Origin of the sequence: Roseovarius sp. PS-C2 (assembly GCF_018862045.1) — a bacterium.
Classification (GTDB): Bacteria; Pseudomonadota; Alphaproteobacteria; order Rhodobacterales; family Rhodobacteraceae; genus Roseovarius.
The window spans coordinates 283,167-338,082 of the sequence record NZ_JAHKSQ010000006.1 but is presented as its reverse complement, the minus strand read 5'-3'; the positions used below and the strand labels follow the sequence as shown (position 1 = coordinate 338,082).

Here is a 54,916-nt window from a genome sequence, read left to right as displayed (position 1 = left end):
GATATCGACATCCCGCTGTTCATCCGCCAGATCGCCACGGGCACGCCCGAGGCAGCAGCCAAAACGATCCTGAGCCAGAATATCCTGGGCGGGATGTGCGCCCGCGTATGCCCGACGGAAACCCTGTGCGAAGAGGCCTGCGTGCGCGAAACCGCCGAGAGCAAGCCGGTCCTCATTGGTCAGCTTCAACGCTACGCCACCGATGTGTTGATGGATCAGGGCAGCCATCCCTTTGCTCGCTCCGAGGCAACAGGCAAACGCATTGCTGTCGTGGGCGCTGGCCCTGCCGGTCTGTCCTGTGCGCACCGGCTGGCCATGCGCGGCCATGACGTGACCGTGTTCGACGGGCGTGCCAAACCCGGTGGGCTGAACGAATACGGCATTGCAGCCTACAAGTCGGTCGATCATTTTGCCGAACGCGAGGTCGAGTGGCTGTTGCAGGTCGGCGGGATCACCGTCGAGACCGGCAAGCGCCTTGGCGGCGGGCTGACGCTGAAACAACTGCAAGCCGATCATGACGCTGTGTTTCTCGGTATCGGCCTTGGTGGCGTGAACGCGCTTGGCCTCGACGCCGAAGACAAGGATGGCATCGCGAACGCCGTGGATTTCATCGCGGACCTGCGCCAGGCCAGCGATCTGGCCAAGCTGCCCGTGGGGCGTGATGTGGTGGTGATCGGCGGCGGCATGACGGCAGTGGACGCCGCTGTGCAAGCGAAACTCCTGGGCGCGCTCAACGTCAGCCTTGTTTATCGTCGCGGACGCGATCGGATGAACGCCAGCACGTTCGAACAGGATCTGGCGGCCTCCAAAGGTGTGCGGATCATTACCAACGCGCAGCCGATTGCGATACATGGCAACGGCGCGGTGCGTGAGGCCGAGTTCGAATATACCGACGACGATCTCAAACCCACCGGCCAGACCTTCCGCCTGCCCGCAGATCAGGTGTTCAAGGCCATCGGCCAGACGCTGGACGGCGATGGTTTACCCGACCTCGACGGGCGCAAGATCGCCGTCACCGACACGGGCCGCACCAGTATCGCCGGGGTCTGGGCCGGAGGCGACTGCGCGGCAGGTGGCGACGACCTGACCGTCACCGCCGTGGCCGAAGGGCGCGACGCCGCCGAGGACATCCACGCCAGCCTGATGGGCTGAGCGCAATCATAAAACAGGGAGATCAGCGACATGGCCAATCTCGAATCGAACTTCATCGGCATCAAATCGCCCAATCCATTCTGGCTGGCCTCGGCCCCGCCGACCGACAAGGAATACAACGTCCGGCGCGCCTTTGACGCCGGATGGGGCGGCGTCGTGTGGAAAACTCTGGGCGAAGAAGGCCCGCCCGTGGTCAATGTCAACGGTCCGCGCTATGGTGCGATCTGGGGTGCGGACCGCCGCCTGTTGGGGCTCAACAATATCGAGTTGATCACCGACCGCCCCTTGCAGACCAACCTTGACGAGATGACCCGCGTCAAGCGCGATTACCCCGACCGCGCCCTGATCGCCAGCCTGATGGTGCCGGTCAACGAGGACAGCTGGAAAGACATCCTGTCGCGCGTGATCGACACGGGCTGCGACGGTGTGGAACTGAATTTCGGCTGCCCCCACGGGATGAGCGAACGCGGGATGGGCAGCGCTGTGGGACAGGTGCCCGAATACGTGCAGATGGTCACCGAATGGTGCAAGAAGCACTCCAACCTGCCCGTCATCGTGAAACTGACACCCAATATCTCGGACATCCGCAAACCGGCGCAGGCCGCCAAGGATGGGGGCGCGGATGCGGTCAGCCTGATCAACACGATCAACTCGATCACCACGGTCGACCTGGACCTGTTCGCACCGAAGCCCACCATCGACGGGCAGGGCGCGCATGGCGGCTATTGCGGCCCGGCCGTCAAACCCATTGCGCTGAACATGGTCGCCGAGATCGCCCGCGACCCTGCACTGAAGGGGCTACCCATCTCGGGCATCGGCGGTGTCACCACATGGCGCGATGCCGCCGAATTCATGGCGCTTGGCGCGGGCAACGTGCAGGTCTGCACCGCCGCCATGACATATGGCTTCAAGATCGTGCAGGAAATGATCTCGGGGCTGTCGCAATATCTGGACGAAAAGGGCTTTGCCTCGGTCGACGATCTGGTGGGCCGCGCCGTGCCCAACGTGGTGAACTGGCAGGATCTGAACCTGAACTACATCACCAAGGCCCGCATTGATCAGGAAGCGTGCATCAAATGTGGCCGCTGCTTTGCCGCCTGCGAGGACACCAGCCATCAGGCGATCTCCATGTCCGATGACCGCACCTTTGACGTGATCGACGAAGAATGCGTGGCCTGCAACCTGTGCGTCAATGTCTGCCCGATCGAAGGGTGCATCACGATGGAGCGCCTGCCCGCCGGCGAGATCGACCCGCGCACCGGCAAACCCGTCAGCGACGATTACGCCAACTGGACAACGCATCCCAACAATCCGATGAAATGCGCCGCTGAATGACCGGGATGGCGGCGGGTCAGTCCTCGCCGCCATCCAGCCATGTCAGGATCGTGGCCCGGTCCCCATCCAGATCGGGTGCCGGTCTCCGATCCGGGCGCTCTTCGAGACCGCTCAGCTTGATAGGGTTGCCAGCCGTGGTGTAGGCTGGCTGCCCCGCATGATCCAGCACATCCACCACCATGTTGCGGGCAAGGATCTGCGGATCCTGCATGACCTCGGCGACGTTCTGAATCGGCCCTGTCGGCACCCCGGCGGCTTCCAGCGTTTCGATCCAGTAAGCCTTGGTGTTGTCCAAGGTGACCGCCTCGATCAGCCGCTTCAGAAGGCGTGCGTTTTCACACCGCGCCGGGTTGGTGGCAAACCGCGGATCGTCGGCCAGTGGCAGGCCGAGCGTCTCGCACAACCGTTCAAACAACACATCATTGCCCGCCGCGATCACGAACATCCCATCCGACGCATGAAAGGTTTCAAAGGGTGTGATCGATGGATGCCGCGCCCCTGTCGGCCCCGGCGGCGTGCCGGTGACCGAGGTAATCGCGACGGCATGTTCCAGAATAGCCAGTTGCCCATCCAGCATGCCGACATCCACCTTACGGCCCAGCCCTGTGCGCTCGCGCTCGTAAAGTGCGGCAAGCACGCCTTGCAGCATGAACATACCCGCCACGATATCCCCGATGCTGGCCCCCACGCGCACCGGCTCGCGATCTTTCTCGCCAGTGATCGACATGACACCGCCTCGCGCCTGCACCACCATGTCATAAGCCGGGCGCAGCGCGTCGGGGCCGGTATGACCGAATCCGCTGACCGCGCCATAAATCAAACCCGGATGCCGGGCATGCAACGTATCCCAGCCATAGCCCAGTTTTTCCATCGTTCCGGGCCGGTAGTTTTCCAGGATCACATCCGCCCGCGCCAGCAGCCGTTCGAACAATGCCCGGTCCTGTTCGGCCTTCAGGTCCAGGGCGATGGATTGCTTGCCGTGATTCAGCGCCGCGAAATATGCGCTTTTGTCATTCTTGAACGGTGGAAAAGCGCGGGTATCGTCCCCCGTGCCGGGGCGTTCCACCTTGATCACCTTCGCCCCCAGATCGACCATGGTCATCGAGGCGAACGGACCGGCCAGAACATGGGTCAGGTCCAGCACGGTGATGTTATCCAACGGGGCTGTCATGCGCGTTCTCCCATATTGTCTCGGTCCCTGACTACAGCAGCAGCGTAACGATGCCCTGACACGGATCAAGCCATGCCCGACTTGCCAAACCAACACAATCGGTGCAGGTCACGAATGCGGCGACGGAATTGAAATTGCGAACAGGTTCAGCAAGGTTGACGGCAACAGGGCACAATAAATGATCTGGACGATTCTCGGTATACTGGCCGGGCTGATGGGTCTGTGGCTATGGATAACGACGCGCTATATCGTGCGCGCCACCCAGGGCACGCCGATCCCGCCGCGCCCCGGCACGGCGTTGCTGTTGATCGAAACGCAGGATGCGTTCTGGACCGACCGGCATCATGACACCCCGACACGTTCACGGGTCGAGGCGGCCATTTCACGCGAGGTTGAACTTGCCCGGCATCGCGATCAGCCCGTCATCGCACTCAGGCAGGAATGGGGAGGCATCGCACCGCGCCTGATCGCGCGCTTCACCCGGCCCGGTGCGCCGTTCAGACATGGACGCAACGTGGCACTGGCGCCCCCGTTCCAGGGCATGGCGGACCATGTTGTCGTCAAGCGGGTGGAAGACGGGTTTGAAACCGGTGAACTGGATACACTGCTGGAGGTGCTGCTGGTCGGTCGCCTGCGCATCGCCGGTCGGGACGGTATTGAAGCGGTCGCGCGCACCGCACAAGCCGCCCTCAATCGCGGCTATGAGGTTGAACTGATCCGCGATGCCATCGCCGCCAGCGACGACCAGGCATTCAGAGCCGTACAAGAGGCGTTGGGCAGTCAGGGCGCACGCGTCATCTGATGCCGAAACGCCATGCGCCCCTGTTACCGCGCCCCGCAAGGTCAGCACGGATCAACCGCGGCGAATATCCGCGCCAAGCGCCGCCATGAGCGGTTCAAATACCGGGAATGAAGTCGCGATCGGCCCACCATCGTCCACGCTGACAGGCGATTGAGACGCAAGCCCCATGACAAGGAATGACATTGCAATCCGGTGATCGAGATGGCTGGCGCAGGTGGCCCCACCCGGCACGTTCCCCTGCCCCCGGCCATGCACGATCCACCAATCGGGACCGTCCTCGACCTCGACGCCATTGGCGCGCAGGCCGGTGGCCATTGCCTCGATACGATCCGATTCCTTGACTCGCAATTCCTTGACGCCGCGCATAACGGTCTGCCCCTCGGCGAAGGCCGCAACGACCGACAGAACCGGGTATTCGTCGATCATCGAAGCCGCGCGTTCGGGCGGCACCTCGATCCCCTTCATATCGGGCGAGAACCGTGCACGCAGATCGGCGACCGGCTCGCCCCCTTCTTCGCGTTCGTTTTCATAACTCAGGTCGGCGCCCATTTCGCGCAGCGTGGTGAACAGGCCCGCGCGCGTGGGGTTCAGCCCGATATTCGGCACCAGCACATCCGATCCTTCGGTGATCAGCGCGGCGCAAACCGGAAACGCCGCCGAGGACGGATCACGCGGGACGGCAATGGTTTGCGGGGTCAGTTCGGGCTGACCGGTCAGGGTGATGACTCGGCCTTCGTCGGTGTCTTCAGTGGTGATTTCAGCGCCGAACCCGGCAAGCATCCGTTCGGTATGATCGCGCGTGGCCTCGTGTTCGATCACCACGGTCTGCCCCGGCGCGTTCAAGCCCGCCAGCAGCACGGCGGATTTCACCTGGGCCGAAGGCACCGGCACGGTATAGCGCACCGGCAAAGGATCATGCGCACCGACGATGGTCATCGGCAGCCGCCCCCCGGAACGGCCCACCGCCTGCGCCCCGAACAGCGCCAGCGGATCGGTGACCCGCGCCATCGGGCGTTTGTTCAGGCTGGCATCGCCGGTGAAGGTTGCCGCGATCGGCGATGTGGCCATCGCCCCCATGATCAGCCGCACACCCGTGCCGGAATTCCCGCAATCAATTACCTGATCGGGTTCGGCAAATCCGCCGACACCCACACCGTGCACCCGCCATGTGCCATCGTCATCGCGCACGACCTCGGCGCCCATGGCCTGCATGGCCTTGGCGGTGTCCAACACATCCTGCCCTTCCAGCAACCCCGTGATCACGGTTTCGCCGACCGACAGCGCACCAAGGATCAGGGAGCGGTGCGAGATCGACTTGTCGCCGGGAACCTCGGCCGTACCGTTCAGAGTCGCGGAACGGTGAGAGGACATCGGAATGGGGGTGCCGTGGCCGGACATGGGCGCGCCTTTCGTCAATGGATCACGAGCCTGATAGCGCAAGCATCGCGCGGCGTCCATCGGCCATGGCGCATGCACCCGAGAGCACGCCGCAGACGGCCTTCAACGAGAGTATTCGGGGACAATGAAACGGACGGGCCACGCCGAAATGCGGCGACCCGTCCATCGGGTCAGCCTTGCGCGGCAGTCACCAGAAATTCGACTTTGTAGTCGGGCGTGGCCAGCTTTGCTTCGCCGCAGGCGCGCGCCGGTGCGTGACCTTCGGGCACCCAGGCATCCCATACCGCATTCATCTCGGCGAAATCGGCCATATCGGCAAGCCAGATGGTGCATTGCAGGATGCGCGTGGCATCCGATCCGGCTTCGGCCAGCAGCTTTTCCATATTTTCAATACAGGTCCTGGTCTGCTCCGCCACGCTGTCGCCGGGGTTGCCGACCTGACCTGCCAGATAGACCGTACCGTTATGGGTAACGATCTGGCTCATGCGTTGGCCCACATGGGCACGGGTGATATCGCTCATCTCAAGCTGTCCTTTCGGGTTATTGGAATCGGTCGGGCGAAAGTGCCCGTATTGTTTCATCGGCAATCTCTGCGACGCCACCCGTGATCAGGGTCGCCGTCAAACGGGCCAGTGCCGGGGCCGTTTGTACGCCATACCCGCCCTGCCCTGCCAGCCAGAAAAATCCTTCGGCTTGCGGGGCAAATCCGACCACCGGTGAGCGATCAGGCGCGAAACTGCGCAAACCGGCCCAACTGTGCTCTACCCGTGTCACCGGGATCGTCACGGCCTGCTCGAACCGATGAAGGCCCTCGGCCAGCACCATATCGTCGACCCAGGCGTCATGCGGCTCGACAGGGTCTTCGTCGGCGGGCGAAACCATCAGTTTCCCGGCATCGGGTTTCGCGTACCAGGATTCCGAGGCCGACACGACCACCGGCCAGCTTTCTACATCATACCCGTCAGGCGCGGGAATAATGGCCGCCGAGCGGCGGAACGGCTGTATGCCCACTGGTGAAACGCCCGCCATCCGTGCAACCTGATCCGCCCACGCCCCCGAGGCGTTGACGATCACCGGGGCGGTCAGGGTTTGGCCCCCGACACCGACCTGCCAGGCAGAATGACCTCGGCTGATGGCGTGCACCGGCGCACCGGTGACAACCTGCCCACCACGCGCCTTGAAAAGACGGGCATAGCCCTGCAACATGCGGTCCACGTCGATATTCTGCGCATCCGGTTCAATGGCCGCCGCCGCGATACGGTCACGCCGCAGGATGGGCACCATTTTCACGGCCTCGTCCGGGGCAAGTGGTTCGATGCCGGTCGCCCCTGCGCAATAGCTGTCCAGCTCGTCCTGTTCCTCTTCCGTGGCGATCATCAATTCGCCACGCGGCGACAGCAAGGAATGGTCCGATACACCTTCTGGTGCCTCCAGCAACGGCGCGGCAGCGGCATTGAGCGCCCGCAGCGTGGCATTGCCATAGTTGCGAATGAACACCGCCGCCGAGCGACCGGTGGAATGGTATCCAAGCTGCGCCTCACCCTCGATCAACGTGACCCGCGCAAAGGCCGCCAGTTCAGCCGCCGCGCTGACACCGGCGATCCCGCCGCCGATCACGATGATATCGGGATGCTGGCTCATGCCGCTTCGAACCCGGTCAGCACCGAGGTCAGGTTTTCGCCCAGTTCGTCACACAAATAGCCGCCCTCCTGCACGAACAATGTGGGCAATTCGAGCCCGGCAATCGCCGCCCCGATCCGCGCGAAACCGGGGGTGGTGACGGCGAAGCCCTGGAACGGATCGCCCTCAAAGGCGTCGAGGCCAAGGGCCACCACCACGACATCGGCCCCGAAGGCCACGATCCGATCCAGCGCGACATCGAGCGATTTCAGGTAAGCGTCGTCATCGGTTCCGCGCGGCAGCGGCAGGTTAAGGTTATAGCCAAGCCCGCGCCCTTCGCCGCGTTCATCGGCATGACCCCAGAAGAACGGATAGAACCGCGCCGGATCGGCATGAAGCGAGAGAGTCAACACATCGTCGCGATCATAAAAAATGCCTTGCGTGCCGTTTCCGTGATGCACATCCACATCCAGAATGGCAGGCCGCAACCCCTTGGCGCGCAAACGCTCCGCGGCGATCCCGGAATTGTTCAGAAAACAGAACCCACCGGCCATATCGCCATAGGCATGATGCCCTGGCGGGCGCGACAGGGCATAAGCCGCACGCTCACCAGCCGCCAGCAGATCCGCGCCGGTTATTGCCACCTGCGCCGACCAATAGGCCGCCTCCCATGTGCCTTCCCCGATCGGACAGGCCGTATCGGCCTGATGAAACCCCGCCTGCCCCACGGCGGATCGCGGATAATTGTCGGTTCTGTTGGCGGGGTGCACATTCGGAATCACCTCGGCCCCGGCATTGGGAATACGTTGCCAGCGTTCATAGATATTTTGCAGGAACACCAGGTATTCCGGGGAGTGCAGCGCGGCGATCGGCCCCATACCCGCATCGTCGCTGCCCTGCATGGTGCAGCCTGCGGCTTGCGCGCCTGCTGTCAGCTTCTCGATACGGGCGGATTGCTCGGGACTTGGCATAACCTTGCCGTTGGCCATGAAGTGCTTGGGGTCATGTCGCCATTGACGGTCGTCGAAAATCGCTTTCATCCTGCATCCCTCATCAGTTGTCCAAGACCTTCGGCACTCAGTTTCATGACCGAAGCCCCGGTATCCGCTTTGAACCCCAATCGCTCATAAAACCGCCGCGACCGGGGCGAGGTATGGTAGACGGCTAATGTCAGCCAATTGGCGCCCCAAAGCTGCCCCGCCCGCCGGGCGGCGGACGCCAGCAAGCGAGGCCCCAATCCCATTCCTCGAGCCTCATCCGACACCCAAAGATCGGAAACGTAAAGCCCCGGCGCGCCCCGGACGGTCGAAAAAACCGGGCTGAACAAGACCGCACCGCACAATGCCGCCCCTTCGAGCGCGACTATCCCGTGCGCCGACGGACAGGCCCCGCGCAACGCCGTGGTCAGGGCATCGTGGCCCGCGACATGATCATCCCCCAAATCCGCGCTGAGACAGCGCAGGGCCTTGTCCAGAAGCGCCACGTCCTCATCGCTTTGAACCCTACGAAAGCAAACCTCGGACATCGGATCAGATCGCCGTCCTGTCGCGGCCTTTCAGGCCCAGCATCGCACGCGCGTCCTCGGGCGAGGCCACCGTGCGTCCCAGGTCTTCGACGATACGACGAATCCTGGCGACCTGCTGCGCGTTGCTTTCGGCCAGTTGTCCGCGTGCGATGCTCAGGCTGTCCTCCAGCCCGACACGGACATGCCCGCCCATGGCCGCCGCCATGGTCGTCAGCGGTATCTGATGCCGCCCCGCAGCAAGAACCGAGAACATGTAGTCATCGCCAAACAGCTTGTCCGCGATGCGGATCATATGCGTCAGGTTCTCCGGGTCCGGCCCCATCCCGCCCAAAACGCCAAAGACAAATTGAATGAACAACGGCGCACGCACCAGGCCGCGGTCCACGAAGTGTTTCAGCATATAGAGATGAGACAAATCATAACACTCGAACTCGAAACGTGCGCCGCGCTCTTCGCCCAGTTCCGTGAGTATGCGGGTGATATCGCGGGGCGTGTTCTTGAACACCAGATCGTCAGTGCCTTCCAGAAACGGCTTCTCCCAGTCGTTTTTCCAATCGCTGATGCGGTCGGCCATCGGGTAAAGCGCAAAGTTCATCGAGCCCATGTTGAGCGAGGCCATTTCCGGTTCGGCCCGTTTGGGGGCCGCCAGTCGCTGATCGAGGGTCATGATCGCGCTGCCGCCCGTGGACAGGTTCAGCACCGCATCGCAGGCCTGGTGAATACGCGGCAGGAAGGCCATGAAGTGTTCTTCCGCCGCCGACGGTTGCCCGGTTTCCGGATCGCGCGCATGCAGATGCAGGATGGAGGCCCCGGCCTCGGCCGCGCCGACGGCCTGTTCGGTGATCTGCTCGGCGGTGACCGGCAGATAGGGCGACATCGACGGAGTATGTATCGACCCCGTGACGGCGCAGGTGATTATGATGCCTGACATGGGCTGTCCTTATGCGATCTTGTCCAGTTCGGGCCGGATTTCATCCGTGAACTGTGCCAGCGACGTATTCAGCATCTCGGTGATCTCGTCGAGATGCGTTTCAGTGACGATCATCGGCGGCGCAATGATGATATGATCGCCCTCGACCCCGTTGCGTGTACGGCGCGAATAGACGATCAGCCCTTTGTCATAAGCAATGTTCACGAACCGGTCGAACGCCTTGAGGTGTTTGGGCAACGGGGCCTTGGTGCCCCTGTCGGCCATGAATTCGAACGCCGTAAGCAGACCCATACCGCGCACATCGCCGATAATGGGATACCGCTGCATCAGCCCGCGCAGGCGCTCCATCAGCTTTTCACCCATTACAGCGGAGTTCCGTGTCAGTCCCTGCCGTTCGATTTCGTCGATCACCGCGACACCGGCAGCGCAAGCCAATGGATTGCCGGCATAGGTATAACCGTGCAGGAACCCGCCCTGATCCAGCACCGCCTCGACCAGTCGCTCATGCGCGGCCATGGCGCCAAGAGGGACGTAACCTGCGGCAAAACCTTTGGACATGACGATGATGTCTGGCTCCAGTTTCCAGTGATCGCATGCCAGGAACCTGCCGGTGCGCCCTGCTCCGGTCATGACTTCGTCGAGGATCAGCAGAACACCATGCTTGCGGCAAATTTCCTGCACTCGCTCCATATATCCCTTGGGGGGCGGCAGCGCCCCAGTCGAGGCCCCGCCAACGGGTTCGACGATAAACGCCAGAACGCTGTCGGCACCTTCTTCGAGGATCTTCGCCTCCAGCATGTCGGCATAATGATGGCCCGTCGCCTCATCGTCCGGGTCCAGCCCATCGAGATAGGCGCGCGGCGCAGGCACCTTGGGCATGGCCTGCATCATCGGATCGAACGGCTTGGTCAGCGGATCATACGAGGTGATCGCCAGCGCCCCGAGGGTGCAACCATGATAGCTAGGCGCGCGGCTGATGATTTTCCAACGTTTTTCCTGCCCGATGGCCAATGCATACTGACGTGCCAGTTTCATGGCCGATTCCACGGCTTCCGACCCGCCGGATACGAAAAATACCCTGTTCAATCCCTCGGGACAGAGCGCCGCCGTCTTGGCCGCCAGGTTTTCCGAGGCTTCGGTTTCGAAATGCAGCCGGTAGCCAAAGGTGGATTTCTCCATCTGGCGGCGCATCGCCTCGAGCACGTTTTCATTCGAGTGCCCGATATTGCAAACCATCGCGCCGCTGGATCCGTCCAGATAACGCTTGCCGTCCACATCCCACATATAGACGCCACGGGCCTGATCCAGCACCGGGCGGCGTTGGCGCCCTTGATAGAACAGGTGGCTTGGTCGTTCAGTCATTTCCTTACCCCGGCAAAGCGGCACAATCCTGTGGCCGCAGATGCAGATTGACCTGATCCCCTTCATTGAAAGGATGGCCGTCGATCATGTTGATGGCCTGCAGTTGCGTGTCCCCGGCCCGCACGAAATAGCGGACGGCCTGCCCCTGATAATCCACCGTTTCCACCGTCGCCGGGACGGATACAACCCCTTCGGGGGCAGCGCCCTGCGACAAGTGCAGTTTTTCGGCCCGGATCACCAGTTTGGCCGGCCCCTGACCCTCGATACGCGGAGCCTTGTCGGCAGGGATGGCAACCTGCCCGAAGATGGGAGCGTCGACCGTCACCGATCCACCGCCAATGGCCGTGCATCGACTGTCAAAGATGTTGGAGGCCCCAAGGAAATTCGCCACGAATTCGCTGGCCGGAGTGTTGTAGACCTCTTCGGGCGCCCCGACCTGTTCGACCCGTCCGGCAGACATCACCACGATCTGATCGGACATCGCCAACGCTTCGGACTGGTCATGGGTCACGAAAACCGTGGTCACGCCGATACGTTCCTGAATACGCTTGAGTTCGACACGCATGTCTTCGCGCAAGTTGGCATCGAGCGCGGAAAGAGGCTCGTCCAGCAACAGAACATCGGGTTCGATCACGATGGCGCGGGCCAATGCGATACGTTGCTGCTGCCCGCCCGACAACTCCTTGGGATAGCGATGCGCCACATGCGGCAGTTGCACCAGTTCCAGCGCGTCCTCCACCCGCTTGGGAATTTCGGAGGCAGGCACATCGCGGTATTTCAATCCGAAAGCCACATTGTCGGCCACCGTCTTGTGCGGGAACAAAGCATAGTTCTGAAACACCAGCCCCAGATTGCGCTTGTGAATGGGCACGTCATTGACGCGCTTGCCGCCGATCAGGATTTCGCCCTCGGTCGGGTCCAGCAAACCGGCGATCATCCGCAGGTTCGTCGTCTTGCCGCAACCGGACGGCCCCAGAAGCGTGACAAACGCCCCTTCGGGAATTTCCAGCGACGAGCGATGCACGGCGGTGAAATTGCCGAAGCGCTTGACGATATTGTTCAGGGTGACGGAGCTCATCAGCGGTGTCCTCGCTCAGGCGTCATGGGGGGCCCGCCCCGGCGCGAAGGCCGGGGCGGGGTCTTGGGTTCAGGCATCAGTAGCCCTTCTGAACGCGGCCGAAGGTCTTGGACCACTCCTGCTCGTTGCCGTTCCAATAGGCCGGATCGGCAAAGGTCAGCCCTTCCAGCGTGCCGGTCGGATCGAACGCGGGCAGGGTCGGAATCTTGTCGCCAAGGTCCACTTTCTGCGGGTCCAGGGCAGGCGGATAATTCTGCCCCTCGGCCACCGCGATCGAGGTTTCGGGTGCCAGCATGAAGTTCAGCAGTTCTTCGCAGGCCTCCATGGGGCTGCCCTTGATCACGAACAGGCATTCCTGCCAGCCCATGCCGTTGGGCGGGTCGATATAACCCATGTCATGGCCCTGATCCTGCAAGGCGTAAATACGGCCCGACCAGCCTTCGGTGACATACACCTCTTCCTCGGCCAGCAGGCTCATCAGTTCAGCGCCCGATCCCCAATATTTCAGGCTGAGATCGCGATGCGTCCGCACGGCATCCCAGGCCGCGTCGATATCTTCGATGTTGTTCGGGTCCTGACCGGTTTGCAGGGCGGCATACCAAAGGCGGGTGCGCCAATCGCTCCAACCGGCGATCTTGCCTTTGTAGGCCTCGTCGATCAGCAGCTTGGCACCCTTTTCCTTGGCTTCTTCATCCGAGATATGCTTGCGGTTATAGGCGATCCCGGTGGTGCCATAGTCATAGGGGACGCAGGACAGCTTGCCGTCGGTCACGCCGCGGAACACGTCAACCAGCTTGGGAATGACGTATTGCAGGTTGGGGATGTTGTCCTCGTTCAGAACGGTGGACAGGCCCAGATTGTGATAGCGTGCATAGTCGAATACGCCCGACAGGTGCGCGATATTGTATTCGCCCTCCTGGCTGGCCTTCACGCGGCTCAGGTATTCATCGCCGCCGCCGAACGTGCCATCGACAACCTCGATCCCTGTCGCCTCGGCATAAGGGTCGAAGGCATATTCGCGAAACGCCTCGGACACGACGCCGCCCCAGCCGTCAAAGCGAACCTGCTTGACCCCCTGAGCGTGTGCGAACTTGGCAAAGGGCGTCTGCACCCCATAGGCCAGACCGGCCGCGCCGATCAGCCCCAGGAATGAACGACGGTCCAGATCGCCGTTCATATACCGTTCGCGCAAGCGCTCATAGCGGGTTGTATTGTCCATTTTTCTGGTCATGTGTTTCTCCTTGTTGGAATGGTCCTGAATATCCGGGCGGTTCTAGTTGCCGCCCTTGGTTGAAAGTTTGCGGGCAATGGCCAACCCCAGCAGAGGCAAGCCCACGGTCATGACGATCATCACCGTTCCCAATGCGTTGATTTCGGGGCTGATCGAATTACGCAACATCGCGAAAATCTGCGTCGGCACGGTTTCCACCCCGCCCGGTTTCCAGAACAGCGTGCCGGTGATGTCGTCGAAACTGATGGTGAAGGCGAACAGCGCCCCGGCCAGAACCGCAGGCAGCATCAGCGGCAAGGTCACCTGAAAGAACGTCTGTTGCGGGCTTGCGCCAAGACTCATCGCGGCCTCTTCCACATCCCGCTTGATGCTGACCAGCCGCGCCTGCACAACAAGGATCACGAAAGGCAGCGTGAAGATCACGTGGCCAAGCAGAAGCAGCGTGAAACTCTTGTTGATCTGAAGGAAGTTCAGGAACAACAGCAGCGCCACGGCCAGCACAACCTCGGGCACGAGGATAGGCGCGATCAACAAGGTCGAGATCAGGTTCGCCCCGGCCACGCGATACCGTACCAGCGCCAGACTGGCCAGAACCCCCAAGGTCGTCGAAATCAACGCCGTCAGAAGACCCAGAACCACCGACGTGCGAAAGGCCCGCAGGATCGCTTCGTTCTGCGCCAGTTCCACGAACCAGCGGAAGGAAAACCCCGTCATCGGAAAACTGCCGAACTGGCTGGCGTTGAAGGACAACAGGACCACGACCGCCACCGGCAGGAACATGAACAGATAGACCAATACGGTCCAGGCTCGAACGATCTGCCATCCCATCAGCCCAACCCCTTCATCAGTTGCGCCATGCCCAGATAGCGGTTGTAGATCAGCACCAGCGCCCCCAGCACCACCAGCAACATCAGGCTGAGCGCCGAGCCGAGCGGCCAGTTGAGCTGTGTGATGATTGCCTCGAACACAAGGTTGGCGAACATCGCATCGGTCGGCCCGCCCAGAACCAGCGGCGTGATGTAGGTGCCAGCGCCCAGCACGAAACACAGAAGCCCGCCAGCGGCCAGACCGGGCAGCGACAAGGGCAAGGTCACCTGCATAAAGGCTTGCCAGCGCGTCGCGCCCAGGGAATTGGCCGCGTCCTCCAGGTTGGTGTCGATCCCGTCGAGGCTGACAAAGACGTTCAGCACCATGAAGGGCAGCAGGAAATGCACGAGCCCCAGAATGACCGTGGTCTCGTTATACAGCATCTGGATCGGTTCACTGACGATCCCCAATGCCATCAGCGCCGAATTGAACGCGCCGGAAACACCCAGGATGTTGATCCAGCTCATCGTGCGGATGATGTAGCTGATCCAGAACGGCAGCATCAGGAGTAGCAGCAAAATCCCCTTGTTGCCCTTCGAGCGGGCGATGAAATACGCCGCAGGATACCCCATCACTGCGCAAACCACCGTGGTGATGGCGGCGATCTTCAGCGTGTTCAGAAGGATGTCGCGGTAGAACGCATCGGTCAGAGCCTCTTGCCAGTTGTCCAGAAAGAACCCCACCTGGTCCGCACCCGTCGCCGTGCGCAGCCAGAAAGAGTAGATCACGATAAAGAGCAGCGGCACGAACAACAGCAGCGCCACGGCCGTCAGGGCCGGTGACAATAAAATCCACGGTTGTCGCGCCTCACGGGCTTCGACCGACATTTAACTCCCCTTGTCCTCGACCCGTTATCACCGGGCTTGATTTGACGATGCAAAGTGGACAATCATTAATCAAATAGATATTCAGAATTGTGACTATTGATGAAATCAATGAACTCCTCGGACAGTGCCGACCGGCTGATGCGCGAACTGGACTGGAACCTGCTGCGCAGCTTCGTGGTATTGGCGCAATCCCGCTCGGTCACCGAGGCGGCACACAAGTTGCGCCTGACACAGCCCTCGGTATCGACCGCCCTTAAACGATTGGAAGATCGCGTCGGGCGCCGCCTGATCGACCGCAAACCGGGGCATTTCGAACTGACTGAAGCGGGTCAGGTTCTTTACCGCGAGGCGGTGGATATTCAGGGTTCGATCCTGCGGCTGTCCACCCTGATGCGTGAAATGACCGACGAGGTGACAGGCCATGTACGCATCGCCCTCGCCTCGCATGTGATCTGCCCGCTTTTCGATCAGGTGTTGGCCGAATTCCATGCCGAACATCCCCACGCCACCCTGTCGATCGACGTGCTGTCCTCGGCCGAGGCGGTAAACAGCGTCTCGGCTCGGTTTTCGTCATTCGCCGTCTGCCTTGTGCATCAGCGGAACCCGAAACTCGAATACCTGCGCATCTACCGCGAGTTTTTCGGGTTGTTCTGTGGCCCCCCGCACCCCCTGTTCGGGCGTGAGGGGCTGGTGCGGGCCGATCTGGCCGGACATTCCGCTGTCAGCTTTGAAACCGACAGGCTGCAGGATGCACTAAAACCTGTGACCTTGATGCGCGCCGAAGCCGATATGGGCGAACTGGTTGTCGGCACGTCCAGCCACCTCGAGGAAGTGCGCCGCATGATCATCGCCGGGCTCGGGATCGGCCCCCTGCCCCTGCACGTCGCCAAGCGCGATGTTCAGGACGGCGTCATGTGGCAACTCCCCCCATACCAGAACGCACCGGCCATCGACGTGCATGTCGTGTGGAACCCCAAGGCCAGCCTGAATCGGGCCGAGCAATCCCTGCTGAACCGTCTGCTGGAAACAATCGAAGCCACGCCGATGGAGAACCGTACCTATAGCTGAAGGCAATCCAGCCTAGGTCGCCACCGAAATTCTGGCTCCTATACTCGCCATCCAGCCGCGCCCGCCCTTGAGCACGGCAGAATACACCGCACGGCCCGCGGCCTCGCCGATTTCGGTATGCAGCCCTGCATAGGGTTCATCACCAGGCGGAGCCGCGACGGCCACACAATCCGTGCCGGTTCCGGTGGCCCGACCGACCGAAAGCGGCAGGTCCAGATCCATCACCGCAGCGGTGCGCGCCTGTGTGGCGATGCTCATCAATTCCAGCAAAGCGGCCTCACTCAGACCACTATCCACTTTGAGCGCCACGTTGATCGTGCCCCACTCGACCAAGGGCCGCTCCAGCCGATGCCCGACACGTTCGGCATTCGACAATCCGACCGTCGCGACAACCTGCGCATGGGCATCACCCACCACCGCTTCGGACCGCTGATAGCGCCGAATGTCGCAAGAGGTCAGAAACGCCACGGCATTGCACGCCCCGCGCGCCGAAAGATGCCCCTCCAGCCAGTCGGACACATCCACATCGGGCTGTAGGTCAGAATTATGAACCTCTCGCCAAAGGATGCGCCGCGCACTCACGCAACCGGGGCGGTTGATGGACCAGCTCAGCACCTGCATCTCGGTGCCGAGGTCGAACTCCAGCCAAGGATGATCCAGGATGAGATCGTTCACCGGATCACCTCGAGCGGTTGACAAACCGGCCCCTGATCCGTGTCCTGATACCATGCGCTGATCCCGAACACCTCGGCCAGCCGCTCGGGTGTCAGAACATGTGCCGGGCGGCCATCGGCGATCAGGCGGCCCTCACTTAGCAGGACAAGGCGTGTGCAATGACGCGCGGCAAGCCCCAGGTCATGCAGGGACACCAGTGAGGATTTACCCTGCTCCGCCAAGCGCGCAAACGTCTGCATGGTCGATATCTGATGTGCCGGGTCCAGCCCGGCAACCGGCTCATCCGCCATGACAAACGGCGTATCCTGCGCCAGGGCGCGGGCAATCAGAACGCGCGCCTGCTCTCCTCCGGAAAGGCGCGTGGCGGCCCTGTGGCGCATGTCGTCCAACCCCATCCAACGGATCGCCGCATCCACCCGAGAACGGTCATGATCGGTGGGGCTGGCCAATGCCCCGACATGCGGCGTTCGGCCCAGCATGACCAGCGTTTCAACCGTGACGGGCCAAGCAATCTCGCGCTGTTGCGGCATCCATGCGACGGCCCTCGCCCGTTCGGCCAGCGGCACCGCAGCAAGTGAACTGCCCCCCACAAACGGGATCAGACCGAGGGCCGCGCGCATCAGCGTCGTCTTGCCCGCCCCGTTCGGACCGATCAACCCGATGAACTCGCCCTTGCCTACCGACAGCGATACGTCACGGATCACGTCGCGCCGACGCAAGGTGACCGACAGGTTGGTCAGCTCCATCAGTGTCATATCCGCGTCCCCCGCAGCTTGAGGATCAGATGCAGGAACAACGGTGCGCCGACCAGTGCCGTCAGCACACCCAGCTTCAGGTCACGTTCGGGCAGCACGATGCGCACCGCAATATCGGCGGCCAACAGCATTGCCGCCCCGCCAAGCGCCGACGCCCACAACAGCCGCCCCGGCCTGCCCCCCACCAAGGGCCTCAACACATGCGGCACGACCAGCCCGACAAAACCGATGGCCCCGGCAACCGCCGTTCCCGCCCCGACGATACAGGCGGTGCCGACGACAACCGCAAGCCGCAACCGTCCCATGCTGATCCCCATCGCCTCGGCGGCATCCTCACCCAGGGTCATGGCATCAAGGCCACGGCCCGTTGCAGCCAGCAAACCGCCGCCGATCACCATGAACGGCAACGCCAGCCATACATGCGTCATCGAGCGATCTGCCAGCGATCCCATCATCCAGAACACGATCTCGCTGGCGGCAAAGGGGTTGGGCGACAGGTTCAACACCAGCGAGGTCAGAGCCCCGGCCATAGCCGATACCGCAATACCCGCCAGTATCAGCGTGAGTGACGTGCCTCGCGGTCCGGCCAACGCCACGACCACCAAAACGCCGCCCAAGGCGCCGGCCAATGCCGCCATTGGCAAGGCCAGCGCAAAGGCCGTGGCCACCCCGGTCTGAATTGCGATCACCGCCCCCAGAGCGGCGGAGCCCGACACACCGATCAAGCCGGGTTCGGCCAGGGGATTGCGCAAATACCCCTGCATCGCCGCCCCCGACACTCCCAGACCGGCCCCGATCATCACGGCCAGCAATGCGCGTGGCAGGCGGATTTCACGCATCACCATTGCCTGCGGGCTTTCATCCATCGTGAACAGGGCGCCAAGACCTTCCCCCACGCCTATTCCCGCTGGTCCGATCAACAAAGACGCCGCAAACAACCCGAACAAGAGAAGGACAAGAGGCAGCACCAGTCGCATTATCGATCCGCTCCCGTCATGCTACGCCGGGTCCGAGCCAGGTCTTCGACCGCGCGCAACACATAGGGTGTCCCGCAAACCCAATCCTGATCGGTCATGGCCGTCATCGTGGAACCGCTCCGAAGCGCCCCAAGCACCGGATGATCCAGTATCTCCTCCGAGCGCGATCCGCCCGGATAACGGCGTGCGGCGATCACTGTTTCGGGGGCGATCATGGCCAACATCTCCAGCGGCATCTTCATGCCCGCTCGATACCCCGCTTCGTCCGCGGCATTGGCAAACCCGGCAGCCAACAGGATTTGCCCGGCCAAAGTTTGATCCCCCGCCGTATAACCGTTGGCATAATACAACGCTGCACGCGGGCGATCTGACACGTCCTCTTGCAACGCGGCCAGCCGGACATCGAATTCGGCCACCATGGTTTCGGCGACAGCCGGACGCTTCAGAACCTCGCCCATCTGCACGAGTCTTTCACGTATATCGGCCAGAGTGCGCGCAGGCTGAAACACGGCCACCGGCACTCCAAGGCGTTCCAGCATTGAAACCGTGCTGTGCGGCGTCCACGTTCCGGCAACCACCAGATCGGGTTGCAAGACATAGATTTCCTCGGCCAGCCCGTGGTTCATTCTGTAGCTCCCGGCCTGATTGGCCATGGCCGATGACCGGGGATCGCTTGCCACATGCGACACCGACAAAAGCTGACCGGGCGCGGCCAGCAGCATCGCCAGCTGATCGGTACACAGGTTGATCGACACGACACGACCCGGCGCATCGGCCTGCACCGGTTGCACCGCAGCCACTAAAAGGGCCACGGTGCCTGCCAATATCCTGTGGATGCGCGTCATGCCGATCCTTTTCAGAACTTCGCCGCCACACCGAAATAGACGGTACGCCCCTGTGTGGCATAGCCTTCCAGTTCTTCGTATTTTTCATCCAGAAGGTTCGAAATCCGTCCCGTCAACTGGACACGGTCATTAATATCATGGGTGAACCCAAGATTGACCACGGTGTAATCGTCCAGCTTGATCCGGTCGAAATCATCGCTCGGGACACCGCCGGGCAAGAAGCTCGCCGTTTTGAAGTTCATATCGTAGAGGCCCGCAACACGGGTTACGTCCAGTCGAAATTGCGTTTTGTCATTGGGCAGGCGGTAATCCACCCCAAGCGACAGTTCGTGTTCCGGGCGCCGCACCTCGACAGCGGTCATGCGGCCCATCACAGGAACGGAAACCGGCTCGTTCGCATCCAGCCATGTATAGCCGAGTGACACACCAAGCCGGTCGGTCACGTCCAGACTGGCCGACACTTCCAGCCCGCGCCGATCGCTTTTCCCATTGTTGTTCACCGGAACGGTCTTGCCGATCACCGGATCGAAGCGCGAACCGATCTCATCGGTCAGGGTTTCGTCAAACCAAGTCACGTCGATCACGCCGCGACCATCCAGAAACCGCTGCTCGATCCCGATATCCCACCCCTCGCTTTGCTCTGGCTTCAGGTTCGGGTTGCCCGCGAAATCAGTGGCAAAACCAAACTGCTCGATCAACGTGGGGTTCTGCACCCCGGTGCCATAGGAGGCATGCAAACGCGTCGTTCCGTTCGCCAACAGGTACGATGCGCCAAGCGAATAGGTGGTGAAATCGCTGAACTTGTCATTATCGTCATGCCGCACACCCGCCTGAACAGACAAGCCGTTGATGAAATCGCCCTGATATTCCAGTGCATATGCCGCCTGCTCCTGCTCGCGCTTGACCAGCTGTCCGGGCATGAAAACGATACTGGCATCGTTTTCACGATAGGTCAGCCGCTCGAACTCGGCAGCGAAACTCAGCTTGTGACTGGACGCATCCAGCGTCGCGGCATCCAGCGCCAGCGTAGCCTGATAAGCGATTTTGTTGCGCGTGCCCGTGTTATCCTGATCCTTGATTCCAGCGCCATTGCGGCCCTGCTGGTCGATATGGGAGAAGGAATAAGTCAGCCGGTTTGACAGCCGCCCGCCCCAAAGCTGTGCATCGACGAAAAGCGCGCCATAGGTTTCCTGCGCCTCCGACTGCCCAATCCCGTCTGTCACCAAAGCCGCCCGTGTCGGGGCTGCGTAGTTGAAGATGTCGATATCAGTGCGCCGGTCCACATAACGCAAAGTGCCTCCGACCGTCACGGTGTCGGTCAGGTCATACCGTGCGTTCAGGTTGTACGTAACGTTCTGGCCACCATCGTCCAGACCGCCCGGATCGCCGGAAATATCGAACCCGCCATAATCACGATGCGCGGTCGAAAAGCTCAACTCTCCACGCGCGCCCTTGGCTCTCAGAGCAGTCTCGATATTCGTGCTCCCGTCCGACCCCACTTCAAACGCTGCGCGCCCTGTCACGCCCGGTTCGGTCGCGCGCTTGGTGGTGATCGAAATCACCCCGCCGATCGCCTCCGATCCATAGAGCGCCGATTGCGCCCCGCGCAGCACCTCGATCCGCTCGATTTCAGAGACAACCAGCCCTCCGAAATCGTAATCGCCGGTTTGCTGCGCGGCGACCTCGATTCCGTCGATCAGTACAAGGGTGTGGTTGCTTTCGTGGCCACGCAATCGCACAACCGTTTGCCCGCCCAATGTGCCCGTTTGAGAGACCGATACCCCCGGCACGGCACGCAGCGCTTCGGAGACATATGCCACGCCGCGCGCCTCGAGGTCTTCGGCGGTGATCACGGTCGCGGCACGCCCATATTTGGATGCACTCACCGGTGCGAGGCCACCGGATACGATGATCGGGTCGAGGTCGATAACCTCTTGCGCAAACGTCGCTTGTGCCGACAGCGCGGAACCGGTCAGTAGAAATGCCAGAAATTTAAGGTGCATGTTTTTTGCCCCTTCCTTGGCCGTACAGGCCCGTTTCGAACGAAAGTCGTAAGGAAGAACACAATCCTCCGCCGACGGTGAAATGCCACCACTGACGGAAAATTCCGTTGTCCAGCGCGCGCCCCGCGCCCGGACAGGGTGATCACTTCGGCAGGTCTCCTGACTTGCGGGTCATGGCTTGGCCGGGTCTTCCCGCCGTGGCGCAGGCCAGGGCAGTGACATTGGTCCGGCTTCGCTCGCCGCTTACAGTTGCGGGGGCAGTCGCGGAATTGGCACCTGTAACGGCACCGCACCGTGTTCCCTTTTCACCGGACAGAAAAAGCTGCCCGGACCGAAGCAAGGCGATGTGTAAACCGAATCGAATATACTGGAAAGCCCAAAGACGGCAGTACGATGCCCGATCACGCCGGACCCAGCCGCCGCCAGAACACCATGCCCCTAGCCGGTTTCTTCTTCGAGATGCAGTTTCATGTCGATCAGAACCTGCTGAAGCTGCGTGGTTTCGCGCAGCAAGCGCTTGGCCTCGTTGACCGTGATAACGCCGTCCTCGATGGATTGCTGGTATTCCGCCATCAACATGGCGAACCGCTGAGACAGGGCGATCACGTCGCTGTTCACTCCACCCGTTCGCTCTGTATTCCGGCGCTCCGAATTGAAATTGAGCCCGATCCCCTGCAATTCAGCCAAGGCACCCGTTACATGCGGATAGGAAGCAGCCTCTTCCAGGGCTGCGACGGCGTCAATCGGCATAAAGCGGTCTGCGTGCTCGTCATGGTCGGAATAATAACGCCCCAAGGTTGCCTTGGACTTGCCGGTCAACTGGCATGCCGGCTCGATTCCCACGTCCTTGACCAGCGCCTCAGTGTGTTTCTTGAGGTAACTTCCAATTGTCGACATGCACTCATCCTTAAAGGCGCCCACTTACGCGGGGAATCCCAAAGCGGTTTTCCCATTTAGCGCTTTATCTCGAAATGTAACTGATAAGGCAATCCCGAGGTCTTTCAGAGCCGGGTTCCGAATGCCCCGCAACCCCTTGCGGGGCGGGGTGGGGTCAGGGTTTTGGCCCGGCCCTTGCCAATGGCGCATCTGTCATCCCCGGAAGGCGACTTCCAACAGGTGTGCACAGGCGGGGCCGGACCCCACCCCACCTTGATCCTCCAAAACCCGTCGCAGCCGAACATTCGGATCAGGCCTTTTCCAACAGAACCGACCCCACGGAATAGCCCGCGCCGAACGAGCAGATCAGGCCGTTATCCCCGCTCTCAAGGTCATCGGAATACTTGGAAAACGCGATGATCGACCCTGCGGACGATGTATTGGCGTAGTCCTGAAGAATGTTCGGCTGTTCCTCGGGGGCGGGGACACGCCCCAGAACTTTCTTGCCGATGAAATCGTTCATCGACTTGTTGGCCTGATGCAGCCAAAGACGCCGCAATTCATCTGGCGCAACGCCGTCCTCCTCCAGATGCTGCGCAATATGGCGCGACACCAGCGGCAGCACCTCCTTGAACACCTTGCGACCCTCCTGCATGAACTGCATGTCACGCCGATCCGCCATTCCGTCGGGACGGGTACGGCGCAGAAAGCCGTTGTTGTTACGGATGTTGTTGGAAAATTGCGTCGCACAACGGGTCGAGCGGATCACAAAATGCGCCCCCCGTGCGTCCTCGGCCCGTTCCAGCACCACGGCGGTGCAGACATCGCCGAAAATGAAATGACAATCGCGGTCGCGCCATTCCAGATGGCCCGAACATATCTCGGGGTTCACCACCAGCGCACGGCGCACCGACCCTGACCGGATCATGTCAGCCGCCGCCTGAATGCCGAACGTGGCCGAGGAACAGGCCACGTTCATGTCAAACGCGAAACCGCCCGCACCCAGCAATTGCTGTATCTCGATCGCAATCGCCGGATAGGGGCGCTCGTGGTTCGAAGCTGCGCAGATCACCAGATCGACCTCGCCGGCCTCGCACCCGGCCTGTTTCAACGCCTTGCCACATGCATCCAGTGCCATTTCGGCCATGATCGAAGACTCGTCATCGCTGCGCTGACGCAGCAACGGGTGCATGACCGCCGGGTCCAGAACCCCGGTCTTGTCCATCACATAGCGCTGTTCGATCCCGGACGCACCGACAATGAACTCGGGCGATGACATCCCCTTGGTCTCGACCTCGCCCACAGCGATGGCGGCGGCATTCTCGGCGTTGAACGCCTCGGCATAGGCGTTGAAGGTTGCGACCAGTTCTTCATTGGTGATGACCTGATCGGGCGTGAAAACCCCTGAGCCTGTGATCGCGGGCTGAAACATTGGCGGACCTTTCCAAAACGTCCCGCAAGATCAACGCAGCCCTGCCCCCGCGTCAAGTGTGACGACGCGGCAGGGCGTCCCCGAACCTGACGGTCGTATTGATCAGGGCAGCCTTCAGGATATCAGGTTGGGAGGTGTTTCACCATTCAGGGCCGCGCTCAGGTTTTCCACCGCCATCAGTCCCATAGCCTCGCGCACCTCCAGCGCCGCCGTTCCCAGATGCGGCAAAAGCACGACATTCTCCAGGGCGCGCAGGGCATCGGGCACCTTCGGTTCATTTTCATAGACATCCAGCCCCGCCCCGGCGATCTGCCCGCTCCCAAGAGCGGCAATCAACGCGGCCTCGTCCACCACATCGCCGCGTGCGATGTTGACGAAATGCGCCGTGGGTTTCATCGCGGCGAACAGATCGGCGCCGATCAGGTGATGCGTCTCGGCCCCACCCGGCACCGCCACCACGACGATATCCGCCCTGGCGGCCAGATCCTGCATCGTGTCGGCACGGTCGGCATCAAAGCCCAGATCCTTCTCGGAGCGATTGTAATAGATCACGTTCATGCCGAACCCGAAATGACAACGGCGCGCGATGGCCTGGCCGATCCGGCCCATACCGATAATGCCCACCGTCTTGCCCGTGACATGCAGGCCCAGCATCTGCGTCGGATGCCATCCAGCCCAACCACCGGCGCGCACCAGCCTTTCACCCTCTCCGGCGCGGCGCGCACTCATCAGGATCAGCGTCATGGCGATGTCGGCGGTTGCGTCGGTGACCGCGCCCGGCGTGTTGGTCACCATGACCCCGGCGGCCTTGGCAGCGGTCACATCGATATGGTTATAGCCCACCCCGAAATTCGCCAGCACCTTGCAGCGTGGACTTTCGGCATCGCGAAACACCTCGGCCGAGAACATATCGCCCAGCGTTGGCAGCACCCCGTCATAGAGCGTCAGGGCGGCGCGCATCTGGCCGATCTTCAGCGGCGCGGTGTCGTCGCGCACTTCGACCTCGTCGAACAACTCCCGCGCCCGCGTCAGAACCGCCTCGGGCAGCGGGCGGGTCATGTAAACACGGCTCAATGCATTCTCTCCCCGTTGGGAATGCTGCTATCCGGCCCCAAAAGCACGATATCGCCATTCGTATCCGAAAGGCCCAGAACCAGAACTTCGGACATGAAGGGCCCGATCTGGCGCGGCGGGAAATTGGTCACGGCGATCACCTGCCGCCCCTGCAGGTCTTCGGGCGTGTAATGAGCGGTGATCTGGGCACTGGTTTTCTTCTCGCCCAGTTCCGGGCCGAAATCGATCCACAGCTTGATCGCGGGCTTGCGCGCCTCGGGGAAAGGTTCGGCGCGCACCACGGTCCCCACACGGATATCGACCTTGAGAAAATCCTCGACACCGATCAGATCAGTCATTGCGTAACTCCCTTGAACGGTCGGCAGCGGCCCGGACCGTATCTGTCATCAATGGCGGCAAGCCATTGTCTTCATTCATCAAAACTTCAAGCCCCGCCTGTGTCGTGCCATTGGGGCTGGTGACGTTGACCCGCAACTGCGCGGGCGTTTCATCGGCAGCCTCCGCCAGAGCCCCGGCCCCGGCGACAGTCGCCTTGGCCAGTTGCATCGCCAGATCGGGTGCCAGCCCTTGCGCTTCACCGGCACGGGCCAGGCACTCGATCATGTGAAACACATAGGCCGGGCCGGAGCCGGACACGCCGGTTACCGCGTCCATCTGGTCCTCGGTATCAAGACGCACCACCTGTCCCACCGCGCCAAGCAGTTGTTCGGCCATGTCCAGATGCCCGGCCTTTGCATGATCGTTCCCGATGATGGCGGTGATCCCGCGGCCCACGGCAGCGGGGGTGTTGGGCATCGCGCGGATAATCGGGCTTTGCGCGCCAAGTGCTTGTTCAAAAGAGGAAATCGGCGTTCCCGCCGCGACCGAAACGAACAGGGTTTCGCCGTTTCCCATAGCCGCGATGGCGGGCAGGGCATCGCCCATCATCTGCGGTTTGACGGCGATCAGGACGATGGCGGGGGTTTCGGGCAGGTCGGCATTGATGTGAACGCCACTGGATTGCAGCCAGTCCGACGGGTTGGGGTCGATCACCCAGACCGATCCGGCGGGCAATCCGCCATCGAGCCAGCCTTGCAGCATGGCCGAGCCCATCTTGCCACACCCCAATAAAACAAGGCCTTTGCGGGCTAGGTCCTGCATATCCATGACTAAATCCCTCTTGCCTGTTCGCAAAATTCCCAAGGCAAGAGATACGCGGGGCGCCGGGTCTCTGCAATGGCGCCCTGCGGGGTGGTGGGGTCAGGCGCGGCCGTAGGCTTCGGCAATGGCGGCCTGAATAGCGTTCTTCGGATGCTGGTCGCCCCAGATAACCAATTGAAATGCCGGATAAAATCTCTCGGCATTGGTGACGGCGGCACGGATCAGCGTATCGACCTGTTCAGGGCTGACGGATTGCGCGCCCGTCATCACCAGACCATAGCGATAGACCATCAGCTTCTGCTCGGCCCAATAGGTGAACGCGCCGGCCCAACACTGATCGTTAACATCGTTAAGTATATGATATAGCGCAGGAATTTTACCCTCTGGCGGCTCCATTTCAAAGGTGCAGACCATGCGCAGGGTTTCGTCATAGGCCGACCAGGCGAGGGTGATGGAGTAGGTGCGCCATTGGCCCTCGACCGCCATGGCGATCTGATCGTCAGCGATCCTGTCGAAATCCCACTCGTGGTGTTCAGCGAGATATTCAACGATATCAATGGGATGAAGGTCTTCTTGCAAGAACTGCTCGGACAATGCCATGGCGCCACCTCGTTTTTTACGTAGCGCCGGGGCTTGGCAGCGCCCCAAGCGCTAGGTGCCTGCTCAACAGACAGGGGAGAATTCCACCTGTCCTACTAAATATGGTGCGCAGTTTGGAAGCACCTGTAAAGCTATTTGTTGGGGATAACCGCAATAAGTTGTGGATGACTCGAAAAAGGCCGCAAGATCGGGCACCTTTTCTGCCCGACCGCCCATGCCCCCTGCCGTTTCGTACGAAACGTACGATGTGTACGCGGGTTTTGTACGAAACCGAGGGGCCTGAAGGAAAGGTGCGTCCATTGTGGACGCAAACCGGACGCCGGGCGTACGTCCTGCGCGCCTATCGTTCCGAAGCGGCCTGACCGGCCAGTTCGACCGCCCGCCGGACGACAACCTCGGCCCAGTCGGGAACCTCACCCAGCCACCGCTTTCGCGCCGACGCAAATGCCGAATGATCCAGAAGCCGGGCCTCTGCAATATCCGCCAGCGTATCGCGATCTCCAGGCTGCACACAGGTTATCAGATCACGACGTGCCAGCCCGGCCACATATCCCCAAAAATCGACACCGGCATAAATCGCCGGCAGTCCCAACGCGACGGCTTCGCAGGCCATGGTCGCACTTTCGCCCACATAAAGATCACAGTGCCCCATGAGATGGTGAATGAGCTGAGGATCGCCACGGAAAAGATAGGGCGCAACGATGTCCGGCGCGTCCGTCTCGGCACTGACATGCAGTTTTCCGAGCGGGGCAAGGCGTGCAACCAGCTGACCAAGCTGATCCTCGCTGAGGCCGGTTTTGCCGATGTCGTGGTTGGCCCCCCACTTCACCAGCCGCATGAAGATATTCCGCCGCTCGGGATCGAACCCGAGGGATTTCGCCACGTCGAGATCCGGCGTGAAGGCCGAGGGATGAAAATAGCTGAAATCCTTGGTGCCGGGCAGGTATTCGGTACGCCCCACGGGTGTTTTCCCGGTATAGTCGCCAGGAACGATCAGGCGAGTCAGGAACGGCCAGGCCAGCCGGGTTTGCAGGGTCGCGTATTCACTATCGTAGACGATCAGGGACGGCACGCCCGTCAACCATCCGACCTGTGACACCGAAACGCCGCCGAAGCCAAGCATCAGATCCGGCCGGTCACGTCGGACGATACGCCAGAGAGCAAGATTGCGGCGCAACAATTCCATGCCGAGCCCAACAACCCCATCTCCCTTGGTGCTGATCGGAATGTGGTCGATTTCGAACCTGTCGAGAAGCGCGCAGGCCACATCCTTGTGGCGCGAAACGACCGTCGTGCGATGCCCCGCCTCCTGCAACATCCGCATCGGGCGGATGAAAAACAGAACGTCTGCGGGGTGGACGATCTCGATCAGGAAATGCATGTCATCGGGTCACACGATCTACTGCAGGGCCGGTCCGCCATAAATCAGGGCAGTCCCCCATCGGCGCAAGCCCTGTTTCGAACCGGCCCGAAGCCACCCAGGAATTGTGACTCCCCAGGCACAGTATGGAAAAGGTCTCTCCTCTGGCTTGCGCGGGACAAGGCGAAACCGGAATAGTGGACAAAAACAACACCGGGCAATAAGGCACAAGAACAGCCGTGAAACACGTCGTGCAGATATCGGCCCGCAACTCGGCCCCGATCCCCCCCGGACCGGTCAGCGCTGATGTCAGGCGCGATCGGGCAGCATGCCGGCATGACTGACGGCACCGATACCACGGCCCCGCGCAGAATCTGGCGGATCGATCTGGCGCTGTTGCTGCGGGTAGGTATTGCCGTGGCCGTGGCGTTGAGCCTGCATCTGGTGCTGACTCAGGAAATCAACTGGGACGAATTTTTCTACCTGTCGCAGGTTCACAGTTATCTGCGGGGCGACCTGAACCTGCCCTTGCAGACAATTCACGTTCATTTCTGGAACTGGCTGCCGCTGACCGGGCAGGATGAGATCGGGCAAATCCGCATTGCCCGCGTGATCCTGTGGCTGGTCCAGTGCGGTACGATATGGGCGCTTTACCGGCTGGCACGGGAATTTTTCGACGATATCCCGGCGCTGTTCACGCTGCTGGTCTACCTGTCTTTCGATTACGTCCTGGTCAACGGCACCAGTTTTCGCACGGATACGACGGCGGTGTTTTTCCTGATGGCAAGCCTTGTCGTGTTGCTGGGGCCGCTTTCGGCCTGGCGCATGGGACTGTTCTGTCTTCTGGTCGCACTGGCGGGGTTGGTGACGGTCAAGGTCATTTTCTATGCGCCGGCCTATATCGGGCTGGCGCTGTGGCGGGTCATGAACGCCGGGCATCGCTGGCGCATGGTGTTGCGATTGGCGATCATGGTGGTGGGCACCTTTGCCGTGTTCGCCGCGCTTTACTTTGCCCACAAGGCCAGCCTGCCGGGTGGCGGCAATGCCGCGGCGGGCCGGATGCTGAGCGGTGCCGCCAGGATCACGCTGATGGAAAGCGGGTTTTTCCCGAGGTTGGATTACCTCTACCTCACGGCGCTTTACGCCCCGGTGTCGGTTGTCCTTGTGGCGGCGGGCGCATTGGTCGTGCTGTTTGGCGGTCGGGGCCTGTCCGGGGGATGGCGGGCGGTTCCGGTTCTGATCCTGCTGGCGCTGCCGCTTGGGTCGTTCGTGTTCTATCGCAACGCGTTTCCCTATTACTACGCCTTCATCCTGCCACCGGCGATGTTGCTGGCCGGTGCGGTGATGGCGGGCGTTGACCGGCACAGGGCGGTCCAGAGCGGCCTGGCCGTTCTTGTGACCATTACCATCGTGTTTTCGTGGCGCGCCCTGCCCGAGCAGGGATTGGCCCACCAGGCCCGCACCATCGAGGCCGTGCACCGGATGTTTCCCGAGCCGGTGGCCTATTTCGACCGCTCCAAGACGATCGCCGGCTTTCCGCAGGCCGGGTTCTTCATGACGAGCTGGGGCATGTCGGGCTATGCCAAAGGCGGGCGTGCGGTGTTGCACGAGGCGATGAAGGAGCGGGCCGTTCCGCTGCTGCTGCTGAACAGTCCGCATCTGGTGGCCGCCGTGGATCCGGACGCGCGACAGCCACGCCAAAGCCTGCTGGATGCCGACCGAAAGGCATTGGCCGAAAATTACATACCGCATTGGGGTGTCATCTGGGTGGCGGGTAAAAACCTGTCGCTCGCGGGGGAGGACCAAACCATCGAAATCCTTGTTCCCGGCCCCTACACGGTGGAAGGCGATGCCCCGGTTGTGGTGGATGGCAGGGAATATGCACCGGGCGACGTTGTCACCCTGACACGCGGGCCGCATAGGGCGGGCGGGCTGGGAGAAGTGGTTTTGCGGTGGGGCGATCATCTGTTCCAGCCCGAGGCCCCCGCCCCGGCGCCGCCGTTCTTCAAGGGGTTCCGGCCAAGCCCGAATGCGATGTCCCAGGACCGGGGCAAGGCGAAATTCCCATGACACATCATGTCACCCTGACTTTGACCCGGTTCAACGAGCCCGATGACTTGCTTGAAAGCGTTCTGGCCCATCTGGCGGCGCAACGCGGGGTGGCCGGTGAAATCCTGTTTATCGAGCAGAGCACGGACAGCCCCCTCGACGCGGCAAGGGTCGCGAATGACCGCTGGTCTGTACGCACGATCAGAAAGCGCCTGCCGGGCCTGTCGGCAGCGCGGAACCTGTCGCTGGCAGAGGCCGCGCATGACAGGGTGTTGTTTTGCGATTCCGATGCCCTGGCCGATCCCGGATGGGCCAGCGCCATGAACGATGCGTTTGACGGCCCGGATGTCGCGGTGGTGGGAAGCCGGATCCTGCCGCACTGGACGCGCCGCCCCCCGATCCTAGCCGCCTCGCGCGTGGTGCGCGACCAGTTATCGCTCTACGATCTGGGCGGGGATACGATCGAGGTGCGCCGCGTGGTCGGGGCCGGTTTCGGAGTGGACCGCTCATTATTCGCGTCCGAGATGTATTTCGACGAAGATCTGGGGCGGCGAGACGGCAAGTTGTTCGGCGGCGAGGAAAGCGATCTGTGCGCGCGCGTCAGGGCTGCGGGCGGGCGTGTGATCTATGCGGGACAGGCGCGGGTCGATCACGTGATCCAGCCCGAGCGCCACAGCACCCGCTGGATTCTGAAGCGGCTGTATTACGCCGGTCTCGGACGCGCCACGGTGAAAGGGCAGCCCAGCCCGTCACGCAAACCGGGGCTGGCGGACTGGCTGTTGCTCCCTGTCATCCTGCCGCCCTACGCGCTGGGATGGCTGCGCGGAAGGTATGGGGGATAGGCTGGGAACGTCAGGAAAAATACTGCCCCCAGATACGATAATCTTCGGCATAAAATGTACGTAGCGCAGCATATGCTTCAGGTGACAGATCGCTCACACTCAACTTCGGCCCACCCGTCTGCTCATGCGGGATTTCGAGGTGAACGCCAGAATGGTTCAACAGCGCGACGAAATCATCCAGTTGCGACAGATCGAAGACATGAGCAAAGCGGCCGGGGTCTTTGCCGATATACCGTGTCACCGACCTGAAATGATGTGCAATGCTTATTGTCATTGGAATGTACTTTTCGATGTTCAGAGCGAAATCATTCAAACCGGGCGTACGCGTCAGCCCGGCGGCATCGAGTTTGCGTTGTGGGGCATCGTCAAGGTCCTTGTGAAACATAATACGGTTCCGGTAACCCGACACGGCCCGCTTAATCGGGTCACGCACGATGCAGACCCATTCATCGCGCGATGTCTTCAGCCACGGAGTCCAAGGACGCATTTTGTAGCTTCTGATGTATTCATGCACATTCTGCTCACTTGGTTCGCGGCTTTTGAAGCTTTTGTATTCCTCAGGAGAATTATGCTGCATGATTGCCGTTTTAAGGGACGTACAAGCGATCTTAGGAACGGGAAAATAGACCAGATTGGTTCCTTTGATTTTGACGGACACTCGAACCTCCCTCCTTGATTGATCTTTAGCGCTTACGCTTTTTAGCTGCTCGCACAATACCTTGGCATGAAGGGTAGCCATATTGGCGCAAACAAGCATACGTTACACGTTGTTCATAAGACGTCGTTGGGTTCACCATATCTCTACCAGCGAGCTCCAAACTTATCCTTTGCGTTCGATGCCGCATCTTTTATCGCGGAAACGGGTCAAAGCGTCCAGCGGCAAACATTTTCAGCCTGGGAACAGTTCGTTGTCGACGACGGATCGGCTGATGCAAATGCCGCGAAGGGCGGGCGAGTGGCAGCTTGGCATGCGTTGAAGACAGGCTGCCGTCAGTGGGTCAGCCGCGTTTTGTCCCGCCGGCCCGCAAGGCCGATATCAGATCGGGGCTGAATCCCAGGTGCCTGCGCACGGCGAGCAGCATCATCAAATTCACGACGATCATCGCGCCGAGCATCGACATGGCCGCGCCGACCGCACCGTGAGTGGGTATGAGGAGGCTTCCCAATGCGATGTTGACTGCAACGCCCGTGATCTGCGGCAGCAAGGCCGACCGGCCATGTCCCGACATGTTGAGAAGCGGAATCACAAGTCCGGTCGCGCAGGTCAGTATCTGAGCGGCGACCACCCACCACAGGGCGGAAGCGGATTGCAGGAACGCCTGACCGAACAGCCCCAGAATGAAGGGGGCGAACAGGATCAGGCCGAAGGTCACTGCGGCGGCCACCGCCGTGGCCGCGATGGCCGCCTTGTGGCTGATGTCTTCGACACGCGCATGCTCACCCTGAGCGTACAATTCCGCGACCCGCGGTCCGAACCGTATGGAAACGGTATGCAGCCCCATTGTCAGGAGCAGCGAAATGCGGGCAACGGGCTGGAACAGGCCGGTTTCCTGCGGCCCGGCCCACCACCCCAGCATGAGCGTGTTGATCTCGTTCAGGGCAAGGACCGCGATGCCGGTGACATAGAGCGGCGCAGCCTCGTGAAGCCATTGCCGGGGCTGGGCCTTTGCAGGGGGTGTGCTGCGCAGCAGTGCGGTCTTGCGAATGACGGCGACCCCCACCGCCAGCGCGGCCACGCCGGCCGCAGCGATCACGATGTGGATATAGGCGCGCGGATCGATGGACAGCCCCGCCGCCCATATCGCAAGCAGGACCGAAGACTGCAGGATCGGACGCAGAAGCAGCATCGGCCCCTGCGCCATGAAGACCTTGCCAAAGCCGCTCATCACCGACTGTCCGAAGTGGATGAGCGTGAGAAGCGGCGCCAGAAGCGCAACATAGATCGCGAGATCGCCTGCGGGCGCGAAGCGCATCCCGACAGCGAGGTAAAGGGCGATGAACCCGAGCGTGAAGCCGGTTCCGATCAGAAGAGTCATGCGCAGGAAGCCGTGCAGGCGATCGAAGGCCTCGAGCGCGTTGAGACGGGCGACCTCTTTGACGCTGAGCACGTTCGCGCCCCCCATCGACAGGGTGGCCAGCACCAGCGACAGGGAAAAGACGACCGCGACCTGGCCATACCCTTCGGGCCCCAGCAGGCGGCCTGTGAGCACCGCTTGCAGAAACCCGATCCCGAGGCTTGCGATCCGCAAAACGAGACTGAGGACAGACGCGCGCGCGACAGGGCCACGCCCCTGCGCCTTGATGCGCGCGATGATGGAAGAGCCCGTCACGTCCTGAACCGCCAGTGTGCCTTGTAAAAACCGTTGGGACCGATGCCTTCCATGAAACGCCGCCCCCGTCCAGAAAAAAGCCTCTCGGCGTCGGGTGGCGTGTTTGGCGGGGGTCGAAAAAGCGCGGCCGCGCGAGGGGGATTACTTCGCGGCGTTTTCCAGCGCTTCGATCCGGGCCTTGAGGGCCTCGTTTTCCTCGCGGGCTTTCTGGGCCATGGCGCGGACGGCGTCGAATTCCTCGCGCGTGACGAAATCACGGTCGGCCAGCCAGCGGTCGATCATGGATTTCATGGCCGTTTCGGCCTCGGTCCTGGCGCCCTGGGCCACGCCCATCGCGTTGGTCATCAGTTGCGAAATGTCGTCGAGCACCTTGTTGCGGGTTTGCATGGGTTTCTCCGGCGTTACGTTCGCTCCCTATATGAGCCTTCGTATCCGGCGGGACAAGGATTGACTTCCCCGCGCAACCAGAGGCACAGAGACGCACATGCAGGCCATGATCCCCTTCCCCGAAATTTCGCCCGAGATTTTCTCGATTACCGTGTTTGGCATGGAGTTCGCGCTGCGCTGGTATGCGCTGGCCTATATCGTGGGCATCCTGATCGGCTGGCGGCTGGTGGTGGCCGCGGTCAAACGGCCGCATCTGTGGCGCGGCAACGCGGCACCGATGGATGTGCGCGCGGTCGAGGACCTGCTGACCTGGGTCATTCTGGGCGTGATCCTGGGCGGGCGGCTGGGATTCGTTCTGTTCTACCGGCCCGCCTATTATCTGGAGAACCCCGCCGAGGCGCTGCAGATCTGGCAAGGGGGCATGTCGTTTCATGGCGGGCTGCTGGGTGTGGTGACGGCCTGTATCCTGTTTTCACGGCGCCGCAGCATCCCGTGGCTGTCGGTGGCCGATGTGCTTTGCATGGCCACCCCTGCGGGGCTGTTGCTGGGCCGTATCGCCAATTTCATCAATGCCGAACTGTGGGGCAGGCCCACCGACCTGCCCTGGGGCGTGGTGTTTCCGGGGTATTATGCGCAGGACTGTCCCGGCGTCGAAGGACCGTGCGCGCGCCATCCGTCGCAATTGTACGAGGCCGGGCTGGAAGGGCTGTTGCTGGGCGCGATCCTGCTGTGGCTGGTCTGGCAGCGCGGGGCGCTGAAACGGCCCGGCCTGGTGACCGGCGTGTTCTTTGCGGGCTATGGGCTGTCGCGTTTCGTGGTCGAGTTCGCCCGGCAGGCGGATGCGCAGTTCATCACGCCCGACAACCCGATGGGCTGGGTCGTGCAGGCGGGTGGCATGGGCCTGAGCATGGGGCAGCTCCTGTCGCTGCCGATGGTGGTTCTGGGGCTGGGATTTGCCCTGTGGGCGCAGCGGACCAGGGCATGAGCGGGCTGCGCGACATCCTGATCGCGCGGATCGTGGCGCAGGGGCCGATGACGCTGGCCGACTACATGGCCGAATGCCTGCTGAACCCCGAGCATGGCTATTACGCCACGCGCGACCCGTTGGGCGCGGGCGGCGATTTTACCACCGCGCCGGAAATCAGCCAGATGTTCGGCGAATTGCTGGGCCTGTCGCTGGCGCAGGCATGGCTGGATCAGGGCGCGCCCGCGCCCTTCACGCTGGCCGAATGCGGCCCCGGACGGGGCACGCTGATGGCCGATGTGCTGCGCGCGACGCAGGCCGTGCCGGGGTTTCACGATGCGGCGCAGGTGCATCTGGTGGAAGCCTCGGCCACGTTGCGCGACGTGCAACGCGCCACGCTGTCGCGGGACGGGGTGGTTTGGGCGGAGACCATCGAAGACCTGCCCCAACAGCCGCTGTTCCTGCTGGCGAACGAATTCTTCGACGCCTTGCCGGTGCGCCAGTTCCAGCGCGACGGCGAGGGCTGGCGCGAACGCTGCGTCGGGGTGAAGGACGGGGCGCTGACCCTCGGGCTGGCCGACCGGCAACAGGCCCCGCATCTGGCGTATCGGCTGGACGACACGCGCGACGGCGATATCGTGGAATTATGCAGGCCCGCCGCCCATGCGGCTGAGGCGATCGGCCAGCGGATCGCCCGCCACGGCGGCGCGGCGCTGATCGTGGATTATGGCGACTGGCGCTCGCTTGGCGATACGGTGCAGGCGGTTCGCGATCACAAGGCGGCCGATCCTCTGGCCGATCCGGGGCTGGCCGACCTGACCGCGCATGTGGATTTCGAGGCGCTGGCGCGGGCCGCCGCGCCCGCGGCGCATACGCGCCTGACTGCGCAGGGGGTCTTCCTTGAACGGCTCGGGATCACGCCCCGCGCCCAAAACCTGTCCAGAGGCTTGAGGGGCGCGGCGTTGGAAAGTCACATTGCGGCACATCGGCGCTTGACCCATCCGCAGGAAATGGGGACGCTCTTCAAGGTGCTTGGCCTTTATCCCGAAGGCGCAAGCCCGCCACCGGGATTGGAACCATGACGCTGGAGATCATCACCGCCGACAGCCTTGCCCCCCTGCGGCACGGGTTCTTTACCCGGCGCGGCGGGGCGTCGTCGGGGGTGTTCTCGGGGCTGAACTGCGGCCCCGGATCGTCGGACCAGTCCGAGATCGTCAGTATCAACCGCGCACGCGTGGCCGAGGCACTGGGGGTTTCACCCGATCATCTGGTGACGGTGCATCAGGTGCATTCCGCCGATGCGGTGACGATCGACGGCCCGCTGAGCGAGCGGCCCCGCGCCGATGCGCTGGTGACGGCCACGCCCGGCGTGGCGCTGGCGGTGCTGACCGCCGATTGCCAGCCGGTTCTGTTTGCCGATCCGCAGGCGGGCGTGATCGGGGCGGCCCATGCGGGCTGGCGCGGGGCTCTGGACGGTGTGCTGGAGGCCACGCTGGACGCGATGGAGGCGCTTGGCGCGGCGCGGGAGAACATCACGGCGGTGATCGGCCCCTCGATCAGCCAGCGCGCCTATGAGGTCGGGCCCGAATTTCTGGACGATTTCATTGCCGAAGATACCGCCAACTCCCGGTTCTTCGCCAATGGCGAGGGGGATCGGTATATGTTCGACCTGCCCGCCTACGGGCTGCACCGGCTGCGACGCGCAGAGGTGGGACAGGCGGAGTGGACCCGGCACTGCACCTATTCCGATCCGGCCCGATTCTTTTCCTACCGCCGCACGACCCACGCCAAAGAGGCGGATTACGGGCGGATGATATCGGCCATCCGGCTGTGAATCGGGCGAAGACGGGGCAAAACCGACCACAAGTTCGCCCCATTTCACGGAAACAATGCCGGATTGCGGGCTATCGGCACCCTGCCGGTGAGATTGATATTCCTTTGAAATCAATGCCCTGAACAAATTCGGCCGGTTTTACCCCTTTTCGGCATAATCATGGCGAAAATGCCGGTCGATTTTCTTGCAACCGTCAAATCATGGCCCGAAACGCAGGACAGTATCTGCCTCAACGGGACGAAACCCGACGAGCAGAGAACAATGAGGACGACCATGAAAAAGCGTTGGATGAAATCGGTGATCGAAACCAGCAAGCGGCAAATGCCGGCCCTGCCCTATCAGCGGGACGTGCGCCGCGCCGCGAGCGCCGCCTCCATCACCGGGGCACGCCGCAAGGTCAGGATCGCCTGACCCGGATCACCTCAGCGCGGGCCGCCTCCTGTGCGGCCCGATTCGATGGCTTGATGTCCGAATTGTGGCAGACCAGACCATCAAACGGGAACAAACCCCGCCTGGCACACGTATTACCCTGCCAGAAGAAACAATTTCCTCAAAAATTTGACAGCGCGGCCCCGTGGCGGCGATCTTTGAATCCATTACAACGAGAATGGAAATCTGTCCTTCTGTCGTTGTCGGTGGGGGCCGACGCGGATGTGACGACCAACTGGTGACGTTACATGACAACCCCTCCTTTCGCCGCCCGCATTCCGGCGGCACACGCCCCATCCATACGCCCTGTTTCCACAGGTCAATCCCGATCCGAGGCAACCGACACGGTCCGCAAGCGGCAGATGCTGCGGAAATACCGCATCCTGAGCCTGCGCAACGACGGGTCGATTCATGAAACCGAGAATATCGGCCCTGCCACCGCGCCGTTCGAAGCGGCATTTTCCGCCTTTGCGCGCGGCACGCTGATCAAGACGACGACCGGCCCGGTCGCGGTGGAAGATCTGCTGCCGGGCATGAAGATCGTCACCTGCGAACACGGCCCGATGCCGTTGTTGTGGCTTGGGGCAATGACGCTGGTGCCCGACGCCGAAGGAACCGTTCCGCAAAACCGGCGGATCACCCGGATCATGGGCGACGCCCTTGGTATGGGGCGTCCGATGATGGACGTGATGGCCGGCCCCGGCGCGCGGCTTTTGTCCCGGCCCCTGGGCCTGCGCGACAGTTTCGGCGGCGAACAGGTGCTGACCCCGGCGCGCGATCTGGCGGACGGGATGAGCGTGGTCGAGATCACCCCGGCGCATCCGATCACGGTGTTCCACATCGCGCTGCGGCGGCATTCGACGATCTGCGCGGGCGGTCTGGAATTCGAAACCTACCACCCCGGCGCAGGGTTCGAGCGCCACATGAGCCAGAACATGCTGTCGCTGTTCCTGTCCTATTTCCCGCATATCCGCGAAGCGCACCAATTCGGCGCGCTGTCGCATCCGCGCCTGCCCTTCGGGACCGCCGCGCAAGACATGCAGATGGCCTGAATTCGGTGTCGGACGGCGCGCGCTGTCCGGTCAGGCGGAGTGGCTGAGCCTGTCTTCGAGAACGTCGAAGGGCACGCCGGGCTCGTCCTTGGCCCCGCGGATGACCAGCGAGGTCTTGACGCTGGCGACATTGTCGGCGGCGGTCAGTTCCTCGGTCAGGAACCGCTGAAAGGTGGACAGGTCGGGCGCCACGCATTTCAGGATGAAATCCACCTCGCCGTTGAGCATGTGACATTCACGGACCAGCGGCCATTCGTTGCAACGCGCCTCGAAGGCGCTGAGATCGGATTCGGCCTGGCTCAGCAACCCGACGCTGGCAAAAACCTGCACCTCGAACCCCAGTTCGCGGGCATCGACATCGGCGTGATAGCCCCGGATATAGCCCTGCTCCTCCAGCGTGCGCACCCGGCGCAGGCAGGGCGGCGCGGAGATTCCGACGCGCTTGGCCAGTTCGACATTGGTCATGCGGCCATCGGCCTGAAGCTCGGCCAGTATCTTGCGGTCGATCTCATCGAGGCGGGTTGCGGGCATGATTCGCTCCAATCGGGGGTTTTGGGAAAGTTATAACAACCCCGCAGGCGCCCGCAATATTATTTCAAAGCTCGGCAATATTGTTAAGAGGCGGCCTGACGCCTTTCCCAGGCGCCACGATCTGAAAGCGACCGCGTCCTGCGCGGGCCCTTTTCCAGTCCCGGCGGTCATAAATGCGTGCGACAGGTCATGTGGGGTTTTGCCTGATGGCTGTGAGGGCTATATGCAGCCAGAGCCGAAACACCGGAGATTCCCCATGACCGAAACCCGCCACACCAAATGCCTTATCATCGGCTCCGGCCCCGCCGGATATACCGCAGGCGTTTATGCCAGCCGCGCCATGCTGGAGCCGATCCTCGTGCAGGGGATCGAACCCGGCGGGCAGCTGACCACCACCACCGAGGTCGAGAACTGGCCCGGCGATACCGAGGTGCAGGGCCCCGACCTGATGGTTCGCATGGAGGCCCATGCCAAGGCGATGGGTGCCGAGATCATCGGTGACATCATCACAGACCTCGACACCGAAAGCCGCCCCTTCGTGGCCAGGGGCGACAGCGGCACCACCTATACGGCGGATGCGGTGATCCTCGCCACGGGGGCGCGGGCCAAATGGCTGGGGCTGGACAGCGAAGAGGCGTTCAAAGGCTTTGGTGTCAGCGCCTGCGCCACCTGCGACGGGTTCTTTTACCGGGGCCAGGAGATCGTGGTGATCGGCGGCGGCAACACGGCGGTCGAAGAGGCGCTGTTCCTGACGAATTTTGCCAGCAAGGTCACGCTGATCCACCGCCGCGACGAGCTGCGCGCCGAGCAGATCCTGCAAAACCGCCTGCTCAAACATCCCAAGGTGGAAACCCTGTGGTTCCACGAGCTCGAGGAGGTTCTGGGCGAGGACACCCCCAAGGGCGTGACCGGCGTGCGCGTCAGGAACAACCAGACCGGCGAAAGCACCGAGATCCCCTGCAAGGGCGTGTTCATCGCCATCGGCCACGCCCCCGCCAGCGAGCTGGTGAAAGGCAAGGTCGAGATGCATCACGGCGATTACGTCAAAGTCGAGCCCGGCAGCACGCGCACCTCGGTGCCCGGCATTTTTGCCGCGGGCGACCTGACCGACCATGTCTATCGGCAGGCCGTCACCAGCGCCGGGATGGGCTGCATGGCCGCGCTGGACGCGGAACGCTTCATCGCCGAACAGGACGGCTGAGCCGGTCTGACCCAAAGGACACGCCTGCGGCGCGACAGAGGGAGCGCACTTGCGCACGCTGATGGGGGCGCTGTCAATCGGGGTGGATGTCGCGCGGTGTGCACCCGGATTCGAGGATCACGGCGACCCAGTTCACGTCGAGTTCGAGCCCCAGGCCGTTCAGCCAAGCCTGTTGCAGGCGGTAGGCGGGTAATTCTTGTGCGCCGGGGCAGTACCAATGCCCATGCGCGGCCTGCCGGTGGTGGGTCAATTCGTGCAGGAGGACACTCACGTCATGGGGATTCCTGGCGCTCCAGGGGCGGATCAGCCAGATGGTTTCGGCGTCGGGATCATAAAACCCGCGCGTATGTGAGGCGTTGCTCGCGGTGCGCATCGGCGCCATGCGCGCGATATGGGCCCAATAGGTCAGGCGCACTGTTGGGGCCGCCTTGCGGCGGGGCAGATCGGAATTCGCATCGAGCCAGCCGTCGAGATGCGTGACAAGCACCTGTACATCGCGCGCCTCACGCCGTGCCAGAGGGTCACCGGCCTGGGCGGGCGGGGGCAGGAGCAAAAGACAAAGGACGATGGTGCGGGCCAGCCGATAGCGGGCTCGGGGCAGGAAGCACATGGCGTCCTCCGGGGTCTGGTTTGGACTGAATCTGTTAAGATGTTACGATGGGGCCCGCGCCCCGCGCAAAAGGCCATTTTTCAACCGCAGTTGAAAGGCATTCACCTGCCATGGGTCGACAACTACCTTCCTTCGCGGCGGTCAAGGCCTTTGAGGCTGCCGCGCGCCACAAGAGCTTCAAGAAGGCGGCGGAGGAACTATGCCTGTCGCCCTCGGCGATCAGCCACCAGATTCGCGCCCTGGAAGAGTATCTGGACACCGCGCTTTTCGAGCGTGACGGCAATCGGCTGGACCTGACATTGACGGGGACGGGATATGCCGGGAAGCTGACCGGCCTTCTGGATTTTCTGGATGACAGCACGCGCGCGGCGCGGCAAGCGGAGCAAAAGCCCCTGCGCGTCTTGTGCACGCCGGGATTTGCCGCGCGATGGCTTGTCCCGCGCCTGCCCCGCCTGCCGTTTGGAGACCGGGTGCATTTGCGGGTGTCGACCGGGGCGCCATCGCTTGATTTCGCCACCAACGACAGTGATGTGGTGATCCAGTGGGCGGATGACCAAGTACCGGGGGTTCGAAGCGATCCGCTTGTACAATCAAGCCGCTACCCGGTCATCGCCCCCGCCTTGAAAGAAGCGGAAGGGATCGAGCGGCCCAAGGACTTGTTGGGCATGGTCTTGATGTATGACGAAACCGATGATGCGTGGGAGCAATGGTTCGCTGCGGCCGGCCTGACGCCCGGGACGTTGCCACCCGGCCCGGTGTTTCCCAATTGCGAACTGGCGACCACGGCGGCGGAACAGGGCGGCGGGGTATCGCTGGCCTATGACGCGATGGTACGTGACACGGTGGCAAGCGGACGACTGGTGCGCCTGTTCGATACCATCACCATACCATCGGTGATCTATTCGATAGCCTATGCCGAGGATCGCGGAGGGGATGCGATGATCCAGCAATTCCGCGACTGGATTTTCGACGAGGTCGAGCGGTCGCAATCGGTCGTACAACGGGGCTCCGCAGCGGAATAGATCAGCGGCGCAGATGTGAAAACGGCGCAGGTCACCCTGCGCCGTTTCGTGTTTCAGCAGATCGTCAGGCGATCAGTTGGGGACCACCTCGCCCGTGGGGCGCGGGGTATCCAGGGTTTCGTTGGGCAGGATCGGATAGGTCACCTGCGGCACCTCGCCGGTCAGCGAGCCGAGGAAGGCCACGATCTTGTCCACCTCGTCGTCGTTCAGTTCGGTCCCGAGCTGCGAGGTGCCCATGATGGCCACGGCCACCTCGAGATCCCACACCTTGCCCGAGTGGAAATAGGGCGCGGTCTGGTCGATGTTGCGCAGCGGCGCGGCACGGAACACATAGGAATCGTCCGCCGTTTCGGTCACGGCAAAGCGGCCCCGGTCATCCGGCGGCAGAACGTCGGCGCCCGGCTTTTCGATCAGGCCGAAGGGGAAATACCCCGTGCCGCCGATGTTCACGCCGTTATGGCAGGATGCACAGCCGGTATCCATGAAGAGCGCGAGCCCCTCTTTCTGCTCGTCCGTCAGCGCGTTGTCGTCGCCATTCAGGAAGGCGTCGAAGGGCGCGGGCGTGATCAGGGTGGCCTCGTAGGCCTCGATCGCCTTGGCGAAGTTGTCGAAGGTGACCGGATCGTCCTCGCCCGGGAAGGAGGCCTTGAACCAGTCCTGATACTGCGGCATCGAGTTCAGCGTCGCCACCACGTTGGCCGGTGTGTTGGCCATTTCGACCCCGGCCTGAACCGGGCCCTTGGCCTGTTCGGCCAGGTCGGCGGCGCGACCGTCCCAGAACTGCGCCTCGTTGAACACGGCGTTCAGCACCGTGGGCGAGTTGCGCGGACCCTTCTGCCAGCCGTGACCGATCGAGGTGGGCATGTTGTCATCCCCGCCCGTCGCCAGGTTGTGGCACGAGTTGCACGAGAACACGCCCGATGCCGACATGCGCGGATCGAAGAACAGGGCCTTGCCCAGGTCGATCTTTTGCGGTGTCACGGGGTTGTCCGTCAGCGCCGGAATGGTCGACGGCAGGGCCGCAAACATTTCCAGCGCTTCATCGCGCAATTCCGACGCAGACGCCGCGGACGCGAGCGCCATTGCAGACGCTGTTCCAAGCGCGATCTTCCAAATAGATGTCATTTTAACCTCCAGACTGGTCAAGCAGGATTCGCACGTTTGTAGTTATTCTAATTTCAAGGTGCCCGATCGCCATTGATGTGCATCAAATAGTGCATATTGATCGGAGAAAGATTTACACTCCCTTTCGAATTGGGGTGAAAATCTCCTGTTTTATATCATATTCGCTGCAAAATGGCCTCAAATCACGAAAAGCCCCAACTCGGCCTTGAAACCACCCGCTTTGCAGGTCTATGGCCCAACCGAACCTTCCCGCGCATCTTTTGCGTGTATCCGATATCCAACCCTTGAAAGCCGAGAGTACCGATGTCCCAGCAAAATCTGGCTCCGATCCCCGAACTGTATGTATCTTACGAGTCCGCCCAGAAACTGAAGGTCGAAGCCGCCGACCTGACCAGTTGGGATCTGACCCCGCGTCAGATCTGCGATCTGGAATTGTTGATGAACGGGGGATTCAACCCGCTCAAGGGTTTCCTGAGCGAAGAGGATTATAACGGCGTCGTCGAAAACATGCGCCTGGCCGACGGCACGCTGTGGCCGATGCCGATCACGCTGGACGTTTCGGAAAGCTTTGCCGAGACGCTGGAACTGGGGCAGGATATCGCGCTGCGCGATCAGGAAGGCGTCATTCTGGGCACCATGACGGTGACCGACCGCTGGACGCCCGACAAGTCGCGCGAGGCCGAAAAGGTATTCGGTGCCGATGACTCGGCGCACCCGGCCGTGAACTACCTGCACAACACCGCGGGCAAGGTTTACCTGGGCGGGCCGATCACCGGGATTCAACAGCCCGTGCATTACGATTTCCGCGGCAGCCGCGACACGCCGAACGAGTTGCGCGCCTATTTCCGCAAGCTGGGCTGGCGCAAGGTAGTGGCGTTCCAGACACGCAACCCGCTGCACCGCGCCCACCAGGAGCTGACCTTCCGCGCCGCGAAAGAGGCCGAAGCCAACCTGCTGATCCATCCGGTCGTGGGCATGACCAAGCCGGGAGATGTCGATCACTTTACCCGCGTGCGCTGTTACGAGGCGGTGCTGGACAAATATCCCGGTTCGACCACCACGATGAGCCTGCTGAATCTGGCGATGCGCATGGCCGGCCCGCGCGAGGCCGTCTGGCACGGCCTGATCCGCAAGAACCACGGCTGCACCCATTTCATCGTCGGGCGTGACCATGCAGGCCCCGGCAAGAACAGCGCCGGAGAGGATTTCTACGGCCCCTATGACGCGCAGGACCTGTTCCGCGAACATCAGGACGAGATCGGCATCGAGATGGTCGATTTCAAACACATGGTCTATGTGCAGGAACGCGCCCAGTACGAGGCCATGGACGAGATCAAGGACAAGGACGATGTCACGATCCTGAACATCTCGGGCACCGAACTGCGCCGCCGCTTGCAGGAAGGTCTGGAAATCCCGGACTGGTTCTCGTTCCCCGAGGTGGTGGCCGAACTGCGCCGCACAAGGCCGCCGCGCAGCCAGCAGGGCTTTACCGTGTTCTTCACCGGCTTCTCGGGCTCGGGCAAGTCGACCATCGCCAACGCCCTCATGGTCAAGCTGATGGAAATGGGCGGTCGTCCCGTGACGCTTCTGGATGGCGATATCGTGCGGAAAAACCTGAGTTCGGAACTGGGCTTCTCGAAGGAGCACCGCGATCTGAACATCCGCCGCATCGGCTATGTCGCGTCCGAGATCACCAAGAACGGCGGCATTGCGATCTGCGCGCCGATCGCGCCCTATGCGACCACCCGCCGCGCCGTGCGCGAGGATATCGAGCAATACGGCGCCTTCGTCGAAGTGCATGTCGCCACCTCGCTCGAGGAATGCGAACGCCGCGACCGCAAGGGGCTCTACAAGCTGGCGCGCGAGGGCAAGATCAAGGAATTCACCGGGATTTCCGACCCCTATGACGTGCCCCAGAACCCCGAGCTGAGCGTCGAGACGGAGAACGTGGACGTGGACAACTGCGCCCACCAGGTAATCTTGAAGCTGGAGCAGATGGGCCTGATCGCGGGCTGATCGGCGCTCTAGACGGCGGGTATTTCAGCCTGCCGGACGATACGAGACAGGAAACGGGCCGCCCTTGCCGGGGTGGCCCGTTTTCTTTTAAGCGTCGCGGCATGTACGCGATTTCGCTGACCTCGATCCCGCCCCGGTTCGACCGGCTGGCGCCGGTGCTGCGGGCGTTGCTGGCGCAGCGCCCTGCCCCGGCGCAGGTGATCCTGTGCCTGCCGCGCCGCTATGCGCGCTTTCCCGGCCCGGTCACACCCCCGCCCCTGCCGGAGGGGGTGGACCTGCTGTGGCATGACAGCGATCTCGGACCCGCCACCAAGGCGTTGCCCGCCGCGCGGCGGCTGGCCGGGCAGGTCGGGCGGATGATCTGGTGCGATGACGACTGGATCATGGGGCCGGGATGGGCGGCGGCGTTGCTGGATGGGGCGGCAGCGCGCGAGGCCACGACCGGGCAGGGCTATGGCGTGGCAAGGCTGCGGCGGCGGGGATCGGCCCCGACGCCTGCGCATGTCGAGATTGCGCAAGGGTTTGCCGGGGTTTGCGCCGATCCTGCCTGGCTGAGCGAGCAGGACATGGACCCGCCCCCAACGGCGTGGCCGGTGGACGATATATGGCTGTCGGGGCACCTGGCCCGGCAGGGCATCGCGATCCGGGCCGTACCGGCGGCACGGCGGGCAATGCGGCTGGCCCATGACGATGGACCGGCGCTTCAGGACAGTGCGATTGGCGGGCGGTCACGGCACGGCGCGAATATCGCCTGCCTTGACGAGCTGACCGCGCGTTACGGGATATGGCCCGCGCAAGGCTGACCTGCCGGGCCGCATCCGCATCGGATTTTCAGAGATCGTCCCGGAGGATCAGTGGACCGTCACCGGGTCCATGTTGTTCTGGCGTGCCAGCACGAAAGCCAGCCTGCGGTCGCGCACCAGCGCGAGGCGCTCGCCATCCTCCGTGTGCAGCGCATAAAGCGTCTCGCTACCCATGGCCTGTTCGCGCATGTCCTCGGGAAGGTCCGCCACGTTCACGGGCCGGACATAGACGATGGGACGGCCCTGATCGGCGCCGAAATCGTACCTTGTTTCCATATCTCTTACCCCTTGTTGATCTTGATCTTCTGCACCATCGGTTCGGGCTGGGCACGGGTCAGGTCCACATGCAACAGACCGTTTTCCATGATCGCCTCGCCCACCTCGACACCGTCGGCCAGCACGAAAGAGCGCTGGAACTGGCGCGCGGCAATGCCGCGATGCAGGTAGATCCGGTTGTCGGCGTCATCGCCCTGACGGCCACGGATCACCAGCTGGCGGTCCTCGACCGTGATCGACAGATCGTCTTCGGCAAACCCGGCCACGGCGAGCGTGATTCGATAGGAATTCTCCGAGGTCTGCTCGATATTGAACGGCGGGTAGCCTTCGTTCCCCGATTTGGCGCTGCGTTCCAGCATGCGCTCAAGCTGTTCAAACCCCAGCATGTAGGGATGCGACCCCAGCGTCAATTTTGTCATCGACACGTCCTTCATCAAAGCGACAGTCCATGCCGGGCCCCGTTTCGGCAACCCGACAATGGGAATATGGGGGCCGCCCGCGGCCCGTGCAAGGGCTTTGCCATTGATGCGAAAAGGGCTATCCTGTGTGCCCGACCTCCAGAGAGGAATCACCGAAATGAACGCTTTCGCCGATCTGTCCATGAAATCGGACGATGTGCTGCGCGTGGAACTGGAGGAATTCCGCCGCCAGCACCGTGATCTGGACGAGGCGATTTCGGCCCTGCATGAAAAGGGGTCGGGCGATCCGCTGACCATCAAGCGGCTCAAGCAGCGCAAGCTGCGGCTCAAGGACATGATCGCCTATATCGAAGACCGTCTTTATCCCGACATCATCGCCTGAGTCCGATTGCGTCGCGGCGCGCGACAGGTATAGTGCGCGCTCCAACGAAAGGGGCCAATGACAGATGGGCAACGTCAAAGTCGGTATCATCATGGGCAGTCAATCGGACTGGCCGACCATGCGCGAAGCTGCGGCGATCCTCGAAGAGCTGGATATACCGTATGAGGCGCGCATCGTCTCGGCGCATCGCACGCCGGACCGGCTGTGGGATTACGGCAAGACGGCGGTGGAGCGCGGATTGCATGTGATCATCGCGGGCGCGGGCGGCGCGGCACACCTGCCCGGCATGATGGCCTCGAAAACCCGTGTGCCGGTGATCGGCGTGCCAGTGCAGACCAAGGCGCTGTCGGGTGTGGACAGCCTGTATTCCATCGTGCAGATGCCCAAGGGATTCCCGGTGGCCACCATGGCGATCGGCGCGGCGGGCGCGGCCAATGCCGGGCTGATGGCCGCGGGCATACTGGCCAATGGCGACCCTGCGCTGGCGGCGCGGCTGGATGACTGGCGCACCGCCCTGTCGGCCTCGATCCCGGATGAGCCCCAAGATGACTGAACACCTGACCACCGGCGCCACCATCGGTATTCTGGGCGGCGGCCAGTTGGGCCGCATGCTGTCGGTCGCCGCGGCAAGGCTTGGCTTCAAGACCTGCGTTTTCGAACCCGGTGCCGACTGCCCCGCCAGCCATGTCGCGCATGAGCACATTCAGGCCGGTTACGACGACGAAGACGCCCTGCGCCGGTTTGCCGGGGCCGTCGATGTGGTGACCTACGAATTCGAGAACATCCCCACCTCGGCGCTGGATCTGCTGGACGGGATGGGCAAACCCGTGCGTCCGGGGCGGACCGCCCTGCGCGTCAGCCAGGACCGGCTGACCGAAAAGGCATTCCTGAGCGATCTCGGCCTGAAAACCGCCCCTTTCGCCGCTGTCGATGACGAAGAGGACCTGGCCGAGGCAATTGCCGAAATCGGCCTGCCCGCAATCCTCAAGACCCGGCGTTTCGGCTATGACGGCAAGGGGCAGGCGCGCATCCTGTCGGAGGCGGATGCCGCGCAGGCGCTGGCCGACATGGCCGGGCAATCCGCGATACTGGAAGGGTTCGTGGAGTTCAGCCACGAGGTTTCGGTCATCGGCGCGCGCAACATCGCGGGCGACGTGGCCTGTTTCGACCCCGGCGAAAACGTGCATGAGGGCGGCATCCTGCGCACCACCACGGTTCCCGCCCGCCTGAGCGCGGCACAGCGCACCGACGCGGTGCTGCTGACCGCGCAAATCCTGAACAAGCTGGATTATGTGGGTGTCATGGGGGTGGAATTGTTTGTCACCTCCACAGGGCTGGTGGTGAACGAGATCGCGCCGCGCGTGCATAATTCGGGCCACTGGACGCAGCAGGGCTGCGCCATCGACCAGTTCGAGCAACACATCCGCGCGGTGGCGGGCTGGCCGCTTGGCGACGGAAGCCGCTATTCCGACGTGGTGATGGAAAACCTGATCGGCGAGGACATGGACCGCGTGCCCGACATCGCCGGGGAAGCCGACGCGGCGCTGCATCTATATGGCAAGGCCGAGGTGAAACCGGGCCGCAAGATGGGCCATGTGAACCGTATCACGCGCGGCTGACTGGCCAAGCGCGGGCGAACCCGGTACGCCTGTTTCAGAACCGTCAGCAAAGGAGTGTGAGTGATGAAAGACGACCGCAACAGCCAGTTCCGCGACGCCCATTCCGACCGCAGCACCGCCGAGCAGGTGCCCGACACGCCGCAGACCCGCGCTCCGGCCTACCGGCTGGCCTTTGCCGACCCGGATTTCCTGTGCCGCGACGAATTGCGCCCGGTGCGGTTGCAACTGGAGTTGCTCAAGCCCGAGATGATCCTGAACGAGCGCGGCATCGAAAGCACCGTCGTGCTGTTCGGGGGCGCGCGCATTCCCGAACCGTCGAAGAAGGACAGCGCCCGCACCGAAACGCTTTCGGATCTGTCGCGCTATTATGACGAGGCGCGCGAGTTTTCCCGCATGATCACGGTGAAATCCATGGCGAGCTACGGGCGCGAATACGTCGTGGCCACGGGGGGCGGGCCCGGCGTGATGGAGGCGGGCAATCGCGGCGCGGACGATGCGGGCGGATCGTCCATCGGGCTGAACATCGTGCTGCCGCACGAACAGGCCCCGAACGAATATGTCACGCCGGGGCTGTGTTTCAACTTCCACTATTTCGGCATTCGCAAGATGCATTTCCTGATGCGCGCCAAGGCGATCTGCGTGTTCCCCGGCGGTTTCGGCACGCTGGACGAGATGTTCGAGGCGCTGACGCTGATTCAGACCGACCGCATGAACAAGGTGCCGTTCCTGCTGTTCGGCGAGGAATTCTGGCGCAAGATCATCAACTGGGAGGCTCTGGCCGATGCCGGAACGATCAGCCCCGAGGATCTGGAGCTGTTCCGCTTCGTCGAGACCGCGCAGGAAGCCGCGCAGATCATCGACGACTGGTATGCCGACGAGGGCTGCTGAACCGGGCAATCGCACCGGGCATGACCCCGTAGGGCCTGCCCGGCCTGTCACCTCAGAGGGGCGTGGTCCGACCCCGAAGGATCAGGCCACGCGGGACGGCAGGGCACACACCGGCGCACCGCGCAGAAGCGAGGTTACCATCCGGCCTTCGGCCGTGTCCCGAATTGCGTAGCCATAGCCACGCAAACGATGTTTCCACTCACGCTCGGACACGGCAAGGCCACGCTCGCGCAGCACAAGGCTCAACACATCTGTTTCCATTTCACTCGTATACTGTTTCATCGTTTCCTGCCTTGGAACAGTTTCACACTGATTTCTGGATAGATACCGATATGGGCGACAATCGTGCCGAAATGTGGCAGGCAAGCGGTTTCATAGCGGCTGTGACGATGCAGGGCTGAGTGAGGCTTCCCGCCCCTCAATCGTGGCGTGTGAAAACGGCGACTCTCGGGGCCCGCGCGATCGGATTCGGACCGGCCCGCGCTTATCCCTCGTCCCGGTCGACCCGCGCGAGCTGTGCCTGATTTTGCCGGCGGGCACGGGCCGCGGAGACGAGCGCCCGGAACAGACCCTGCTGGCGGCGGGCATAGAACAGATGCTCGGGGTGCCACTGTACGCCGATGGCAAAGGGATCGCGCAGCCGTTCGATGGCCTGGATCATGCCGCCTTCGTCACGGGCCGCCACGCGCAGGCCACGGCCCAGCCGATCCACCGCCTGACTGTGCAGCGCGTTGATCTTCATCGGGTCCGTCCCGGCCAGATGGGCCAGCCGCGTTTGCGGCTCGATATGCACGGTTTTGCGGGGCAGGATCGTGCGTATATACCTGCTATCCCGATAGACGCCATACGCGTCCTGATGCAGCGTTCCGCCAAGCGCCACGTTCAGCATCTGACTGCCCCGGCAAATCCCCAGAATCGGCTTGTTGAGATCGAACGCATCGTGCACCACGCGCCGCTCCAGCGCATCGCGTCCGGAATCCAGCCGCGCCGAGCGCACCAGATGACCGCCATAGAGATCGGGCGAGATATCGTCGCCACCCCCGATGATCACACCGTCCACCGTGGACAGGTCGGCATCCGATCCATCCACCCAGCGCACGGATCGCCCGCCCGCCATCCAGACGTTCAGGGCGATCAGCGGAAAGATGCGCCAGCCCGACCGGCGCGAGGTGGTCACCCCGATCAGCGGTCGTGTCATCCCGGCAACCCGGTAAAATCCAACCCCGCCGCGCGCAGGATCGTGCCGCAACGCTCGGCCCAACCGCTGCGCATCAGGGTCAGCAATCCGTGATCGTCCAGCCAGTCCCGCGACAGGCGTTCAAGAAGCGCCGTATCGGCGGCCACCCGCTCGACCAGCACCCAACGCTGCCATTCCTGCGCGATGGACCAGTCGGGATCGTCGATCAGGCAATCCGGCAGGCGGAAATGAAATGTGGGGCGGGCCGAGGTCTTGTCGGAAATCGCCTGTTCGATCCGTTCGGGCCAGAAATGGGCGAAGACCGGCAGCATATCCAACCCCCGGTTCCGCGTGGGGGTATGATGGAGGTAAAGCTCCATCGCCTCATGCGCGGTGCCGTCCGGGCCAAGACCGATCAGGGCACGAACGAACTCTGTGGGATAGGGATCGGTGAACGGCAGCAACCTGCGCGAATCGTCAATCGGGTGGGCGGCGCGCAGCCAATCCTCAATCAGCGCATAGGCCAGCAACGGGCGCAGAATATCGGCATCACTATCCGATGCGATCTGGACATTCAGGTGAACGCCAAAACCGAACACCCAGCCCGCGCCGCTGCCCAGCGCACCCGCCTTGCGCAATACCGCATTCAGACCGTCCAGCCGCGCCAGCCCGTCCATCTCCAGCGGTTCGGTCACGATTTCCACCGGCACGACCTCGCGTCCCAGATCCAGCGCCAGATCGCGCAACTTGGTCTTGGTCGCCTTGCGCAGGAAGATGTCCAGATAGATTTCCAGCCTACCGATACAGGTGTCGTGCACCGTCCAGATATGGCTGTCTTCCTGCACGGCGCGTCCGCCCAGAGTGTCGGCGCACAGGCGTGCGACATGCGCCTCGTCCAGCCCGCCCAGTTCGATCTCGACGCCCACACGGCGCGGTGCGCCCGTGGCGGTCATCGGCTGGGGAAGCGGGGCAAACCGGATCATGGGCTCACTTGAGCATTCCCATCCCGATTGCGCAAGACCGGCCGGGCGTCCGGCTCAGCCCATCCCGGCTTCGGCCTCGATCTGCTTGCGGGATTTGCGTGCCCGTTCGGTGGCGGATTTCAACTGGCCGCAGGCGGCCATGATGTCTTCGCCGCGCGGGGTGCGGATGGGGCTGGCATAGCCCGCCTTGTAGACGATATCGGCGAATTTCTCGATCCGGTCCCAATCGCTGCGCTGATGCGGGGCGCCGGGCCATTCGTTGAATGGGATCAGATTGATCTTGGCCGGGATGCCCTTGATCAGTTGCACAAGGCGGCGCGCGTCTTCGTCGCTGTCGTTCACGTCCTTGAGCATCACGTATTCAAAGGTGATCCGCTCCGAGTTGCTGGCCTTGGGATATTCGCGCAGGGCATCCAGCAGCGTGGCGATGTTCCATTTCTTGTTGATCGGCACCAGCTTGTCGCGCACCTCGTCGGTGGTGGCGTGAAAGCTGACCGCCAGCATACAGCCGATTTCCTCGGCGGTCTTGGCGATTTCGGGTACGACACCGGAGGTGGACAGCGTGATGCGCCGACGGCTGAGGCTGATCCCCTCGCCGTCCATCGCGATCTTCATCGCATCGCGCACGTTGTCGAAATTGTAAAGCGGCTCGCCCATGCCCATCAGCACGATGTTCGACAGCAACCGGGGGCCGTTATCCCCCGTCCCCTGCCCCGGTTCGGGCCATTCGCCCAGATCGTCGCGCGCCATCATCACCTGCCCGACGATTTCCCCGGCGGTCAGGTTGCGCACCAGTTTCTGCGTGCCGGTATGGCAGAAGGAGCAGGTCAGGGTGCAGCCCACCTGGCTGGAGATGCACAAGGTGCCGCGGTCGGTTTCGGGGATATAGACCACCTCGACCTCATGCCCCCCAGCGATCCGCACAAGGTATTTGCGCGTGCCGTCGGCGCTGACCTGCTTGCTGACCATTTCGGGGATTTCGATGACGAAATTCTCGGCCAGTTCGGCGCGATAGGCCTTGGACAGGTTGGTCATGTCGGCAAAGTCGCGCACGCCCCACTGATAGACCCACTGCCAGATCTGGTTCACCCGCATCCTGGCCTGCTTTTCCGGCGTGCCATGCGCGATCAGAACCTCGCGCAACTTGTCACGGGTCAGACCGACAAGGTTGGTCGGCCCCTCGGGCAGTTTGCGGGGGATGGTCATCACGTCCTGGGTGATCGGGGCGGTGCTATCGGTCATGGGTTTGCGCGGTCCTGTCGTCAGATGGGCCTCCATATAGGACATGCGCGCCGATTCCAAAACATTCCGGCGCTTTTGCAATGCACCGACACGATACCGACATTTTACCGACGTCATACCGATGCCGGTTTCGGCGGGCTCAGCGGGCCAGCCGCGCCACCTGTTCGCGGCAGGGGCATGTGGTCAGGTGATCGTTCACCATCCCCACCGCCTGCATGAAGGCATAGACGATGGTCGGCCCGCAAAATTTGAACCCTCTTTTGCGCAAATCCTTTGAAATTGCTGTGGAAATTTCCGTGTATGCCGGAACCTCGTCCAGCCGTGCCCATCGGTTCTGAACCGGAGCGCCACCGACGTACTCCCACAGGTATCGATCAAAGCCCTGTTCCGCCTCGATCTGTTGCCAGACACGGGCGTTTCCAATGGTCGCCTCGATCTTTCCACGGTGCCGCACGATCCCCGGATTCGCCAGCAGGCGCTGCACTTCGGGTTCGCCCCATGTGGCGATGATATTGGGATCAAACCCTTGAAATGCCTCACGAAACGCATCCCGCTTGCGCAGGATGGTGATCCAACTCAGCCCGGCCTGGAACCCATCGAGAATCAGCTTTTCCCACAGCGCGCGGCTGTCATATTCGGGCACGCCCCATTCGGTATCGTGATACGCCCTGTAAAGGTCATCATCGCCGACCCAACCGCATCTTTCCATCGCGCAAACCCTCCCAAACCACATGACCCGTTCAATTTGTCTCAGATCGACAGCTTAACAGTTCTTTAGCGGCTGCGGCACAGCCTGTGAACTCGATGATCAGGAGGTGCAAATGGGCCACGAACGCGAACCGGTCGACATCCCGGCAGGACAGGACAACCCGCTGGCCTATGCCATCACGTCACGGGACCGTTCCGTGATCGCGATGGTGCAGCAGGCGGTCGAACACGAACAGGTGATGCTGGCCTTTCAGGCCGTCGTGCCCGCGGGCCGTCAATCGCGGCCCGCCTTTTACGAGGGATTGATCCGCGTACTGGACGAAACCGGGCGGATCATCCCCGCCAACGAGTTCATCCATGTCATCGAAACCACCGAAACCGGGCGAATCATCGATTGCCTGGCGCTGGAGCAAGGGCTGAGGACGCTGGCGGAATATCCCGATCTGCGCCTCGCGCTCAATATGTCGGCACGTTCGGTCGGGTACAGGCGCTGGAACGATACGCTTGCGGGTTGGCTGCAACGCGATCCGACCATCGGCGAACGGCTGATATTGGAGATCACCGAAAGCTCGGCCATGTTGATTCCCGAAGTCGTGACCGGCTTCATGAACGAGTTGCAACAGGCGGGAATCAGCTTTGCGCTGGATCATTTCGGTGCGGGGTTCACATCGTTCCGCTATTTGCGCGACTTCTATTTCGATATCCTCAAGATCGACGGACAGTTCATTCGGGGCATCGCCGAGAACCCCGACAACCAGATTCTGACGGCGGCGCTGGCCTCGATCGCCGAGCAGTTCGACATGCTGACCGTGGCGGAAAACGTGGAGCGCCCCGAGGACGCGGCGTATCTGACAAGCGCCGGAATCGACTGTCTTCAGGGTTACTTTTTCGGCGCGCCATCCGTGAGGTTGCCCTGGGTGGATGCAGGATTGGACAAGGCCACCGCGTGATCTGTGACACACGGTCCGTTGCCGCAGCGCGGCAAGTGCGGTAGAACCAACATGACCGGCGGGGGAAACGAGCCTGCATGACAGCATTTTGCAGAATCGCCTCGGCCATGACGTCATCTGGTGGAGGACACACATGACCAATGTAGTTATCGCATCCGCGGCGCGTACCGCTGTCGGTTCTTTCGGCGGCTCGTTCGCCAATACACCCGCCCACGATCTGGGGGCCGCGGTGCTGGAGGCGCTTGTCGAACGTGCAGGTATCGACAAGGCGGAAGTCTCGGAAACGATCCTCGGTCAGGTGCTGACCGCCGCGCAGGGCCAGAACCCGGCCCGCCAGGCGCATGTGAATGCCGGGCTGCCCATCGAAAGCGCCGCCTGGAGCATCAACCAGGTTTGCGGATCGGGCCTGCGTTCGGTCGCGCTGGCCGCGCAGCACATCCAGTTGGGCGATGCCGCCATCGTTTGTGCGGGCGGGCAGGAAAACATGACGCTCAGCCCGCATGCCGCACATCTGCGCGCGGGCCACAAGATGGGCGATGTCAAATATATCGACACGATGATTCGCGATGGCCTGTGGGACGCGTTCAACGGCTATCACATGGGCCAGACCGCCGAGAACGTCGCCGAGCAGTGGCAGATCAGCCGCGAGATGCAGGACGAATTCGCACTGGCCAGCCAGAACAAGGCCGAAGCCGCGCAAAAGGCCGGCAAGTTCGACGACGAGGTGATTCCCTTTACCATCAAGACCCGCAAGGGCGACATCGTGGCCGACAAGGATGAATATATCCGCCACGGCGCCACCATCGAAAACATGCAGAAGCTGCGCCCCGCCTTCATCAAGGACGGCACGGTGACGGCGGCCAACGCCAGCGGCATCAATGACGGCGCTGCCGGTGCCCTTCTGATGAGCGCCGATGACGCCGCCAAGCGCGGGATCGAGCCGCTGGCCCGCATCGCCAGCTACGCCACCGCC

Annotated in this window: 58 protein-coding genes and 1 riboswitch (2 of these 59 only partly in view); of the genes, 21 read left to right on the top strand and 37 right to left on the bottom strand. The window is 62.4% G+C overall.

The window, feature by feature from the left end; all coding sequences use genetic code 11:
* Together KPG71_RS13840 and preA are read left to right on the top strand one after the other, a co-directional pair.
* Positions 1-1,152, top strand: the 3' portion of a protein-coding gene (locus KPG71_RS13840; protein ID WP_216338579.1) for an NAD(P)-dependent oxidoreductase. The gene continues 171 nt to the left of window position 1, outside the view; 1,152 of the gene's 1,323 nt are visible here — the last part of the coding sequence; the start codon falls outside the window, past its left edge; it ends in the stop codon at positions 1,150-1,152.
* A 30-nt stretch (positions 1,153-1,182) separates the two neighbouring features.
* Positions 1,183-2,487, top strand: a complete 1,305-nt coding sequence (gene preA, locus KPG71_RS13835) for an NAD-dependent dihydropyrimidine dehydrogenase subunit PreA (RefSeq protein WP_216338578.1) — start codon at positions 1,183-1,185, stop codon at positions 2,485-2,487.
* 16 nt (positions 2,488-2,503) lie between these two features.
* On the opposite strand, the gene KPG71_RS13830 is transcribed toward preA, so the two are convergent.
* Positions 2,504-3,658 carry a CaiB/BaiF CoA-transferase family protein gene (locus KPG71_RS13830; RefSeq protein ID WP_216338577.1) on the bottom strand — a complete coding sequence of 385 codons (1,155 nt, stop codon included), beginning with the start codon at positions 3,656-3,658 and terminating at the stop codon, positions 2,504-2,506.
* Between the two features lie 178 nt (positions 3,659-3,836).
* On the opposite strand from KPG71_RS13830, the gene KPG71_RS13825 reads away from it, so the two are divergent.
* Complete coding sequence (locus KPG71_RS13825; RefSeq protein WP_216338576.1) at positions 3,837-4,460, top strand: cysteine hydrolase family protein; 624 nt, start codon at positions 3,837-3,839, stop codon at positions 4,458-4,460.
* Positions 4,461-4,511: 51 nt separating this feature from the next.
* Here the strand turns inward: KPG71_RS13825 and aroA are convergent, their stop codons facing one another.
* The 11 genes from aroA to KPG71_RS13770 all read right to left on the bottom strand — a co-directional run bounded on the left by aroA (position 4,512) and on the right by KPG71_RS13770 (position 15,299).
* Positions 4,512-5,858: a 3-phosphoshikimate 1-carboxyvinyltransferase gene (gene aroA / locus KPG71_RS13820; protein WP_216338575.1), complete on the bottom strand. Its 1,347-nt coding sequence runs from the start codon at positions 5,856-5,858 to the stop codon at positions 4,512-4,514.
* Between the two features lie 170 nt (positions 5,859-6,028).
* Positions 6,029-6,379 carry a RidA family protein gene (locus tag KPG71_RS13815; RefSeq protein ID WP_073034097.1) on the bottom strand — a complete coding sequence of 117 codons (351 nt, stop codon included), beginning with the start codon at positions 6,377-6,379 and terminating at the stop codon, positions 6,029-6,031.
* 19 nt (positions 6,380-6,398) lie between these two features.
* Complete coding sequence (locus KPG71_RS13810; protein WP_216338574.1) at positions 6,399-7,499, bottom strand: FAD-binding oxidoreductase; 1,101 nt, start codon at positions 7,497-7,499, stop codon at positions 6,399-6,401.
* On the bottom strand, positions 7,496-8,518 hold the full coding sequence (locus tag KPG71_RS13805; protein ID WP_216338573.1) for a histone deacetylase family protein: 1,023 nt from the start codon (positions 8,516-8,518) through the stop codon (positions 7,496-7,498). The genes KPG71_RS13810 and KPG71_RS13805 overlap by 4 nt, the downstream gene beginning before the upstream one ends.
* Positions 8,515-9,003 (bottom strand): GNAT family N-acetyltransferase, encoded by a 489-nt coding sequence (locus KPG71_RS13800; protein ID WP_216338572.1) that lies wholly within the window; start codon positions 9,001-9,003, stop codon positions 8,515-8,517. Before KPG71_RS13800 ends, KPG71_RS13805 begins: the two co-directional genes overlap by 4 nt.
* A gap of 4 nt (positions 9,004-9,007) precedes the next feature.
* Positions 9,008-9,934 carry a 3-keto-5-aminohexanoate cleavage protein gene (locus tag KPG71_RS13795; RefSeq protein ID WP_216338571.1) on the bottom strand — a complete coding sequence of 309 codons (927 nt, stop codon included), beginning with the start codon at positions 9,932-9,934 and terminating at the stop codon, positions 9,008-9,010.
* A 9-nt stretch (positions 9,935-9,943) separates the two neighbouring features.
* On the bottom strand, positions 9,944-11,296 hold the full coding sequence (locus KPG71_RS13790) for an aspartate aminotransferase family protein (RefSeq protein ID WP_216338570.1): 1,353 nt from the start codon (positions 11,294-11,296) through the stop codon (positions 9,944-9,946).
* A 4-nt stretch (positions 11,297-11,300) separates the two neighbouring features.
* Positions 11,301-12,374 (bottom strand): ABC transporter ATP-binding protein, encoded by a 1,074-nt coding sequence (locus KPG71_RS13785; RefSeq protein WP_216338569.1) that lies wholly within the window; start codon positions 12,372-12,374, stop codon positions 11,301-11,303.
* A 76-nt stretch (positions 12,375-12,450) separates the two neighbouring features.
* Positions 12,451-13,593, bottom strand: coding sequence for an extracellular solute-binding protein (locus KPG71_RS13780; RefSeq protein WP_216338624.1), 1,143 nt, complete (start codon positions 13,591-13,593; stop codon positions 12,451-12,453).
* A gap of 54 nt (positions 13,594-13,647) precedes the next feature.
* A complete protein-coding gene (locus KPG71_RS13775; protein WP_073034104.1) occupies positions 13,648-14,433 on the bottom strand; it encodes an ABC transporter permease in 786 nt (261 codons plus the stop codon).
* Positions 14,433-15,299, bottom strand: a complete 867-nt coding sequence (locus tag KPG71_RS13770) for an ABC transporter permease (RefSeq protein WP_216338568.1) — start codon at positions 15,297-15,299, stop codon at positions 14,433-14,435. The genes KPG71_RS13775 and KPG71_RS13770 overlap by 1 nt, the downstream gene beginning before the upstream one ends.
* A 108-nt stretch (positions 15,300-15,407) precedes the next feature.
* On the opposite strand from KPG71_RS13770, the gene KPG71_RS13765 reads away from it, so the two are divergent.
* Positions 15,408-16,367, top strand: coding sequence for a LysR family transcriptional regulator (locus KPG71_RS13765; protein WP_216338623.1), 960 nt, complete (start codon positions 15,408-15,410; stop codon positions 16,365-16,367).
* A gap of 12 nt (positions 16,368-16,379) precedes the next feature.
* Here KPG71_RS13765 and KPG71_RS13760 read toward each other — a convergent pair whose 3' ends face one another.
* From KPG71_RS13760 to KPG71_RS13705, 12 genes are all read right to left on the bottom strand, one after another.
* The gene (locus KPG71_RS13760; RefSeq protein WP_216338567.1) at positions 16,380-17,042 is read right to left on the bottom strand and encodes an adenosylcobinamide amidohydrolase; all 663 of its coding nucleotides are present in this window, start codon (positions 17,040-17,042) and stop codon (positions 16,380-16,382) included.
* Entirely contained in the window at positions 17,039-17,797 is a 759-nt protein-coding gene (locus KPG71_RS13755; RefSeq protein ID WP_216338566.1) for an ABC transporter ATP-binding protein, read from the bottom strand. Before KPG71_RS13755 ends, KPG71_RS13760 begins: the two co-directional genes overlap by 4 nt.
* Positions 17,794-18,774, bottom strand: a complete 981-nt coding sequence (locus tag KPG71_RS13750) for an iron ABC transporter permease (RefSeq protein WP_216338565.1) — start codon at positions 18,772-18,774, stop codon at positions 17,794-17,796. Before KPG71_RS13750 ends, KPG71_RS13755 begins: the two co-directional genes overlap by 4 nt.
* A complete protein-coding gene (locus KPG71_RS13745) occupies positions 18,774-19,619 on the bottom strand; it encodes an ABC transporter substrate-binding protein (protein WP_216338564.1) in 846 nt (281 codons plus the stop codon). Before KPG71_RS13745 ends, KPG71_RS13750 begins: the two co-directional genes overlap by 1 nt.
* An 11-nt stretch (positions 19,620-19,630) precedes the next feature.
* Positions 19,631-21,622: a TonB-dependent siderophore receptor gene (locus KPG71_RS13740; protein WP_216338563.1), complete on the bottom strand. Its 1,992-nt coding sequence runs from the start codon at positions 21,620-21,622 to the stop codon at positions 19,631-19,633.
* Between the two features lie 131 nt (positions 21,623-21,753).
* Positions 21,754-21,973, bottom strand: a riboswitch (cobalamin riboswitch).
* Positions 21,974-22,060: 87 nt separating this feature from the next.
* A complete protein-coding gene (locus tag KPG71_RS13735; protein ID WP_216338562.1) occupies positions 22,061-22,519 on the bottom strand; it encodes a hypothetical protein in 459 nt (152 codons plus the stop codon).
* A gap of 289 nt (positions 22,520-22,808) precedes the next feature.
* Positions 22,809-23,930, bottom strand: a complete 1,122-nt coding sequence (locus KPG71_RS13730; RefSeq protein WP_216338561.1) for a beta-ketoacyl-ACP synthase III — start codon at positions 23,928-23,930, stop codon at positions 22,809-22,811.
* Between the two features lie 114 nt (positions 23,931-24,044).
* Entirely contained in the window at positions 24,045-25,004 is a 960-nt protein-coding gene (locus KPG71_RS13725; RefSeq protein ID WP_253196261.1) for a D-glycerate dehydrogenase, read from the bottom strand.
* Positions 25,001-25,342: a tRNA-binding protein gene (locus tag KPG71_RS13720; RefSeq protein ID WP_216338560.1), complete on the bottom strand. Its 342-nt coding sequence runs from the start codon at positions 25,340-25,342 to the stop codon at positions 25,001-25,003. Before KPG71_RS13720 ends, KPG71_RS13725 begins: the two co-directional genes overlap by 4 nt.
* The gene (gene proC, locus KPG71_RS13715) at positions 25,335-26,150 is read right to left on the bottom strand and encodes a pyrroline-5-carboxylate reductase (protein ID WP_216338559.1); all 816 of its coding nucleotides are present in this window, start codon (positions 26,148-26,150) and stop codon (positions 25,335-25,337) included. Before proC ends, KPG71_RS13720 begins: the two co-directional genes overlap by 8 nt.
* Before the next feature lie 93 nt (positions 26,151-26,243).
* Entirely contained in the window at positions 26,244-26,744 is a 501-nt protein-coding gene (locus tag KPG71_RS13710; protein ID WP_216338558.1) for a YbjN domain-containing protein, read from the bottom strand.
* Between the two features lie 340 nt (positions 26,745-27,084).
* The gene (locus KPG71_RS13705; RefSeq protein WP_216338557.1) at positions 27,085-28,125 is read right to left on the bottom strand and encodes a DUF354 domain-containing protein; all 1,041 of its coding nucleotides are present in this window, start codon (positions 28,123-28,125) and stop codon (positions 27,085-27,087) included.
* Positions 28,126-28,440: 315 nt separating this feature from the next.
* Between KPG71_RS13705 and KPG71_RS13700 the strand changes: the two genes are divergently transcribed.
* A complete protein-coding gene (locus KPG71_RS13700) occupies positions 28,441-30,174 on the top strand; it encodes a glycosyltransferase family 39 protein (RefSeq protein WP_216338556.1) in 1,734 nt (577 codons plus the stop codon).
* A complete protein-coding gene (locus tag KPG71_RS13695) occupies positions 30,171-30,995 on the top strand; it encodes a glycosyltransferase family 2 protein (protein ID WP_216338555.1) in 825 nt (274 codons plus the stop codon). The genes KPG71_RS13700 and KPG71_RS13695 overlap by 4 nt, the downstream gene beginning before the upstream one ends.
* A 10-nt stretch (positions 30,996-31,005) precedes the next feature.
* Here KPG71_RS13695 and KPG71_RS13690 read toward each other — a convergent pair whose 3' ends face one another.
* From KPG71_RS13690 to KPG71_RS13680, 3 genes are all read right to left on the bottom strand, one after another.
* Positions 31,006-31,653, bottom strand: coding sequence for a sulfotransferase family 2 domain-containing protein (locus tag KPG71_RS13690; protein ID WP_216338554.1), 648 nt, complete (start codon positions 31,651-31,653; stop codon positions 31,006-31,008).
* Positions 31,654-31,993: 340 nt separating this feature from the next.
* The gene (locus KPG71_RS13685) at positions 31,994-33,325 is read right to left on the bottom strand and encodes an oligosaccharide flippase family protein (RefSeq protein WP_216338553.1); all 1,332 of its coding nucleotides are present in this window, start codon (positions 33,323-33,325) and stop codon (positions 31,994-31,996) included.
* A 141-nt stretch (positions 33,326-33,466) separates the two neighbouring features.
* Complete coding sequence (locus tag KPG71_RS13680; RefSeq protein ID WP_216338552.1) at positions 33,467-33,712, bottom strand: accessory factor UbiK family protein; 246 nt, start codon at positions 33,710-33,712, stop codon at positions 33,467-33,469.
* Positions 33,713-33,809: 97 nt separating this feature from the next.
* Between KPG71_RS13680 and lgt the strand changes: the two genes are divergently transcribed.
* From lgt to KPG71_RS13655, 5 genes are all read left to right on the top strand, one after another.
* Entirely contained in the window at positions 33,810-34,697 is an 888-nt protein-coding gene (gene lgt / locus KPG71_RS13675) for a prolipoprotein diacylglyceryl transferase (protein WP_216338551.1), read from the top strand.
* Positions 34,694-35,758 carry a class I SAM-dependent methyltransferase gene (locus KPG71_RS13670; protein ID WP_216338550.1) on the top strand — a complete coding sequence of 355 codons (1,065 nt, stop codon included), beginning with the start codon at positions 34,694-34,696 and terminating at the stop codon, positions 35,756-35,758. Before lgt ends, KPG71_RS13670 begins: the two co-directional genes overlap by 4 nt.
* Positions 35,755-36,510 carry a peptidoglycan editing factor PgeF gene (gene pgeF / locus KPG71_RS13665; protein WP_216338549.1) on the top strand — a complete coding sequence of 252 codons (756 nt, stop codon included), beginning with the start codon at positions 35,755-35,757 and terminating at the stop codon, positions 36,508-36,510. The genes KPG71_RS13670 and pgeF overlap by 4 nt, the downstream gene beginning before the upstream one ends.
* A 273-nt stretch (positions 36,511-36,783) precedes the next feature.
* Positions 36,784-36,921: a hypothetical protein gene (locus KPG71_RS13660; RefSeq protein ID WP_216338548.1), complete on the top strand. Its 138-nt coding sequence runs from the start codon at positions 36,784-36,786 to the stop codon at positions 36,919-36,921.
* Positions 36,922-37,187: 266 nt separating this feature from the next.
* Positions 37,188-37,991 (top strand): Hint domain-containing protein, encoded by an 804-nt coding sequence (locus tag KPG71_RS13655; protein WP_216338547.1) that lies wholly within the window; start codon positions 37,188-37,190, stop codon positions 37,989-37,991.
* Positions 37,992-38,021: 30 nt separating this feature from the next.
* Here KPG71_RS13655 and KPG71_RS13650 read toward each other — a convergent pair whose 3' ends face one another.
* Positions 38,022-38,522: an Lrp/AsnC family transcriptional regulator gene (locus KPG71_RS13650; protein WP_216338546.1), complete on the bottom strand. Its 501-nt coding sequence runs from the start codon at positions 38,520-38,522 to the stop codon at positions 38,022-38,024.
* A 256-nt stretch (positions 38,523-38,778) separates the two neighbouring features.
* Here KPG71_RS13650 and trxB point away from each other — a divergent pair, with 256 nt between their 5' ends.
* The gene (gene trxB / locus KPG71_RS13645) at positions 38,779-39,723 is read left to right on the top strand and encodes a thioredoxin-disulfide reductase (RefSeq protein ID WP_216338545.1); all 945 of its coding nucleotides are present in this window, start codon (positions 38,779-38,781) and stop codon (positions 39,721-39,723) included.
* 73 nt (positions 39,724-39,796) lie between these two features.
* Here the strand turns inward: trxB and KPG71_RS13640 are convergent, their stop codons facing one another.
* Complete coding sequence (locus tag KPG71_RS13640; protein ID WP_216338544.1) at positions 39,797-40,333, bottom strand: DUF6647 family protein; 537 nt, start codon at positions 40,331-40,333, stop codon at positions 39,797-39,799.
* A 110-nt stretch (positions 40,334-40,443) separates the two neighbouring features.
* Between KPG71_RS13640 and KPG71_RS13635 the strand changes: the two genes are divergently transcribed.
* Positions 40,444-41,355, top strand: coding sequence for a LysR substrate-binding domain-containing protein (locus KPG71_RS13635; protein WP_216338543.1), 912 nt, complete (start codon positions 40,444-40,446; stop codon positions 41,353-41,355).
* 72 nt (positions 41,356-41,427) lie between these two features.
* Here the strand turns inward: KPG71_RS13635 and KPG71_RS13630 are convergent, their stop codons facing one another.
* On the bottom strand, positions 41,428-42,480 hold the full coding sequence (locus KPG71_RS13630; protein ID WP_216338542.1) for a cytochrome-c peroxidase: 1,053 nt from the start codon (positions 42,478-42,480) through the stop codon (positions 41,428-41,430).
* A gap of 303 nt (positions 42,481-42,783) precedes the next feature.
* On the opposite strand from KPG71_RS13630, the gene KPG71_RS13625 reads away from it, so the two are divergent.
* Both KPG71_RS13625 and KPG71_RS13620 read left to right on the top strand, forming a co-directional pair.
* Complete coding sequence (locus KPG71_RS13625; protein WP_216338541.1) at positions 42,784-44,496, top strand: bifunctional sulfate adenylyltransferase/adenylylsulfate kinase; 1,713 nt, start codon at positions 42,784-42,786, stop codon at positions 44,494-44,496.
* A gap of 101 nt (positions 44,497-44,597) precedes the next feature.
* Positions 44,598-45,299 carry a hypothetical protein gene (locus KPG71_RS13620; protein ID WP_216338540.1) on the top strand — a complete coding sequence of 234 codons (702 nt, stop codon included), beginning with the start codon at positions 44,598-44,600 and terminating at the stop codon, positions 45,297-45,299.
* A gap of 48 nt (positions 45,300-45,347) precedes the next feature.
* Here the strand turns inward: KPG71_RS13620 and KPG71_RS13615 are convergent, their stop codons facing one another.
* Both KPG71_RS13615 and KPG71_RS13610 read right to left on the bottom strand, forming a co-directional pair.
* Positions 45,348-45,575: a DUF1150 family protein gene (locus KPG71_RS13615; RefSeq protein ID WP_216338539.1), complete on the bottom strand. Its 228-nt coding sequence runs from the start codon at positions 45,573-45,575 to the stop codon at positions 45,348-45,350.
* Between the two features lie 5 nt (positions 45,576-45,580).
* Positions 45,581-45,994: an Hsp20 family protein gene (locus tag KPG71_RS13610; RefSeq protein ID WP_216338538.1), complete on the bottom strand. Its 414-nt coding sequence runs from the start codon at positions 45,992-45,994 to the stop codon at positions 45,581-45,583.
* 157 nt (positions 45,995-46,151) lie between these two features.
* Between KPG71_RS13610 and KPG71_RS13605 the strand changes: the two genes are divergently transcribed.
* The 4 genes from KPG71_RS13605 to KPG71_RS13590 all read left to right on the top strand — a co-directional run bounded on the left by KPG71_RS13605 (position 46,152) and on the right by KPG71_RS13590 (position 48,883).
* Complete coding sequence (locus KPG71_RS13605; RefSeq protein ID WP_073034131.1) at positions 46,152-46,376, top strand: YdcH family protein; 225 nt, start codon at positions 46,152-46,154, stop codon at positions 46,374-46,376.
* A 64-nt stretch (positions 46,377-46,440) separates the two neighbouring features.
* Positions 46,441-46,929, top strand: coding sequence for a 5-(carboxyamino)imidazole ribonucleotide mutase (gene purE / locus KPG71_RS13600; RefSeq protein ID WP_216338537.1), 489 nt, complete (start codon positions 46,441-46,443; stop codon positions 46,927-46,929).
* Entirely contained in the window at positions 46,922-47,995 is a 1,074-nt protein-coding gene (locus KPG71_RS13595; RefSeq protein WP_216338536.1) for a 5-(carboxyamino)imidazole ribonucleotide synthase, read from the top strand. Before purE ends, KPG71_RS13595 begins: the two co-directional genes overlap by 8 nt.
* 63 nt (positions 47,996-48,058) lie before the next feature.
* Positions 48,059-48,883, top strand: a complete 825-nt coding sequence (locus KPG71_RS13590; protein WP_216338535.1) for a TIGR00730 family Rossman fold protein — start codon at positions 48,059-48,061, stop codon at positions 48,881-48,883.
* Positions 48,884-48,964: 81 nt separating this feature from the next.
* On the opposite strand, the gene KPG71_RS13585 is transcribed toward KPG71_RS13590, so the two are convergent.
* The 5 genes from KPG71_RS13585 to KPG71_RS13565 all read right to left on the bottom strand — a co-directional run bounded on the left by KPG71_RS13585 (position 48,965) and on the right by KPG71_RS13565 (position 52,994).
* Positions 48,965-49,165 carry a hypothetical protein gene (locus tag KPG71_RS13585; protein WP_216338534.1) on the bottom strand — a complete coding sequence of 67 codons (201 nt, stop codon included), beginning with the start codon at positions 49,163-49,165 and terminating at the stop codon, positions 48,965-48,967.
* A 202-nt stretch (positions 49,166-49,367) separates the two neighbouring features.
* Positions 49,368-50,081 carry a gamma-glutamyl-gamma-aminobutyrate hydrolase family protein gene (locus KPG71_RS13580; RefSeq protein ID WP_216338533.1) on the bottom strand — a complete coding sequence of 238 codons (714 nt, stop codon included), beginning with the start codon at positions 50,079-50,081 and terminating at the stop codon, positions 49,368-49,370.
* Positions 50,078-51,043, bottom strand: a complete 966-nt coding sequence (locus KPG71_RS13575; protein WP_216338532.1) for an amidoligase family protein — start codon at positions 51,041-51,043, stop codon at positions 50,078-50,080. Before KPG71_RS13575 ends, KPG71_RS13580 begins: the two co-directional genes overlap by 4 nt.
* Positions 51,044-51,097: 54 nt before the next feature.
* Positions 51,098-52,285, bottom strand: coding sequence for a 23S rRNA (adenine(2503)-C(2))-methyltransferase RlmN (rlmN, locus tag KPG71_RS13570; protein WP_216338621.1), 1,188 nt, complete (start codon positions 52,283-52,285; stop codon positions 51,098-51,100).
* Between the two features lie 139 nt (positions 52,286-52,424).
* On the bottom strand, positions 52,425-52,994 hold the full coding sequence (locus tag KPG71_RS13565; protein ID WP_216338531.1) for a DNA-3-methyladenine glycosylase I: 570 nt from the start codon (positions 52,992-52,994) through the stop codon (positions 52,425-52,427).
* A gap of 112 nt (positions 52,995-53,106) precedes the next feature.
* Here KPG71_RS13565 and KPG71_RS13560 point away from each other — a divergent pair, with 112 nt between their 5' ends.
* Both KPG71_RS13560 and KPG71_RS13555 read left to right on the top strand, forming a co-directional pair.
* A complete protein-coding gene (locus KPG71_RS13560) occupies positions 53,107-53,943 on the top strand; it encodes an EAL domain-containing protein (protein WP_216338530.1) in 837 nt (278 codons plus the stop codon).
* A gap of 133 nt (positions 53,944-54,076) precedes the next feature.
* A protein-coding gene (locus tag KPG71_RS13555; RefSeq protein ID WP_216338529.1) for an acetyl-CoA C-acetyltransferase crosses the window boundary here: on the top strand, positions 54,077-54,916 show its 5' portion. It continues 336 nt past the right edge of the window; only the first 840 of its 1,176 coding nucleotides appear in the window; its start codon is at positions 54,077-54,079; its stop codon lies off the right edge, out of view.

What these genes read in the sequence shown, in the direction of transcription:
- KPG71_RS13770 (WP_216338568.1), bottom strand. Translation starts at nt 15,299, where the DNA reads ATGTCGGTCGAAGCCCGTGAGGCGCGACAACCGTGGATTTTATTGTCA.
- KPG71_RS13765 (WP_216338623.1), top strand. Translation starts at nt 15,408, where the DNA reads ATGAACTCCTCGGACAGTGCCGACCGGCTGATGCGCGAACTGGACTGG.
- KPG71_RS13625 (WP_216338541.1), top strand. Translation starts at nt 42,784, where the DNA reads ATGTCCCAGCAAAATCTGGCTCCGATCCCCGAACTGTATGTATCTTAC.
- KPG71_RS13735 (WP_216338562.1), bottom strand. Translation starts at nt 22,519, where the DNA reads ATGTCGACAATTGGAAGTTACCTCAAGAAACACACTGAGGCGCTGGTC.
- KPG71_RS13720 (WP_216338560.1), bottom strand. Translation starts at nt 25,342, where the DNA reads ATGACTGATCTGATCGGTGTCGAGGATTTTCTCAAGGTCGATATCCGT.
- KPG71_RS13785 (WP_216338569.1), bottom strand. Translation starts at nt 12,374, where the DNA reads ATGAGCTCCGTCACCCTGAACAATATCGTCAAGCGCTTCGGCAATTTC.
- KPG71_RS13575 (WP_216338532.1), bottom strand. Translation starts at nt 51,043, where the DNA reads ATGATCCGGTTTGCCCCGCTTCCCCAGCCGATGACCGCCACGGGCGCA.
- KPG71_RS13615 (WP_216338539.1), bottom strand. Translation starts at nt 45,575, where the DNA reads ATGGAAACAAGGTACGATTTCGGCGCCGATCAGGGCCGTCCCATCGTC.
- KPG71_RS13565 (WP_216338531.1), bottom strand. Translation starts at nt 52,994, where the DNA reads ATGGAAAGATGCGGTTGGGTCGGCGATGATGACCTTTACAGGGCGTAT.
- rlmN (WP_216338621.1), bottom strand. Translation starts at nt 52,285, where the DNA reads ATGACCGATAGCACCGCCCCGATCACCCAGGACGTGATGACCATCCCC.
- KPG71_RS13635 (WP_216338543.1), top strand. Translation starts at nt 40,444, where the DNA reads ATGGGTCGACAACTACCTTCCTTCGCGGCGGTCAAGGCCTTTGAGGCT.
- KPG71_RS13745 (WP_216338564.1), bottom strand. Translation starts at nt 19,619, where the DNA reads ATGACGCGCATCCACAGGATATTGGCAGGCACCGTGGCCCTTTTAGTG.
- KPG71_RS13800 (WP_216338572.1), bottom strand. Translation starts at nt 9,003, where the DNA reads ATGTCCGAGGTTTGCTTTCGTAGGGTTCAAAGCGATGAGGACGTGGCG.
- lgt (WP_216338551.1), top strand. Translation starts at nt 33,810, where the DNA reads ATGCAGGCCATGATCCCCTTCCCCGAAATTTCGCCCGAGATTTTCTCG.
- KPG71_RS13590 (WP_216338535.1), top strand. Translation starts at nt 48,059, where the DNA reads ATGAAAGACGACCGCAACAGCCAGTTCCGCGACGCCCATTCCGACCGC.
- KPG71_RS13680 (WP_216338552.1), bottom strand. Translation starts at nt 33,712, where the DNA reads ATGCAAACCCGCAACAAGGTGCTCGACGACATTTCGCAACTGATGACC.
- KPG71_RS13805 (WP_216338573.1), bottom strand. Translation starts at nt 8,518, where the DNA reads ATGAAAGCGATTTTCGACGACCGTCAATGGCGACATGACCCCAAGCAC.
- proC (WP_216338559.1), bottom strand. Translation starts at nt 26,150, where the DNA reads ATGGATATGCAGGACCTAGCCCGCAAAGGCCTTGTTTTATTGGGGTGT.
- KPG71_RS13640 (WP_216338544.1), bottom strand. Translation starts at nt 40,333, where the DNA reads ATGTGCTTCCTGCCCCGAGCCCGCTATCGGCTGGCCCGCACCATCGTC.
- trxB (WP_216338545.1), top strand. Translation starts at nt 38,779, where the DNA reads ATGACCGAAACCCGCCACACCAAATGCCTTATCATCGGCTCCGGCCCC.
- KPG71_RS13580 (WP_216338533.1), bottom strand. Translation starts at nt 50,081, where the DNA reads ATGACACGACCGCTGATCGGGGTGACCACCTCGCGCCGGTCGGGCTGG.
- KPG71_RS13795 (WP_216338571.1), bottom strand. Translation starts at nt 9,934, where the DNA reads ATGTCAGGCATCATAATCACCTGCGCCGTCACGGGGTCGATACATACT.
- KPG71_RS13755 (WP_216338566.1), bottom strand. Translation starts at nt 17,797, where the DNA reads ATGACACTGATGGAGCTGACCAACCTGTCGGTCACCTTGCGTCGGCGC.
- KPG71_RS13780 (WP_216338624.1), bottom strand. Translation starts at nt 13,593, where the DNA reads ATGGACAATACAACCCGCTATGAGCGCTTGCGCGAACGGTATATGAAC.
- KPG71_RS13610 (WP_216338538.1), bottom strand. Translation starts at nt 45,994, where the DNA reads ATGACAAAATTGACGCTGGGGTCGCATCCCTACATGCTGGGGTTTGAA.
- KPG71_RS13810 (WP_216338574.1), bottom strand. Translation starts at nt 7,499, where the DNA reads ATGAGCCAGCATCCCGATATCATCGTGATCGGCGGCGGGATCGCCGGT.
- KPG71_RS13825 (WP_216338576.1), top strand. Translation starts at nt 3,837, where the DNA reads ATGATCTGGACGATTCTCGGTATACTGGCCGGGCTGATGGGTCTGTGG.
- KPG71_RS13705 (WP_216338557.1), bottom strand. Translation starts at nt 28,125, where the DNA reads ATGCATTTCCTGATCGAGATCGTCCACCCCGCAGACGTTCTGTTTTTC.
- purE (WP_216338537.1), top strand. Translation starts at nt 46,441, where the DNA reads ATGGGCAACGTCAAAGTCGGTATCATCATGGGCAGTCAATCGGACTGG.
- KPG71_RS13605 (WP_073034131.1), top strand. Translation starts at nt 46,152, where the DNA reads ATGAACGCTTTCGCCGATCTGTCCATGAAATCGGACGATGTGCTGCGC.
- KPG71_RS13730 (WP_216338561.1), bottom strand. Translation starts at nt 23,930, where the DNA reads ATGTTTCAGCCCGCGATCACAGGCTCAGGGGTTTTCACGCCCGATCAG.
- KPG71_RS13775 (WP_073034104.1), bottom strand. Translation starts at nt 14,433, where the DNA reads ATGGGATGGCAGATCGTTCGAGCCTGGACCGTATTGGTCTATCTGTTC.
- KPG71_RS13670 (WP_216338550.1), top strand. Translation starts at nt 34,694, where the DNA reads ATGAGCGGGCTGCGCGACATCCTGATCGCGCGGATCGTGGCGCAGGGG.
- KPG71_RS13660 (WP_216338548.1), top strand. Translation starts at nt 36,784, where the DNA reads ATGAAAAAGCGTTGGATGAAATCGGTGATCGAAACCAGCAAGCGGCAA.
- KPG71_RS13700 (WP_216338556.1), top strand. Translation starts at nt 28,441, where the DNA reads ATGACTGACGGCACCGATACCACGGCCCCGCGCAGAATCTGGCGGATC.
- KPG71_RS13595 (WP_216338536.1), top strand. Translation starts at nt 46,922, where the DNA reads ATGACTGAACACCTGACCACCGGCGCCACCATCGGTATTCTGGGCGGC.
- preA (WP_216338578.1), top strand. Translation starts at nt 1,183, where the DNA reads ATGGCCAATCTCGAATCGAACTTCATCGGCATCAAATCGCCCAATCCA.
- KPG71_RS13655 (WP_216338547.1), top strand. Translation starts at nt 37,188, where the DNA reads ATGACAACCCCTCCTTTCGCCGCCCGCATTCCGGCGGCACACGCCCCA.
- KPG71_RS13710 (WP_216338558.1), bottom strand. Translation starts at nt 26,744, where the DNA reads ATGGCATTGTCCGAGCAGTTCTTGCAAGAAGACCTTCATCCCATTGAT.
- KPG71_RS13740 (WP_216338563.1), bottom strand. Translation starts at nt 21,622, where the DNA reads ATGCACCTTAAATTTCTGGCATTTCTACTGACCGGTTCCGCGCTGTCG.
- aroA (WP_216338575.1), bottom strand. Translation starts at nt 5,858, where the DNA reads ATGTCCGGCCACGGCACCCCCATTCCGATGTCCTCTCACCGTTCCGCG.
- KPG71_RS13650 (WP_216338546.1), bottom strand. Translation starts at nt 38,522, where the DNA reads ATGCCCGCAACCCGCCTCGATGAGATCGACCGCAAGATACTGGCCGAG.
- KPG71_RS13750 (WP_216338565.1), bottom strand. Translation starts at nt 18,774, where the DNA reads ATGCGACTGGTGCTGCCTCTTGTCCTTCTCTTGTTCGGGTTGTTTGCG.
- pgeF (WP_216338549.1), top strand. Translation starts at nt 35,755, where the DNA reads ATGACGCTGGAGATCATCACCGCCGACAGCCTTGCCCCCCTGCGGCAC.
- KPG71_RS13790 (WP_216338570.1), bottom strand. Translation starts at nt 11,296, where the DNA reads ATGACTGAACGACCAAGCCACCTGTTCTATCAAGGGCGCCAACGCCGC.
- KPG71_RS13560 (WP_216338530.1), top strand. Translation starts at nt 53,107, where the DNA reads ATGGGCCACGAACGCGAACCGGTCGACATCCCGGCAGGACAGGACAAC.
- KPG71_RS13620 (WP_216338540.1), top strand. Translation starts at nt 44,598, where the DNA reads ATGTACGCGATTTCGCTGACCTCGATCCCGCCCCGGTTCGACCGGCTG.
- KPG71_RS13630 (WP_216338542.1), bottom strand. Translation starts at nt 42,480, where the DNA reads ATGACATCTATTTGGAAGATCGCGCTTGGAACAGCGTCTGCAATGGCG.
- KPG71_RS13585 (WP_216338534.1), bottom strand. Translation starts at nt 49,165, where the DNA reads ATGAAACAGTATACGAGTGAAATGGAAACAGATGTGTTGAGCCTTGTG.
- KPG71_RS13815 (WP_073034097.1), bottom strand. Translation starts at nt 6,379, where the DNA reads ATGAGCGATATCACCCGTGCCCATGTGGGCCAACGCATGAGCCAGATC.
- KPG71_RS13695 (WP_216338555.1), top strand. Translation starts at nt 30,171, where the DNA reads ATGACACATCATGTCACCCTGACTTTGACCCGGTTCAACGAGCCCGAT.
- KPG71_RS13830 (WP_216338577.1), bottom strand. Translation starts at nt 3,658, where the DNA reads ATGACAGCCCCGTTGGATAACATCACCGTGCTGGACCTGACCCATGTT.